The organism is Kitasatospora sp. UYEF31, from assembly GCF_057291755.1.
On the sequence record NZ_JBXAWK010000041.1, the window covers coordinates 1 to 57671 of the forward strand.

Genomic DNA, 57671 nt, shown 5'->3' on the forward strand with positions numbered 1-57671 from the left:
CGGGGGGATTTCGACCCGGGCGGGGCCGTTTTTTTCACCCCCCCTCATTTGGTCTCACCCACACCCGCCCCCGACCGCGCGGGGGGGCGGGGGGGGGGCCCCCCCGCCCCCCCCCCCGGGCCCCCCCCCCCGCGGCCCCTCCACTGTGGTCAGGGGCACGCACAAACAGCGACCCCAGCCTTGGACTTCCCCTAAACTTCTGCGCCGACGACAACCGCTGTCCCGTGGGGGAACTTTTTCGTGAACAGCACTATCGAGACATCAGAAGCCGGGCTCGGAGGCTTCGTCTGGGACATATTTTCCAACATCTTCGTCGCCCTGCTGCCCGACAGCATCGCGAACGAGGCGCAGATCATCTTCGCCGTCGGACTGGTCGCACTGGTCGTCTTCTTCAAGATCCGCGGCTACATCCACAAGAAGCGGCTGACCCGGGCACTGGCCACCGGTGACTACACCGGGGTCCGAGTCGGGAGCAACCCCTTCGCGGGCAGCATGCCGCCGGCGCCCACCGCTGACGCGCACGGCGGCAACCCGTTCCCGCAGGGCGGCCCCGAACAGGGGTATCCCACGCAGCCGGCCGCCGGCCAGGACCCGTACCGGGGGGCGAACCCCTTCGGCCAGCAGGGGACGGACCGCACACCGTAACCACCCGGACGCGCCGTGCCGACCGCCGTCGGTTCCCGGACTCCGCGTGATGCGATCGTCGCTACGGCGACGACGGGAAAAACGGCAGTGCGAGTGACACGTACACGACGGTTGCACGGCAAGGCGTGGCGCGGCTGCGCCCTGGCAGGAGCGGTGGCACTGACCGTGTTCGCCCTCCCGCCGGCCACGGCCGCGGAGGAGGCGACGCAGTGGGCGTCATGCGGCGGTGGTTTCGACTGCGCGACCGTGCAAGTCCCACTGGACTACCGGGACTCCGGCGGCCGCGCACTCGGCCTTTCCGTCGTCCGCAGACCCGCGGCCGACCCGGCGCACCGGATCGGCACACTGCTCCTCCACCCGGGCGGACCCGGCGGTTCCGGAGTGGACTTCGCCCGCGGCAACTACGCCGACCTGCCGCGGGAACTCCGCGACCGGTTCGACGTGGTCGGGTACGACGCGCGTGGCGTCGGCCGCAGTTCGAGGCTGGAGTGCTGGGACGACGCGCGCTACAGCAAGGCGGTCGCCCAGGCCAAGGGGCAGCCGGGTGCCGCGGCGTTCGGCCCGGCGCTGAAGGAGGCGGCGGAGTTCGACGAGGCGTGCGTACGCAACTCCGGTGACCTGCTGCCGTTCGTCGGGACCGGCTACGCGGCCCGCGACGTCGACGTCCTGCGCGAAGCCCTCGGTGAAGAGCGACTCACCTTCTACGGAAGGTCGTTCGGTACGTATGTAGGGACTGTCTACGCCGATCTGTTCCCCGGCCGGGTCCGGGCGATGGCACTGGACGGCGCGTACGACCCGCTCGGGTACGCGGACCGGCCCTACGACTACGACCGCGCGCAGTACCTCGCCCTCGACGGCGCGATGGGACGCTTCCTCGACTGGTCCGCGTTCAGCTACGGTGCGTCAGGTGGCCCCAGGGCCGCGTTCGACCGGCTGGTCCGCAGCCTCGACGCCGAACCGGTGGGCCAGGCCGACGGCTTCACCCTGGCCTACCGGCTGATGTTCAACCTCAACGAAGGCCGGGCGCTGTGGCCCGCCCTCGCCGACGCGCTGCGCCGGGCCGCACAACGCGACCCGGAGTCCTTCCTGCTCCGGCCGCCGTCCCCCGCCTCGTTCGACTTCCTGACCCCGAACGTGGTCGTCGAATGCGTCGACCGGGCTTTCCCGGAAGACGTACGGAAGCTGGAGGACCGGCTGACCGGCGCGGCGTACGCGGCCCCGCTCCTGGGCCCGGCGATGGCGTACGGACCGCCCACGTACGACCACAACCACGCCACCGCCTGCGCGCAGTGGCCCGCCGCGCGCACCAGCCGCCACACAGGGCCCTACACCGCGGCCGGATCCGCGCCGATCCTGGTCGTCGGCACGACCGGCGACCCGGACACCCCCTACCAGGACGCGGTCACGCTCGCCCGGACGCTGGACAACGCGGTGCTGCTGACCTTCCGGGGGGAGGGGCACACGGCCTTCGGGCGCAGCGCGTGCGCGCACACGGCCGTCACGGCGTACCTGACCGGGCTCACCGTCCCCCGCCCCGGCACGGTCTGCGCGGACGAACCCCCGGCCACGGGCACCACCAGGTCCACGGCGCGCTCCGGCGGCACCGTGGCCGGAGTGACCGACGGCGCGGAGCGGATCGGGGTGCCGGCCGGTTCCTGACGCGGTGTCCGGCCGGCCCGGGTCGACCGTAAGGACCGGCTGCCCGGGCCGTCCGCCCGCCGGGCCGCCAGGCCTTCAGGCGGAACCCTTTCTCCACAGGCCGGGTCCGACGCCGGTCAGGAAATAACACCGCATGGTCCGCCCTGTGGACAACGGACGGTGATCACCCGGTGATCCGCCGTATCGTCTGCTCCGTGCTCACCGCCATCACCGGGTTGTCCGGTCTCGTCACCCTGTGTGCGCTGCTCGGGTTCGCCGCCGGCGCGGCGGCGCCGTGGCCCGCCAGGCTCCTGACCGCGGGGGGGCCGCCACGCGCGCGCGACGTCCCCCGTACGACGTCCCCTTTCCGGGCGCTCCCGCTGGGGATGCTGACCGCTGTCGTGTTCGCGCTGCTTGCGTGGCGGATAGGTCCCGGACTCGACCTCATGGCGTTCCTCGTCCTGGCCGCCGCCGGGGTGGTCCTGGCCATCGTCGATCTGCACGCGCTGCGCCTGCCCGACGTGGTCACGCTCGTGTGCCTGCTCACCGGCCTGACCCTGCTCGGCATGGAGTCCCTGGCACTCGGCGACTTCGGACCCTACGTCCGCGGGCTGTACGGCGCGGCCACCCTCGGCGCCTACCACCTGTGCCTCGCCGTGCTCGGCCGCGGCGGCCTCGGCCCCGGCGACGTGAAACTCGCCGTGGTCCTCGGCCTCTACCTGGCCTGGCTCGGCTGGGCCGTGCTGGTCGTCGGGGCGTGCCTGTCCTTCGTGTTCGCCGGACTGGCCGCGGTCGTGCTCCTGGCGACCCGCCGGGCCCGGCGCGACACCGAACTCCCCTTCGGCCCGTGGATGCTGGCGGGCGCGTTCGGCGGGGTGCTGACCGGAGACCGGCTGGCCGCGGTGCTCAGCTGAAGCGACCGAGTGATAGCGGGGGAGCGCGGCCGGAGGTCGCGGTTTTCGCCGGGCGACGTGTTGGCGCCGTGTGGCTCCGGAGCGGAGCGACGGGGACAGGAGGACAACGCCGGCGCTTGGAGCCCGGTATCAGCGACCGAGTGATAGCGGGGGAGCGCGGCCGGAGGTCGCGGTTTTCGCCGGGCGACGTGTTGGCGCCGTGTGGCTCCGGAGCGGAGCGACGGGGACAGGAGGACAACGCCGGCGCTTGGAGCCCGGTATCAGATAACGGACTCGCGGCAGCAGCGTGCCGTACGACATGAAAGGATCGCCCCGGACTCCCGGACGCACTCCGTATGCCACGGTCCGGGCCGCACTGGAGGAAAACCCAATGGGCAACTTGCGCTGGCTGACCGCGGGCGAATCACACGGCCCCGCCCTCGTCGCGACCCTGGAGGGCCTGCCCGCCGGTGTTCCCGTGACGACCGACCTCGTCGCTGACGCGCTGGCCCGCCGCCGGCTCGGCTACGGGCGCGGCGCGCGGATGAAGTTCGAACGCGACGAGGTGACCTTCCTCGGCGGCGTCCGGCACGGCCTGACGATGGGCAGCCCCGTCGCGGTCATGGTGGGCAACACCGAGTGGCCCAAGTGGGAGATCGTCATGTCGGCCGACCCGGTCGACCAGGAGGTCCTGGACGGGCTCGGGCGCAACGCGCCGCTGACCCGGCCGCGCCCCGGGCACGCCGACCTGGCGGGCATGCAGAAGTACGGCTTCGACGAGGCCCGGCCGGTCCTGGAGCGTGCCAGCGCCCGGGAGACCGCCGCCCGCGTCGCGCTCGGCGCGGTGGCGTCCTCCTTCCTCAAGGAGGTCGCGGGCGTCGAGATCGTCAGCCACGTGGTCGAGTTCGGTGCGGCCAAGGCCCCGTCCGGCCTCATCCCCGTCTTCGCCGACACCGCGCGCTTGGACGCCGACCCGGTGCGCTGCCTCGACACCGCGGCCAGTGCCGCGATGGTCGCCGAGGTGGACGCCGCGCACGGGGCCGGGGACACTCTCGGCGGCGTGGTCGAGGTCCTGGCGTACGGCCTGCCGCCGGGCCTGGGCTCCTACACCCACTGGGACCGCCGCCTCGACGCCCGCCTGGCCGCCGCGCTGATGGGCATCCAGGCGATCAAGGGCGTCGAACTCGGCGACGGCTTCGAGCTGGCGCGGGTGCGCGGTTCGCAGGCGCACGACGAGATCGTGAACGGCCCCGACGGTATCCGCCGGACCTCAGGCCGCTCGGGCGGCACCGAGGGTGGCATGTCCACCGGTGAGGTGCTGCGGGTCCGTGCGGCGATGAAGCCCATCGCGACGGTGCCGCGCGCGCTCGCGACGGTCGATGTGCGTACGGGCGAGGTCGCGCAGGCGCACCACCAGCGCTCGGATGTCGCCGCGGTGCCGGCTGCGGGAATCGTCGCGGAGGCGATGGTCGCTCTGGTCCTCGCGGACGCTGTTACGGAGAAGTTCGGCGGCGACTCGGTGGAGGAGACGCGCCGCAATGTGCGCTCCTACACCGGGAACCTGCGCATCAAATAGCACGCTGTGACGGTCTTGGGGTTTCCGGGGCAAAAAGTGTCCCGCAAACCCCAGGACCGTTGCGGTCCGCCCGCTGAAACCAGGAGTGTTCCCATGCCCCGTGTTGTCCTCGTCGGTCCGCCCGGCGCGGGTAAGACCACCGTCGGTGAACTCCTCGCGGCACTGCACGGGGTCGGCTTCCTCGACACCGACGCGGCAGTCGAGGCGGCAGCCGGGAAGCGTGTCGCGGACATTTTCGTCGACGAAGGCGAAGAGCGTTTCCGTACGCTCGAACACGAAGCGGTGAAGGGGGCTCTGGCAGAACACGAAGGTGTCCTCGCACTCGGCGGCGGGGCCGTCCTGAACCCCGGCACCCGCGCGCTGCTCAAAGCGCACACCGTCGTGTTCCTCGATGTCGAACTGGCCGACGCGGTCCGCCGGGTCGGGCTCGACGCCCCGCGGCCGCTGCTCATCGGCAGCCCCCGTGCGCTGTGGCGGGAACTGATGGAGCACCGGCGTCCGCTGTACACGGAAGTGGCCACACTCACGGTGCGGACCGGCGGCCGTACCCCCGGGGAGGTCGCCGCGGCGGTCGACGCGGCACTGTAACCGACGCGGCGGACGGTCGACGGCGGATGAAGGCACCCAGACAGAGAAGGAAAGCATGAGCGAGGCAGCACCCATCCGGATCACAGTCGGCCCGGAAAAGGGCACGGTCGACGGGACGTCCCCGTACGACGTCGTCATCGGCACCGGCCTGCTCGGTGAGCTCGCCGGGATCCTGGGCCCGCAGGTCCGCAAGGTGGCCGTCATCCATCCCGAGGCGCTGACCGCGACCGCCGGGGCCGTCCGGGACGACCTCGCCGAGCAGGGCTTCGAAGCCATCGTCATCCAGGTGCCGAACGCGGAAGAGGCCAAGCTGGTCGAGGTCGCGGCGTACTGCTGGTCCGTCCTGGGACAGACCAACTTCACCCGCTCCGACGCGATCGTCGGCATCGGCGGCGGCGCGACCACCGACCTCGCCGGGTTCGTCGCGGCGACCTGGTTGCGGGGTGTGCGCTGGGTGTCCGTCCCCACCACTCTGCTCGGCATGGTCGACGCGGCCGTCGGCGGCAAGACCGGCATCAACACCGTCGAGGGCAAGAACCTCGTCGGCGCGTTCCACCCGCCGGCCGGCGTCCTGGCGGACCTGGGCACGCTGGAGACGCTGCCGCGCAACGACTACATCAGCGGCATGGCCGAGATCGTCAAGGCCGGGTTCATCGCCGACCCGGTCATCCTTGATCTGATCGAAGCTGATCCCGCGGGTGCCGCGCGGTTCGACGGGCCGCACACCACTGAGCTGATCGAGCGTTCGATCCGGGTCAAGGCCGAGGTGGTGTCCGGCGACCTCAAGGAGTCGGGCCGCCGGGAGATGCTCAACTACGGGCACACTCTCGGACACGCGATCGAGAAGAACGAGCGCTACAAGTGGCGGCACGGCGCCGCTGTCAGCATCGGCCTGGTCTACGCCGCCGAACTGGGCCGCCTCGCCGGACGCCTGGACGACGCCGCGGTGCAGCGGCACCGCGACATCCTCTCCTCGCTCGGCCTGCCGCTGGCCTACCAGGCCGACGCGTGGCCCAAGCTGCTCCAGAACATGCGCCTGGACAAGAAGTCGCGCGCCGACCTGCTGCGCTTCGTGGTCCTGGACGGCATCGGCAAGCCGGTGATCCTGGAGGCTCCGGACCCGTCCCTGCTGGTGGCGGCGTACGGCGAGGTGTCCAAGTGACCGGCGGGGCAAAGGGCGGAGCGCCTGTTGTGGCGACCAGGGTCCTGGTGCTGAACGGGCCCAACCTGGGACGGCTCGGCAGTCGCGAGCCGGACGTGTACGGCGCTACGTCGTACGAGGGCCTCGTGGCCGCGTGCGCCGCGGTGGGCGCCGAACTCGGGTTCGACGTCGAGGTACGGGAGACGAACGACGAAGGCGAGATCATCCGCTGGATGCACGAGGCCGCCGACGGGAAGATCCCCGTCGTCATGAACCCCGGCGCGTTCACGCACTACTCGTACGGACTGCGGGACGCGGTCGCGCAGCGCACCGCTCCGTTCATCGAGGTGCACATCTCCAACCCGTACGCGCGCGAGACGTTCCGGCACAACAGTGTCGTCGCGGCGGTGGCCAGCGGCACGATCGCGGGCTTCGGGATCGGGTCGTACCGGCTGGCGCTGCGGGCGCTGGCGCAGGAGCTGTAGCTTTTCCGAGGCCGCAGGACCACGGTGACCGGAATCCTGATCATTCCCCGTGGATGATCAGGATTCCAGTCACCGTGATCTTCAAGAGGCACGCTCTGAGCCTCCGCCGTAAGGTGAAAGCATGCCCGAGACCCATGTCGTACGACGCGACCGCCTGCGGGCCCGCACGGCTGCGGGCGGGGCCGGGACGTCGCTGATCACCGATCCGGTCAACGTCCGCTACCTGACCGGGTTCACCGGCACCGGAGCGCTCTTGGTGGCTGCTGACGGGCCGGTCCTGGCGACCGGCCGGAGCAGTCTGGACCAGGCCCGTGAACAGGCACCCGACCTGGAAGTCGTCGAGTCGCGGCAACCGGCCGTGACGCTCGTCGAGCGCGCCGCGAAAGCCGGGGCCGGAAGGCTGGCGGTCGAGGAGCAGGACCTGACGGTCGAGCTCTACCGCGCGCTGGAAGCGGTCGCCGGCGGGACCGGGCTCACCTCGCTGGGCCGAGCCGTCGAAGAGCTGCGCAAAGTCAAGGACGAGGAAGAGATCGCCAACCTGCGGATCGCCTGTGAGATCGGTGACCAGGCGCTGGGCGAGATGGTCGAATCAATCCTTGTCGGCCGTACGGAAAGACATATCGCGATGGAGCTGGAGCGGCGCATGGCCGACCACGGTGCCGAGCGGCCGTCGTTCCCCACCATCGTCGCCTCCGGGCCGCACACCGCGCTGCCAGGGCACCGCCCCGGCGACCGGCGGATCGAGGACGGCGACTTCCTCCAGATCGACTTCGGCGCGGTCTACCGCGGCTACCACGGCGACGCGACCAGGACGTTTGTCATAGGAGCCGAACCGGCGGGCTGGCAGATCGAGCTTTACGAGCTCGTCTTCGCCGCACAGAAGGCCGGCCGGCAGGCCTTGACGCCCGGGGTGGAGGCCGCCGCCGTGGACGCCGCGGCGCGCGCGGTGGTCGAGCGGGCCGGGTACGGCGACTTCTTCCCGCACGGCACCGGGCACGGCGTCGGACTTGCCGTCCGGGAGGACCCGTTCATCGGTCCCGCAGCGAGCGGTAAGCTGGACGCTTGCATGCCGGTCACCGTCGAACCCGGGGTCTACCTCCCAGGCCGCGGCGGCGTCCGGATCGAGGACACCCTCGTGGTGCGGCCTTCCACAGACGGCGGCCCCGAGCTCCTCACTATCACGACCAAAGAGTTGCTGGTCCTGTAATGGCGACCCGGCATTCCGTACGTCACACGACCTCACCGCAGGAGATTCCGCACTCGTGGCCTCGACCAACGATCTCAAGAACGGCCTGATCCTCAAGCTCGACAGTGGCCAGCTCTGGTCCGTCGTGGAGTTCCAGCACGTCAAGCCTGGCAAGGGCCCCGCCTTCGTCCGCACCAAGCTCAAGAGCGTGCTGTCCGGCAAGGTCGTGGACAAGACCTTCAACGCCGGCGTGAAGGTCGAGACGGCCAGCGTCGACCGCCGCGACATGCAGTTCTCGTACAAGGACGGCACCGACTACGTCTTCATGGACGCGGAGACGTTCGAGCAGATCAACATCGACCCGAAGACGGTCGGCGACGCGGTCAAGTACCTCCTCGAGGGCTTCACCGCGACCGTCGCGATGTACGAGGGCTCGCCGCTGTACGTCGAGATGCCGACCTCGGTCGAGCTCGTCATCCAGTACACCGAGCCGGGTGTCCAGGGCGACCGCTCCACCGGCGGCACCAAGCCGGCGACGCTGGAGACCGGCTACGACATCGGCGTGCCGCTCTTCATCACCACGGGCGAGAAGGTCAAGGTCGACACCCGCACCGGCGACTACCTGGGCCGCGTGAACAACTAGTGGCCGGTGCCCGGACGAAGACCCGCCAGCGGGCGCTGCAGATCCTCTTCGAAGCCGACCAGCGCGGCACCGAACCGGAGCTCGTGCTCGCCGACTGGGTGGCGCGGGTCCGCAAGGAGGACGACGCGCCGCAGGTCGCGGAGTACACCATGACGTTGATCGAAGGCGTGCAGAAGCACCACGTGCGCATCGACGACATCATCGCGACGTACGCCGTGGACTGGGAGCTCGACCGCATGCCGACGGTCGACCGCAACGTGCTGCGCCTGGGCGTGTACGAGCTGCTCTGGTCCGACGACGTGCCCGACGCGGTCGCTATCGACGAGGCGGTGGACCTCGTCAAGGAGTACTCCACCGACGAGTCGCCCGCGTTCGTCAACGGCATGCTCGCCAAGATCAAGGACCTCAAGCCGACGTTGCTGCGTCCGCAGGAGTAAGTCCGCGGAGCAGGCCTGGTAGTAGGCCGGTTCTGCCACGGAAGCCCCGCTGGAAGGTTCCAGCGGGGCTTCCGCGTATCCCTGTGTACCCTCGGGGCCGTGATCTCCCGACGAAGGCTGCGCGATACGGGCGACGAACCCGACTACCGGTTCACACTGGCGAACGAGCGCACGTTCCTGGCGTGGATACGGACCGCGCTGTCGCTCCTTGCCGGGGGAGTGGCGGTCGTCCAGTTGGTGCCGGACCTCGCGCCGCGGACGCAGCGGCTGGTACTGGGGCTGGCACTGGTCGCGCTGGCACTGGTGGTCGCCGGGACATCGTACGGGCGGTGGTACCGCACGGAGCGGGCGATGCGGCTGGGGCGGGCGCTGCCGGTGTCGTCGCTGCCGCTGGTGCTGTCCGGGGGACTCGTCGTGGTGGTTGTGGGTGTGGTTGTGCTCATGGTTGTGCACTGAGATGGACTGGTACTGGGGCGGGGCCGGGTGCACGTTGCCGCGGGGGTGGCCACGATGCGTGACCGTGCGGTTCAGCGGCCCTGATGCCTGACCGCACCAGCTGGGCAACCCGCCCCCGGGCGCCGACCGACCCCGGTCTCCAGCCGGAGCGCACCCGCCTGGCCTGGTCCCGTACAGCCATGGCTTTTGCGGCGAACGGCGGACTGCTGCTGCACGCCGGAGAGCGGACCGGCGGGTGGCCGTACCTCCTGCCTGGCGCGTTTGTGCTGGCCGGGGCGGGGGTGGTCTATGTGTGCGGCCTGGTGCGGCGCCGGGCTGTGGACCGTGCTGTACGGGAGGGCAGACCAGTGGCCGGGGGCGTGCACCTGGGGTTGGTGGCGGCGCTGACGGTCGGGGCGGTGCTGGCGGGGGGTGTAGTACTGGGCGCTGGGTGAGCGGTCGCGCCGGAAGCCCCGGCGATCATGCTGAAGGACACGTTTCGGCATGATCGCCGAGAAGGCGGCCCTCAGGCGTTCCACCACCACGCCTGGCTCATCCCCTCCGGCACCCCCTTGTGCATCGTGCGCAGCCCGGAGCGCAGCCCGGACTTGATGTCCCCGAGCCGCTCGGCCCCCACCGCCTCGCGCCACATGTCCTCGAACGCGGCCAGTTCGCCCCAGATGATCTTCGCGCAGTCCGTTCCGCGCGGAGTCAGCGTGATCAGCCGGGCCCGCCGGTCAGCGGGGTCGGGAGTGCGGTCGACGTAGCCGTGCCGGGCCAGGTGCGTGACCACCTCGCCCGCTGACTGCTTGGTCATGCCCAGGCGGCGGCCCAGTTCGGTGGCGGTGGTGCCCTTGTCGCCGATGAGGGTGAGGGCGAAGCCGTGGGTGGGACGTACGTCCGAGAATCCGGCGGCGGCCATCCTCGCGGTGAACGTGCTGCTGATCCCGCGCACCGCGCCGACCAGCAAAGTGGCCAGCTCAGCGCCCCGGGCGGTGTCCGTGTGGTCTGAATGCTCTTGCACCCGGTCAGAATACCTGTCTAGTTTTAGTCAGGGGACCTGACTGGCTTTTTTCCGCAGGGGAGATTGCGGATGACAGCGGGGCCGTGGTGGCCGCAGGTGGCAGTAGGTGGCAGTAGGTGGCCGTGGGGGACCACGGGGGTTCAAAGGGATTCAAGAGGAACCAAGAGCGGCCAACGGAAAACAATGCGCACGGACGACAGCGGGGCGGCCGGGATACCCCCGACCGCCCCACCGTCTGCTGTCCCGCGTGTGCTCCGGCCCGTCCGACCGGTGCCAGTTGTCCAACCTGCCAGCCGTCCGGCCCGTGCCGACCGCTCCACTGGCGTCAGGCCTACACGTGCACCGCGACCGCGCCTTCGCGCACCTCTCCGGGCTTGACGAAGTACGCGAGGACCATCATGCAGAGCATCGCGCCCGCGCTGATCGTGAAGGCCGTGTGCATACCGTCCAGGAACGTCGCGTCCGAAGCCTTGACAATCACCTGCGCACCCGCAGCCTGATCGACGCCAACCCGGTGCTCCTGGCGGCGTCGCCGCGCGGGGCGCTGGAGTCGGAGCGCCGTCTGGTCGTCGAGACCGCCGGGCGGCAGGGTGTCGACCCGGCCGTCGACCCGCGGCCGGCCCTCGGCGTGCATCTTTTCCACGCGGTGCTGCGCTCGACCGCTCGACCGCTCGACCGCTGGGCCGCTGGGCCGAACGCCCTGACGCCGGATCAGATCTTTTCGTGGAGCTGATGGACGAGTCCTGGGTCCGGCTTTCGACCCTGGGCGCGGAAGGGTGGCTGGGTGACCACTGAAGATCTGGATCTTCCGCGCCGCCTGGGTGATGATCCGTCAGAACCGGTGTCCCGACCGGCTGTTGTCGGTGGGGGCGGGTGGAGTGGTGGCGACTGAGAGTGCAGGAGGCGATACATGGTTACACGTGACAGTAGCGAGGGCGCACCGGCAACCGCCAAGGTGGAGGCGGCAGGACCGCGACCGCACCGGGCGGACGGGGACGGAGACGGGGTGGGGCGCGCGATGACCGGCACAGGCAGGGCGGGGCAGCCGACGCAGGACGGTGCCGGGGACCCGGCGCGGGACGACCGGGTGGTGAGCGGCGACGGAGTCACGCCCGCGTTCTCGGAACCGTCCGCCGACGCGCCGCAGGACGCGCCGGCGGAGGAGCCGTGGGCCGGCCGAATAGGGAGAGGGGCGACAGCGCAGCCACCGGAAGGTGCGGCGTCGGAGGCGGCCGCGTCGGAGGCGGCCGCAGCGGAGTCGGTGGCGTCGGAGGACGAGCCCAGAACCGGTCCCAACCTGACCCGGCGCCGCCTCGACAAGCCACCCACCAGCGCAGACGTCGCCAGGGCCGCGGGCGTCTCCCGTTCCACCGTCAGCTACGTCCTCAACTCCTCCCCGGGCGCGCGGGTCAGCCAGACCACCCGCAACCGGGTCCTCGCCGCGGTGAAGCAACTGGGCTACGCGCCCAGTGCTCCGGCCCGCTCCCTGCGCTCCGGGCACAGCGACGTCGTCCTGTTCCCGCTGCCGCTGCAGCCCATGGGGCAGCTCCTCGAAGCGTTCATCGACGAACTCACCGAATCGCTGGCCAGGCAGGACCTCAACCTGCTCATCCACGGCGACCGCGGCTCGCGCGGCCCGGACGCCGCCCGGGTCTGGGCCGCGCTGAGACCGCGCGGGATCATGGTCGAGGCCGAACGCCTGGACGGCGGCGCACTGGAAGTGCTGCGCAACGCCGGAGTCGGCGCGATCTTCGCATGGGGCGGCAAAGCGCATCCCGGCGTACCCACGGCAATCTTCGACAACAAGGACACGGGCGCGCTCGCGCTGCGCCACCTCGTGTCCCGCGGGCACCGCAGGGTGGCCTGCCTGGTCCCGTCGGGGCCGCTCGCGTCGATCTGCGAGGACCGCTACACCGGCGCGGCCGAACAGTCCGCGGCCTCCGGGGTGCAACTCCTCCGGTTCGACGTCGCCGCCGACCACGAGTCGCTCCTGCGGGCCATCTACGACTGGGAGCGGATGCCCGAACCGCCCACGGCGGTGTTCGCCGGCAGCGACGACCTCGCGCTGATGCTGATCTCCGCGCTGCGCGAGTGCGGCCGTACGGTACCCGACGACATCGCGGTGATGGGTGCCGGAAACCTGCCGTTGTGCGAAATGGTGTGGCCCCGGCTGACCACCGTGGCGATGCACACCCGCTCGATGGGGTCGGGCGCGGCGGACGCGCTCAGCGCCCTGATGGCCGGGCACGACCTGGGCAGTTACGAGAACATGGTGGTCAAGCCGCGGACCGTGGTCCGCGAGTCCGCTTGAGGAACCTTTAGCGTACGGAGGCCCCCCGGGCCCGTCCCGGCGACCCTCCACATACGGAGGCCCCCCGGGAACTCCGGCTACCCGGGGGGTGCCAGTCTGGCCGCCGCGCGCCGCGCGGCGGCCAGCGCCACGTCCGGGGTCGTCCCGCCCAGGCCCAGCACGGCCCGGGTGCTGAGCCCGTCGAGCAGCGCGCGCAGGTCCGAGGCGTCGACCGCCGGGTCGTCCGACACGAACACGCCCTGGGACCGCCCGGCGGTGATGATCCGCACCAGGTCGGCCTGCCAGCTCTCGTCGATCTCCTCCTGGGCGCTGCGCAGTTCGTCGTTCCCCGCGGTGCGCGCCCACAGCTCTATCCACAGCATCCAGCGCGGATCGCGCGGACCACGCGGCAGGTAGAGGCCGAGGAACAGGTCGAGCTTCCGCGGCGGCCTGACGCGCCGGGCCAGCAGCGCCGCGCGCTCCTCCGCGATCTGGTCCTCGCTCCACCGCAGTGCGGCGAGCAGCAGATGGTCCTTGCTGCCGAAGTAATACAGGATGTGGCCGCCGCTGGTGCCCAGGCGTTGGGCGAGGCCCGCCATCGTCAGCTCGGCGAGACCGCCCTCGGCGATCGACGCGACGGCTTCCTCCAGCATCCGCTCGCGGGCCAGCCGACCGTCCTTGCGCAGTGTGGACACCCGTACCCCGCCTTTCTTGACGTATCGCGTGCAGACGCTACCGGGTCCGGCCTCAACTTTGAACGTCAATCAAATACAAGGCGAGTCTCAGACACGCCCTTGACCGGGGTGGGACCGTCAAAGACTTTGAATAGTATTCAAAGCTTTTGACCGTAATTCGAAGTCCTAGCCCCGAGGGGGAGGTTGGCTGACCCCGCCGACCGTCGAAGCCCCCACCGGTTCCGCATCCCGTGGGCCTCCGCTGGCCGGCGGCGAGATCGCACACCGGGTGTAAGGAGGTCCAAAAGCAGGGGCCGGAAGGGTGATCAACCCTTCCGGCCCCTGCTGTGTGCTTCAGCTGCCCTGCTTACGCCTCGTCGGAGTCCACCGCGCGGCGTGCGTCGGCGTCCAGGACGCCCCAGCCGATCAGCTGCTCGGTCAGGACCGAGGGTGACTGGTCGTAGATCACGGCGAGGGTGCGCAGGTCGTCCTGGCGGATCGACAGCACCTTGCCGTTGTAGTCGCCGCGCTGCGACTGGATTGTGGCCGCGTACCGCTGCAGCGGGCCGGCCTGCTCGGCCGGAACCGAGCTCAGGCGCTCGAGGTCGAGCACCAGGCGCGGCGGCGGCTCCGCGGCACCGCCGGGCGTGCTGCCCGGCAGGAGCTCCTGGACGGGGACGCCGTAGAAGTCGGCGAGCTCGGCGAGGCGCTGCACCGTGACGGCGCGGTCGCCGCGCTCGTACGAGCCGACCACGACCGCCTTCCAGCGGCCCTGGGACTTCTCCTCCACCCCGTGCAGGGACAGGCCCTGCTGTGTCCGGATGGCGCGGAGCTTGGCCCCGAGCTGCTTGGCGTAGTCGCTGGACATCTGTCTCCCAACGAAGGTGACTGACTGTGAGAACCCATCGGACGGTGCCCCGAGTGACCGGACCCGTTGGGTGGGTTACGCCACCGGTCGCGCGGGACTCCGGCATCGGTGCCGGACCCGCTGTCGACCGGGCGGACGCAGTACGCCCCGGCGGTAACTGATAGTGAGGTTACGCAGAGTAATTTGGGTCCGTCAAGCCGAACAGGTCAGCGACTTACCCCACAATTTCCACCGGAAGCCACATATTCAGCTCTCGAAGACGCAATTTTCGGTCAGATTCGTAACATTGATCACCGGTTCGCGACTGTTTTCGTCGGCGGACGCCGCCCGGATTTCCCGTCCGCCCGTGTGGATCCGGACAGGCCCGGCAGTGGGATCCCGAAAGTCCCGGCAGTGGGATCCTGAAAGTCCCGGCAGTGCGGATCCGGACAGTACGGAGACGCCCCGTACGGACCGGTGGCCCGCCGAGCCCGGCCGCAGGCCCGCCGCGGTCGGCTGATATGGTCGGAACCATACCCAGGCGTCCTTTTAAGCCCGTCCAGTGAGGCGGGGAAGGGAGTCCGCGTCACTATGACGTCACCCATGACCGGAGAGCTGGACCCGTCCACCTCCAGGCCCGTCCTCGACGAGGCCGACATCAACCGGGCACTCACCCGGATCGCCCACGAGATCGTCGAACGCACCAAGGGTGCCGGCGACGTGGTCCTGCTCGGCATCCCCACCCGCGGTGTAGCACTCGCCCGCCGGCTCGCCGAACGCCTCACCCAGATCGAGGGCACCAAGGTCCCCGTCGGCTCACTCGACATCACGATGTACCGCGACGACCTGCGCCTCAAGCCCGCCCGCGCACTGGAGCGCACCGAGATCCCGGCCGGGGGCATCGACGACGCCCTGGTCATCCTGGTCGACGACGTCCTGTTCTCCGGGCGCACGATCCGCGCCGCGCTCGACGCGGTCAACGACATAGGGCGTCCCCGCGCGGTCCAACTGGCCGTGCTGGTCGACCGCGGCCACCGCGAGCTGCCCATCCGCGCCGACTACGTCGGTAAGAACCTGCCCACGTCAAAGGCCGAGACCGTCAAGGTCCAACTGGCCGAATACGACGGTCGCGACGCGGTCAACCTGGGCGTCCGTACGGCCGGATCGGAGAACTGACCATGAAACGCCACCTGATCTCGGCAGCCGACCTCACCCTCGACGACGCCCTGCTCATCCTCGACACCGCCGAGGAACTCGCGCACGTCGCCGAACGCCCGATCAAGAAGCTCCCCACCCTGCGCGGCCGCACCGTCGTCAACCTCTTCTTCGAGGACTCGACCCGTACGCGCATCTCGTTCGAAGCGGCCGCCAAGCGTCTGTCCGCGGACGTCATCAACTTCTCCGCCAAGGGCTCTTCGGTCTCCAAGGGCGAATCGCTCAAGGACACCGCGCTCACCCTGCAGGCGATGGGCGCCGACGCGGTCGTCGTGCGGCACCACGCCTCGGGCGCCCCCAAGCGCCTGGCCGAGTCCGGCTGGCTGCACGGCAGCGTCGTCAACGCCGGCGACGGCACCCACGAGCACCCCACCCAGGCCCTGCTCGACGCCTTCACCATGCGACGACGGCTCAACGGCGGCAAGGGCGACCTCAACGGCCGCCGCATCACCATCGTCGGCGACGTCCTGCACAGCCGCGTGGCCCGCTCCAACGTGCTGCTCCTGAACACCCTGGGTGCCGAGGTGACCATGGTCGCCCCGCCCACCCTCGTGCCCATCGGTGTCTCAAACTGGCCCTGCACCGTCAGCTACGACCTCGACGGATCGCTCGCCAAAGCCGACGCGGTCATGATGCTGCGCGTCCAGCGCGAACGCATGAACGCCTCCTACTTCCCCACCGAGCGTGAGTACAGCCGCCGCTACGGCCTGGACGCCCGCCGCATGGCGATGCTCCCCGAGCACGCCATCGTGATGCACCCGGGCCCGATGAACCGCGGCATGGAGATCTCCGCCGAGGTCGCCGACTCGGCCCGCTCCACCATCGTCGAACAGGTCACCAACGGCGTCAGCGTCCGGATGGCCGTGCTGTACCTGCTCCTTGGCGGCTCCGAACCCGCCATCACCACCGCCTCCGAGGAGAACAACCAGTGAGCACGTACCTGATCAAGAACGCCCGCGTCCTGGGCGGCGACCCACAGGACGTGCTCATCTCCGACGGAGTCGTCCAGGAGATCGGCACCGGCCTCACCGCCGGCAACGCCCTCGTCATCGACGCTGAAGGGCACGTCCTCCTCCCCGGCCTCGTCGACCTGCACACCCACCTGCGCGAGCCGGGCCGCGAAGACGCCGAGACCGTCGAGACCGGCACCCGCGCCGCCGCGATGGGCGGCTTCACCGCCGTCCACGCCATGGCCAACACCTTCCCCGTCGCCGACACCGCCGGCGTCGTCGAGCAGGTCTGGCGCCTGGGCCAGGAGACCGGGCGCTGCGACGTCATCCCCGTCGGCGCGGTCACCGTCGGCATCGCCGGCGAGCAGCTCGCCGAACTCGGCGCGATGGCTGATTCCGCCGCCCGCGTCCGGGTCTTCTCCGACGACGGCCACTGCGTCCACGACGCGGTCATCATGCGCCGTGCCCTGGAGTACGTGAAGGCGTTCGACGGCGTCGTCGCCCAGCACGCCCAGGAGCCCCGCCTCACCGAAGGCGCCCAGATGAACGAGGGTGTCGTCTCCGGCGAGCTCGGCCTGCGCGGCTGGCCGGCGGTCGCCGAGGAGGCCATCATCGCCCGCGACATCCTCCTCGCCGGGCACGTCGACTCCCGGCTGCACGTGTGCCACGTCTCCACGGCCGGCTCGGTCGAGCTCATCCGCTGGGCCAAGGCCAAGGGCTGGAACGTCACCGCCGAGGTCTGCCCGCACCACCTGATCCTCACCGACGAACTGGTCCGCACGTACGACCCGATCTTCAAGGTCAACCCGCCGTTGCGCACCGCCGCCGACGTGGAAGCGCTGCGCGCGGGCCTGGCCGACGGCACGATCGACGCCGTCGCGACCGACCACGCGCCCCACCCTTCGGAGGACAAGGACTGCGAATGGGCGCAGGCGGCCATGGGCATGCTCGGCCTGGAGACCGCCCTGCCCATCGTGCAGCTCACGATGGTCGACACCGGGCGCATGACCTGGGAGCAGGTCGCCGACCGCATGTCGGTGCGCCCCGCGGTCATCGGCCGGCTGGCCGGCCATGGACGGCCGATCGCCGTCGGTGAGCCCGCAAACCTGGTGCTGGTCGACCCGGCCGCACGGCGTACCGTCGATCCGTCCGAACTCGCTTCGCGCAGCCGCAACACCCCGTACACCGGCATGGAACTGCCCGGCCGGGTCATGGCGACCTTCCTGCGCGGCGTACCGACGGTGATCGACGGGAAGCTCCAGTGACTGTGCCGCATGCTGAAACCATGACCCTCCTCGCTGAGGCCGGGAAGAAGTCCGCCGAGGTCACCGACTGGGGCGCGCGTCTGCTCTGGGTCGGCGTCCTGATCGCCTTCGTCCTGGTCGTCTACACGCTGATGTGGCGCGCCTGGAAGAAGCGCGGACTCCGGCAGGCAGACCTCACCGCGCCTGAAGAAGTGCCCGACGACTCCGGTACGGAGCTCCTGACGCTGGAGGGCCGCTACCACGGCTCGACCACCGCCGGGCAGTGGCTGGACCGCGTCATCGCCCACGGCCTCGGGACCCGCAGCGCCGCGGACCTGACGCTCTGCGAGGACGGCCTCGCCGTCCGGCGCACCGGAGCGCGGGACTTCTTCATCCCGCGCGCCGCGCTCACCGGCGCCCGCGCCGACCAGAAGATCGCCGGGAAGGTCCTGCCCGAAGGCGGCCTGCTCGTCATCACCTGGACGCTCGGCGACACGGCCGTCGACTCCGGCTTCCGCAGCCTCCAGCAGGCCGAACACGACGCGTGGATCGAAGAGATCAACCGCCTCGCGGCAAACAAGAACCACCAGGAAGGGTCCACCAAGTGACCGGCCCCACCACGTCCGCCGGACGTCCCGCCCTCCAGCCCGCAGTGCTCGTCCTCGAAGACGGACGCACCTTCCGCGGCCAGGCGTACGGCGCCGTCGGCGAGACCTTCGGTGAGGCGGTGTTCTCCACCGGCATGTCCGGCTACCAGGAGACGCTGACCGACCCCTCGTACCACCGCCAGGTCGTCGTCATGACGTCCCCGCACGTCGGCAACACCGGCGTCAACGACGAAGACCCCGAATCGTCCCGCATCTGGGTCGCCGGCTACGTCGTCCGCGACCCCGCGCGCCGTGCCTCCAACTGGCGCTCGCAGCGTTCCCTCGACGACGAACTGGTCAAGTACGACGTCGTCGGCATCTCCGGCATCGACACCCGCGCGCTGACCCGCCACCTGCGTGAGCGTGGCGCGATGCGCTGCGGAGTCTTCTCCGGCGACGCACTCAACGGCGCCGACGACGCCGCACTGCTCGCCCGCGTGCAGGAGTCCCCCAGGATGACGGGCGCGGACCTGTCCGCCGAGGTGTCCACCACCCGGGCCTACGTCGTCCCCGCCGTCGGTACGAAGCGCTTCACCGTCGCCGCCATCGACCTCGGCATCAAGGGCATGACCCCGCACCGGATGGCCGAACGCGGCATCGAGGTGCACGTCCTGCCCGCCACCGCCACGGTCGAGGACGTCTACGCGGTCAACCCCGACGGCGTCTTCCTCTCCAACGGCCCCGGCGACCCGGCCACCGTCGACCTCACCGTCGTCAAGGCCGTCCTCGCGAAGAAGACCCCGTTCTTCGGCATCTGCTTCGGCAACCAGATCCTGGGCCGCGCACTCGGCTTCGGCACCTACAAGCTGAAGTACGGCCACCGCGGCATCAACCAGCCGGTGCAGGACCGCTCCACCGGCAAGGTCGAGATCACCGCGCACAACCACGGTTTCGCCGTCGACGCGCCGCTCGACAAGGTCAGCGACACCCCGTACGGCCGCGCCGAGGTCTCCCACGTGTGCCTCAACGACAACGTCGTCGAAGGCCTCAACTGCCTCGACACCCCGGCGTTCAGCGTCCAGTACCACCCCGAGGCCGCCGCCGGACCGCACGACGCCGCCTACCTGTTCGACCGTTTCGTCGAGCTCATGGAAAAGACCCCGCTGATGGAGACGACGAAGAATGCCTAAGCGCAACGACCTCAAGTCCGTCCTGGTCGTCGGCTCAGGCCCGATCGTCATCGGCCAGGCCGCGGAGTTCGACTACTCCGGCACCCAGGCGTGCCGCATCCTCAAGGCCGAAGGCCTGCGGGTGATCCTGGTCAACTCCAACCCGGCCACGATCATGACCGACCCGGAGATCGCCGACGCCACGTACGTCGAGCCGATCACCCCCGAGTTCGTCGAGAAGATCATCGAACGGGAGCGCCCTGACGCGCTGCTCCCGACCCTCGGCGGGCAGACCGCGCTCAACATCGCGGTCTCCCTGCACGAGAACGGTGTCCTGGCGAAGTACAACGTCGAGCTCATCGGCGCCAACGTCGAGTCGATCCAAAAGGGCGAGGACCGCGAGCTGTTCAAGGGCGTGGTCGCGGCCGTCAAGGAGAAGATCGGCCACGGCGAGTCCGCGCGCTCGGTGATCTGCCACACGATGGACGACGTCATCAAGGGCGTGGAGACGCTCGGCAACGGCTACCCCGTCGTCGTCCGGCCCTCCTTCACCATGGGCGGCGCCGGTTCCGGCTTCGCGCACGACGAGGAGGAGCTGCGCCGCATCGCCGGCACGGGCCTGACCTTGTCGCCGACCACCGAGGTGCTCCTGGAGGAGTCCATCCTCGGCTGGAAGGAGTACGAACTGGAGCTCATGCGCGACAAGCACGACAACGTCGTGGTCGTCTGCTCCATCGAGAACTTCGACCCGATGGGTGTGCACACCGGCGACTCGATCACCGTCGCCCCGGCGATGACGCTGACCGACCGCGAGTACCAGCGCCTGCGCGACATCGCCATCGCGGTCATCCGCGAGGTCGGCGTCGACACCGGCGGCTGCAACATCCAGTTCGCGATCAACCCCGACGACGGCCGCATCATCGTCATCGAGATGAACCCGCGGGTCTCCCGGTCGAGCGCCCTGGCCTCCAAGGCCACCGGCTTCCCGATCGCCAAGATCGCCGCCCGGCTCGCCATCGGCTACACGCTGGACGAGATCCCCAACGACATCACCAAGGTCACCCCGGCCTCGTTCGAGCCCGCGCTCGACTACGTGGTCGTCAAGGTCCCGCGCTTCGCCTTCGAGAAGTTCCCCGGCGCCGACTCCACCCTCACCACCACCATGAAGTCGGTGGGTGAGGCCATGGCGATCGGCCGCAACTTCCCCGAGGCGCTGAACAAGGCCCTGCGGTCCCTGGAGAAGAAGGGGTCGCAGTTCGACTTCGCCTCCCCGACCGGCGACAAGACCGAGCTGCTCGAAACCGCCGAGCGCCCCACCGACGGCCGCATCAACACCGTCATGGACGCGATCCGCGCCGGCGCGACCCTCGAAGAGGTCTTCGAGTCCACTTCGATCGACCCGTGGTTCATCGACCAGATGATGCTGATCCACGAGGTGGCCCAGGACATCAAGGCGTCCGAGCACGTCACGCCCGAGATCCTGAAGCACGCCAAGCGCTACGGCTTCTCCGACCTCCAGATCGCGCAGATCCGCGGCGTCCGTGAGGACGTCGTCCGGGGTGTGCGCCACGCGCTCGGCATCCGCCCGGTGTACAAGACGGTCGACACCTGCGCCGCCGAGTTCGCCGCCAAGACCCCGTACCACTACTCGTCGTACGACGAGGAGACCGAGGTCGCGCCGCGCACCAAGCCCGCGGTGATCATCCTCGGCTCCGGACCGAACCGCATCGGCCAGGGCATCGAGTTCGACTACTCCTGCGTCCACGCGGCCTTCGCGCTGCACGACGCCGGGTACGAGACCGTGATGGTCAACTGCAACCCGGAGACGGTCTCGACGGACTACGACACCGCCGACCGCCTGTACTTCGAGCCCCTGACGCTCGAAGACGTCCTTGAGGTCGTGCACGCCGAGACGCAGGCGGGCCCCGTCGCGGGCGTCCTCGTCCAGCTCGGCGGCCAGACCCCGCTCGGCCTGGCCCAGGCGCTCAAGGACGCCGGCGTGCCCATCGCCGGAACGTCCCCCGAGGCCATCCACCTCGCCGAGGAGCGCGGCGCCTTCGGCCGTGTCATGGCCGAGGCCGGACTCGTCGCCCCCAAACACGGCACCGCCTTCTCCTTCAGCGAGGCCAAGGCCATCGCCGACGAGATCGGCTACCCGGTCCTGGCCCGCCCGTCCTACGTCCTGGGCGGACGCGGCATGGAGATCGTGTACGACGAGGAGTCCCTCGCCGCGTACCTGACCCAGAACGCCGGACTCATCAACGAACACCCGGTCCTCATCGACCGGTTCCTCGACGACGCCATCGAGATCGACGTCGACGCGCTGTACGACGGCACCGACCTCTACCTCGGCGGCGTCATGGAGCACATCGAGGAGGCCGGCATCCACTCCGGCGACTCGGCCTGCGCCCTGCCGCCGATCACCCTGGGCAGCCACGACATCAAGCGGCTCCGGGCGGCCACCCTCGGCATCGCCGAAGGCGTCGGCGTCCGCGGACTCATCAACATCCAGTTCGCCCTGTCCGCGGACATCCTGTACGTCCTGGAAGCCAACCCGCGCGCCTCACGCACGGTCCCGTTCGTCTCCAAGGCGACCGCGGTCCCGCTCGCCAAGGCCGCGGCCCGCGTCTCCCTCGGCACCACCATCGCCGAGCTGCGCGCCGAAGGCATGCTGCCCCGCGAGGGCGACGGCGGCACCCTGCCGCTGGACAGCCCCATCGCGGTCAAGGAGGCGGTCCTCCCCTGGAACCGCTTCCGCGACGTCCAGGGCCGCGGCGTGGACACCGTCCTCTCCCCGGAGATGCGCTCCACCGGCGAGGTCATGGGCATCGACGCGGTCTTCGGCACGGCCTACGCGAAGTCCCAGGCCGGGGCGTACGGCGCACTCCCGACCAAGGGCAAGGCGTTCGTCTCCTTCGCGAACCGCGACAAGCGCTCAATGATCTTCCCGGTCAAGGCGCTGGCCGAGCTCGGCTTCGAGATCCTCGCGACCGACGGCACCGCCGAGGTGCTGCGCCGCAACGGCGTCGCCGCGACGATCGTCCGCAAGCACAGCGAGGGCCCGGGCCCGGGCGGTGAGAAGACGATCGTCCAGCTGATCCACGACGGCGGGATCGACTTCATCGCCAACACCCCGTTCGGTACGGGCGGCCGTCTCGACGGCTACGAGATCCGCACGGCCGCCGTCACCCGCGGCGTCCCGTCGATCACCACGGTGGCCGGCTTCGCCGCGGCGGTGCAGGGCATCGAGTCCCTGATCGCCGGGAACATCGGGGTCAGGTCGCTCCAGGAGTACGCCGGGCAGCTGAACGCGTCCCGCTCTCTCTAGCGGGCTCCAAGCGGGGGCTCCCAGGTCCGTCGACGTCGCTTCGCTCAGTTCTGGTGCCGGCTCCAAGCGCGGGCGTCTTCCTCCAGTCGCCTTCGCTTCGCTCAGTCGCCGGTCGGCGCCCGCGCGTCGCCGGTTCAAGCCGCGTCCGCCGGACGCGCTCCTTCGCTTCGCTCAGTCGCATCCCAGGAGTGGCCGTCGTTTCCGCCGACCGGACGGCCGCCCTTGGGTGCGTCCGCTGAAAGGCCCGCACGCATGAAGCTCTACCCCGCCCTCTTCAAGCACCTCGCCACCCGCGTCGACCCCGAGCAGGCCCACCACCTGGGCTTCAACGCCATCCGCGCCGCCGCGAGCACCCCCGGCGGCCTCAAGGCCCTGCGCAGGACCTTCGCCGGACGCGACCCCAACCTGCGCGTCCAGGCCCTCGGCATCGACTTCCCGGGACCGTTCGGCCTCGCCGCCGGCTTCGACAAGAACGCCGTCGGCATCGACGCGCTCGGCGCCCTGGGCTTCGACTTCGTCGAGATCGGCACGGTCACCGCCCAGGCCCAGTCCGGCAACCCCAGGCAGCGACTGTTCCGCCTGGTCGAGGACCGGGCGGTCGTCAACCGGATGGGCTTCAACAACGACGGCGCCGACGCCGTCGCCGACCGCCTGCGCGCCCGCGGCCCGCGCCGCCCCACCCGGCCCACGATCGTCGGCGTCAACATCGGCAAGACCAAGGTCGTCGCCGAAGCCGACGCCGTCGCCGACTACGTGGCCTCGACGAAGAAGCTGGCCCGCTTCGCCGACTACCTCGTCGTCAACGTCTCCTCGCCCAACACCCCCGGCCTGCGCAACCTCCAGGCCGTCGAGGTCCTGCGGCCCCTGCTGGCCGCCGTCCGCACGGAAGCCGACCGTACGGTCACCTCCCGGCGCGTCCCCCTCCTGGTCAAGATCGCACCCGACCTCGCCGACGCGGACATCGACGCCGTCGCCGACCTGGCCCTCGAACTCGGGCTCGACGGCATCATCGCCACCAACACCACCATCAGCCGCGAAGGCTTGAAGACCGGTCAGAAGTACATTGACTTCTGCGGCAACGGCGGACTGTCCGGCGCACCACTCAAGGAACGCTCCCTGGAGGTCCTCAAGCGGCTCCGCAAGCGTGTGGGGACAGACCTGGTCCTCGTCGGCGTCGGCGGCGTCGAGACGGCCGACGACGTGTGGGAGAAACTTGAAGCCGGAGCCACACTCGTCCAGGGCTACTCGGGCTTCATCTACGAAGGCCCGACGTGGTGCCGCGACATCCACCGCGGCCTGTCCGGGAGGCTCAGCCGCTCCGGCCACCGGACCCTGGAAGAGTTCATCAAGTCGGTCTGAACTGATTCCTGAACTGCTTTCCGAACACGTCGGTCATGCTCCAGACGCTGTGAACGAAGACCTGTCCACAGCAGTCCGGGCAGGACCGACGCCGCCGGCCAGGGCGTGACCGGCGTGGACGAGCGGGAACGAACCCTCCCCTTGAGATTGAGAGTCTGAGATGGTGCAGCCCTTCGGCACCCGCCTGCGCGCCGCCATGGACACCCGTGGCCCGCTGTGCGTCGGCATCGACCCGCACGCCGCCCTGCTCAAAGCCTGGGGCCTGGACGACGACATCGCCGGGCTCGAACGCTTCACCTACACCGTCGTCGAAGCCCTCGCCGACCGCGTCGCCGTCCTCAAGCCGCAGTCCGCGTTCTTCGAACGCTTCGGCTCACGCGGCATCGCGGTCCTGGAGAAGGCCACCGCACTGTCCCGCGAAGCGGGCGCACTCGTGATCATGGACGCCAAACGCGGCGACATCGGCTCGACCATGGCCGGGTACGCCGCCGCCTACGTCGATCCGGCCGGCCCCCTGGCCTCAGACGCGGTCACCGTCAGCCCGTACCTCGGCTTCGGCTCACTGCGCCCCGTCCTCGACCTGGCGGCCCTGCACGGTGCCGGAGTCTTCGTCCTCGCCCTGACGTCCAACCCGGAGGGCGCCGAGGTCCAGCGCGCCCAGGCCGCCGACGGCAGCGGGACCATCGCCGAACTGATGCTGCGCCACATCGGCGCGGAGAACGGCACCGAGGCTCCCATGGGGTCCGTCGGCGCGGTGGTCGGCGCGACGCTGGGGGAGGTCCCGTACGACCTCGCCGCCATGAACGGCCCCCTCCTCGCCCCCGGCATCGGCGCCCAGGGCGCGACCCCCGCCGACATCCCGATGGTGTTCGGCAGGGCCGCGCGCAACGTGGTGCCGAGCGTGAGCCGCGACGTCCTCAAGCACGGCCCCGGTGTGACCGCGCTGCGCGAGGTGGCCGCCCGCGTCGCCGAGGAGTGCCGCGCGGCCGTGTCCTGACGGTTTCCCGGCGAAGACCAACAGGCCGATTGCGTACGGGGTCACCCGTACGCAATCGGCCTGTTGGTCTTCGCCGCCGAGGTCAGCGCGTCACCAGGTCGGCGTAGACGATCACATTCCCGTCCCAGTGGCCGCCGGAGAGTTCTCCGCCGCAGGTGATCAGGCGCAGTTCGGCGCGGTCGGTGTCCCCGTAGACCTTCTCGGTGGGGAAGCTGCTCTTGGGCACCACTTCGACCGAGCGGACCCTGAACACCGCCGTGCTGCCGTCCGTGCGCGGCACCAGGACCTCCGCGCCGGGCTTGACCTGCGGGAGCCGGTAGAACACCGCCGGACCCGTACGGCTGTCCAGGTGACCCACGATCACCGCGGGCCCCACCGCACCGGGCGTGGGGCCGCCGGTGTACCAGCCTGTGAACTCCGGCTTCCCGTCCGGCGGCACTTCCAGTTCCCCGGTGGAGTCCAGACCCAGATCCATCACCGGCGCTTTGATCCCCAGTGAGGGGATCGTCACCCCGGTGGGCACGGAGGAGGCCAGCGCCGCGGTCGCCTTTTCCTCCGGGAGCGGGGCGGGCGGTGCCGTCGTGGCGTACTTCGCGGTGACTTTCGCGCCACCGCCGCTGTCCTGAATCCCCAGACCGATGAGTACGGTCCCCGCGGAGCCTGCCAGCACGGCCAGCACCACGACCGCCCGGGTGGCCCGCCCGGGTCGCGGCCGGGGGGACTGCCCGTCTCCGTCAGGGGCCACGGCCGTTTCCCGTTCTCGAATAGTCATGACAAAACGGCAGCTTATGTCAGAAATCACTGAGTCCAGGGGATTGCTGGGCTGTGCCGTCCGGGTAGTCGGCCTGGTGCGGACCCCCGACCTGCCGGTGGGGTGTCGGCGATTCAGGTGAGTCCGACACTCGGAAACCGCACGTTTTTCCTGAGGTCCCCGCAGGTGTCCTGGGCGGCTTCCCGGCCCGGCGCGGCGGGTCGGCGGCGACCGCCTGGCGGGCGGCTTGATCCGAGTGCGTGACGAATTCTGACGCAGCGTCACTATGCGGGTGGGTCAAGGGCGTTGGCTGGTCAGCGGCTGTGTGTGGGGGTGAGTGCCGCGATGGGGCCGCGATGCTTTGTAGCGGACCGTGACGGGTGGTCCGCGAGAGTATCCGGGACGGCCTGGCGAAGGGTGGCGTACGGCCGGGCCTTGAGGTTTTCCGGTTGTTCCTTCCGCATATCCCCCCACATGGGACCGCCTTGGCGCTAGGCTCCCGGATGTGCTCACCCGGTCGAGACGTTTCACGTTGCTGTGAACGGCTTGACCAGCTAGGTTCCACACCGGCTCGGTTCCGGACCAGTGTCGGGGCCCAGTGCAGAACACCGTCCGTATCCGAAGTACGAAGTACGAAGTCCGAGGTGACACGGCGTGGCTCTTCCGCCCCTGACCCCCGAACAGCGCGCACAAGCGCTCGAGAAGGCCGCTGCCGCTCGACGGGAGCGCGCTGAGGTGAAGAACCGACTCAAGCACTCCGGCACCACGCTCAGCGCGGTGATCAAGGAGGGGCAGGAGAACGACGTCGTCGGCAAGATGAAGGTCTCCGCTCTGCTGGAGTCCCTGCCCGGCGTCGGCAAGGTTCGTGCCAAGCAGCTGATGGAGAAACTCAACATCTCCGAGACGCGGCGTGTGCGCGGGCTCGGGACCAACCAGATCGCGTCGCTCGAGCGCGAGTTCGGCGCGTCCGCGTCCTGACGGGTCGCGTCCGGGTGTCGGGCACGTGAACGGTGCCCGACACCCGGACGCCCCCGAGGCGGCTGCCGTGCGCGGCGGTAGGATTTGCAGCATGCACGGCTCCACGAACAATCGACGACGGCTCACCGTGCTCTCCGGCCCCTCCGGGGTCGGCAAGAGCACTGTGGTCGCCCATCTCCGCAGCCAGCACCCGGAGGTGTGGCTTTCGGTCTCCGCGACCACACGCAAGCCCCGTCCGGGCGAGGTCGACGGGGTCCAGTACCACTTCGTCGACGATGAGCAGTTCGACAAGCTCATCGCCTCCGACGAACTGCTCGAATGGGCGGAGTTCGCCGGGAACCGCTACGGCACCCCGCGTCAGGCTGTCCTCGACCACCTGGACGCCGGCACGTCGCTCCTGCTCGAGATCGACCTGCAGGGCGCCCGTCAGGTCCGCGAGTCCATGTCCGAAGCGCGGCTGGTCTTCCTGGCCCCGCCGTCGTGGGACGAACTGGTCCGCCGTCTCGTGGGCCGTGGCACCGAATCGCCCGAGGTCATCGAGCGCCGCCTCGAAGCGGCAAAGGTCGAGCTGGCGGCCGAATCCGAGTTCGACGTGACGCTGGTGAACACGTCAGTCGAGGACGTCTCGCGTGAACTGCTAGCCTTGATGAACGTTTCCTGATATCACGATCCGATTTCCGACCGCGGCAGCACACACATGTGCGACCGGCGGTCCGGGAGTCGTTGTAGGGAAGGCCCCGACTTGTCCGTCTCCTCCACCGCGCCCGAAGGCATCATCAACCCGCCGATCGACGAGTTGCTCACGAACACTGACGACTCGAAGTACAGCCTGGTCATCTACGCGGCCAAGCGCGCGCGGCAGATCAATGCTTACTACTCGCAGCTGGGCGAGGGTCTGCTGGAGTACGTCGGTCCGCTCGTCGACACCCACGTGCACGAGAAGCCCCTGTCGATCGCGCTGCGCGAGATCAACAGTGGCATGCTGACCGCCGAGCCGATCGAGAGCTGATCCGCTCCGCAGCACCGTACGTAAAACGCCGGAGCCCGTCCGAACATCATTCGGACGGGCTCCGGCGTTTTCGTGTGCGGTGGCTGCCAGCGTGTGCGGTGGTGTCAGCGCAGCCCCCGTACCGCCCTCCCCAGCCGCTTCAGGTCGCGCAGCCGCCGCTCGAAGCGGGCCCCCGCCGCGATCAGCAGCACCCCGGCCCCGGCCAGGACCGACCAGCGCGGCACCGCCGCGTACAGGGCCGTAATGTGCGGGGCCAGCTGGACTACCGCGAGCACCGCCAGGACCCCGCCGCCGATCAGCAGCGGTGCCTGGAGCCTGCGGTGGGCACCGGTCACCAGGACCAGGACGGCCGCCGCGGCGAGCAGCCCCGTACGGACGGCGTCGTCGCCCAGCGCCCCGGGCAACGACGGCAGCAGGCACACGGCCAGCGCGGGCCCGTACGTCGGCCAGGACAGCGCGTCGGGCACCCGCCGGTGGCGCCGCAGCCCCACGGCGAGCAGCAGCAGACCGGCGGGCAGGGTGTACGGCTCCGGCGCGGTGACGTCCCACAGTCCGAGCCGCACCCAGGACGCGGCGAGCAGCAGCACCACGCCGGTCACTGCGGCGGGCAGCCGGGCACCGGTCAGTTCAGCGCGTACGGGCGGCACCGCTACCGACCCGATGCCCACCGCCGCCACCAGCAGGGCGATCCACAGCAGGTGCGGAGTGGTGGTGAGCGCGGCGGTGCCCGCCGCCGTCACGGCGGCCGCTGCTGCCAGCGCGGGCCAGGGCCGGGGCAGGACCTTCACCGGCAGACGCGCCAGAAGAGTCAGGAGCACCGCTCCGGCCACCGCGGTCCACAAGGCGGGGGACACAGACTCCGCACCGGACTGCACCACGACCGGTCCCGGCAGGACCCCGGGCAGGAGTACGGCCGCCGCCGCCCAGACGGACCGCCGCGACTCCGCACCGCGCAGGGCCCCGTAGACGGCGGCGGGCAGCGCGGCGGCGAGGACTGGAGTGGTCGCTCCCGCATCCCGCGCGAAAGACAGCAGACTGCCCGTCCACAGCACGGCGGACGCGACGGTCAGCGCATCGGCGGTGGTCCTGTCCAACCGGTTGAAAGCCAGTGCGGCCAGTGCAGTGCAGCCAGCCAGGACGGCGGTTGCCACAGCAGTGGTCTGCGCGGCTCCGCCGGTCCACGCGGTCACCAGCACCGTCTCCACCGCGGCGAAGCCGAGAGCGACCACCGAAGCCGCCGGGCGGACCCAGCGTGGTGCCGCCGGGGCGGCACCCTCAGCGCTTGGAGCCCGGCGTGTCGGGGAGAGTACAGCCGCCGTGGCGGCCAGCACGGTCAGCAGACCCCACACCGTCACCGACGGGCCTTCGGACACCAGCGAACCGGCGGCAGCGCTCACCGCACTGGCTCCGGCCGCCACCCACAGCACCGGTACGGCGGGGGAGGTGATGCGTACGGCGAATCCCGCGCAGACCACCGCGAGGACCATCTGCCAGCCGAGCCCCACGGCCGTCGGCAGGCCGAACGAGGGTGGCACCACCGCCAGCGTCGCCCAGGCCCCGAGTGCGGTGAAGACGGCTGTGCCGGAGCGCCCGAGGCCGGTGCCGGGCACCGGTGGCCGCGGCGGACCGGAGGAGGGGGCTGCCTGCTGGAAGGCCGCCGCGTGGAGGGACGGCTGCGCGGGCCGGATCATCCGGCTCAGGTAAAGATCCGTCAGCAACGCCACCCCGAGCAGGGCAGCGGGGACGAGCAGGAGGGGTGCCCAGGTGAAGCCCCAGTCCTGCGTGACCAGCCGCCGGGACCCCTCGCTGAGCGAGCCGGTCCACGCGTCGCCGACCCAGCGCAGCGGGCCGAACACCGACGTCAGTGTCGCGGTGGCGGCGGTGGCCGCCGGAGCGCCGAGCAGGAGCGCGAAGACCGCGGCGGGACCGGGCCGGAAGCCGCGGGGCAGTGCGTACAACGCAGTCAGCCCCGAGGCGGCCAGCGCGGCGGCGGCCACAGCGGCCCAGACGGCGATCGACGGCCCGCTGTCCGAGCCGTCGGCAACAGCTGCGACCAGTGCGCCCGACGACGCCAGCATCGCGACGGTCGCCGCTCCGGAAGCGGTGTACCGGAGGGCGGCCACCGTGTGCAGCAGCCGGGCGGCGACAGCGGCCACCACGGTCAGCGCGACGAAGACGGCACAGGACCCCCACGATCCGGTCTCCGGCACGGCCAGGACAAAACCGGTGAGCCAGTAGGCGAAGGAGGCCAGGACCGTCAGCCGGCTGACCGCGTCTGTGCCGATTGCTCCGCGAAGCCACGCCCTGCCGGGTTCGCTCGTTCCTCGCGCCCCCGTTCGGTCGTCGGCTTGGTCGCGTGGGCCGGTTGCTCCGCGTCGCCGGAACCAGGCGAGGAGCGAGACGTCCAGGAGGGACTGCAATGCCAGTGCGGCGGTCAGCGGAAGGAGAGAGTCGCTCCCGGCACGGGCGGCCAGCAGTGGCAGGGGGCCTTGGAGCAGCAGTGTGGACGCGATCCGCAGGGTCCGCAGGGGCAGTGCGTACGAGCCCAGCCAGGTGGCCGCGCCCAGCAGGGTGAGCGAACCGGCGGCGTACGCAAGCTCGTTCGCGCTGCCCAGGCCGCCGAGGTCGGCCGCCCACGCGGCGTACGCGTCGAGCAGGCTCATCAGGACCGCCAGCGCGCCCAGCGCCTCGGCGGTGAGTGGCAGCTTCCGCCGTTCGGCCAGTGCGGCACCGGCCACGGTGAGGACCAGGAGCAGGGCGAGTACGGCGGACCTGCCACCGGTCCCGGTGCGCTGCCAGGTCACCGCGGTGAAGATCACTGCGGCCACGGCGAGCAGCAGCACCCCTGCCCCGAGGACGAAGACCGCCGCCCGGCGCCCGCCCACTTCGGCGGCCGGCCCGGCGGGGGCGGTCGCTTGACGGGGCTGCGTACCCGTACTACTAACAGGCCTGAGCCGCTCGAACTCACCACCACCCGGAAACCCAGCCGCCAGACTGGCCGGGAGCGGGGCTGCGGTCGTCGGTGCGGACGGAAGCACCGTCGCCCGCAGCACCCGCAACAGCGTCTCCCGACGCTCCAGCAGCGCCGCGGCCTGCGAGCCCACCCGCCACAGCTCATCGGCCACCGGCCCGGTCAACGGCAACCGGCACGCCGGGCAGGCCGCCCCGCGAAACGCCGGCAACTGTCGCCCGCAGTCAGGGCACCGCCGTGGATCGGCGAGCACGCTTGTGTCGACCGACATTCATCCCCCATACCTCAAGCACGAGTCCGGCCCGATAGTCCCGCTGGCCGGATTGTCCCGAGGATGCCGGGATACGGTGGCGTATGTATCCGTACGGATACTCAGAACGAAACGCTTCCGGAAGCTGTTTCCGGCCGGACCGGCAGGGCGCCGCGCGGGGCTGAACCGCTGCTCCGTCACCTGCGGCGTTACGCTCACCGGAGTCACACCAGCCCCGGACCCCGTACGGAGTACCCACGTGAGCACTGCCCCTAGGCCCAAGGTCGTCCTCGGCGTCGGCGGTGGCATCGCCGCTTACAAGGCCTGTGAACTCCTGCGCCGCTTCACCGAGTCCGGGCACGACGTTCGGGTCGTCCCCACCGCCAGCGCGCTGAACTTCGTCGGCGCCGCCACCTGGTCCGCGCTGTCCGGGCAGCCCGTGCACACCGGAGTCTGGGAGGACGTCCACGAGGTCCCCCACGTCCGCATCGGGCAGCACGCAGACCTGCTTGTCATCGCCCCGGCCACCGCCGACCTGATGGCCAAGGCCGCGCACGGGCTCGCCGACGACCTGCTCACCAACACGCTGCTCACCGCCCGCTGCCCCGTGGTGTTCGCCCCGGCCATGCACACGGAGATGTGGGAGCACCCGGCCACCGTCGAGAACGTCGCCACGCTGCGCCGCCGCGGCGCGATCGTGCTCGAACCCGCGTCCGGGCGGCTCACCGGCAAGGACACCGGCAAGGGCCGCCTCCCGGACCCGGAGGAGATCTTCGCGGTCGCCCGCCGCGCGTTGGTCCGCGGGGTGCGGGAGCCTGACCTCGCCGGCCGGCACGTCGTCATCTCCGCGGGCGGAACCCGCGAGCCGCTGGACCCGGTGCGCTTCCTCGGGAACCGCTCGTCGGGTAAACAGGGCTACGCACTAGCCCGGACGGCCGTAGCGCGGGGAGCAAGGGTGACACTCGTTTCAGCGAATGTGAGCCTGCCCGACATCGCCGGAGCGGACATCGTCACCGTCGGCACCGCTCTGCAACTCCGCGAGGCCGTCCTCGACGCCGCGAAGAGCGCCGACTGTGTCGTCATGGCCGCCGCCGTCGCGGACTTCCGGCCCGCCGGATACGCCGCAGGCAAGATCAAGAAGACCGGCGCGGAGCCCGACCCGATCGTCCTGGTGAAGAACCCGGACGTGCTCGCCGGGATCTCCCAGGATCGGCTGAGCCCCGGTCAGGTCGTCGTGGGTTTCGCCGCGGAGACCGACGACGTGCTCGCCAACGGCCGGGCGAAACTCCAGCGCAAGGGCTGTGACCTGCTGGTCGTCAACCAGGTGGGGGAGTCGCTGACCTTCGGCACGGACGTCAACGAGGCGGTCGTCCTCGGGGCCGACGGCACGGAGACCGCCGTACCGCACGGACCCAAGGAGGACCTGGCCGACACTGTGTGGGACCTGGTGGCCGCCCGGCTGGTCTGAAGCTCCCGACCGCCCCGGCCTCAGCCCTTCTTCTTGCTGAACGCCTCGATCCGGCAGTCGTTGACGATCTTGTCGGCCTTCGCCGGGTCGGTGCCGGCCATGCCGTCCACGTAGTTCATGCCCTCGTCGTCGGAGCCGGGTGAACCGACGGGCACCATCTTCAGATTGATGGCCGCGCCGCGCTTGTTGATGCAGGTCAACCAGTTCCGCCGGTCGTCCGCGTAGTGGGCGTTGAGCTTGAAGTCCTCCTCCGGCGACGGCAGCAGGCGCTTGTCCAGACAGGCCTCCCGGGCGGCCTTGGGGATCGGTTCGCCGGCCTGCTTGTACTTGGGGGCGCCGCCGACGCTGGGTCCGCCCACGCTCTCAGGCGCTCCGTTCGCGATCAGGCACGCGTCCCAGTCGCCGATGAGCCGCAGCCGGTCCTCCTCGGATTCGTCCAGGCGGTGCCGGACGCCGCGCTCGCCGCCCGGGTCCTTCGCGGCCGGGCCCTGGGTCTTTGACGTGGGGCTTTGTTCAGCGGAACCCGGCTGACCGCCGGCTGCGGCGGCCTTCGGGGGTGTGCTCTCCAACGTGGCGACCTTCCCGCCGCCGGTCTGGCCGGCGGCGTTCTCCTCGGTGTCGCCCTTGTCGTCGCCGCCACCGCACGCGGCCAGGGGCAGCAGCCCGGCCAGGGCGATGACGGCGAAGGCGGTACGGGTCCGGTAGGGCGGGGTCATGGTGTTTCCAATCGTGGGACTCCGGCGGGGCGCACGGGAAACGCGAGGCTAGGCAACGGTTGTCAGGATCCTGTGAGCAGCCGGTGAGGGGCCGGTGTGCCCCGGATCCGCCGCAGGTGCGGGTCCGGAACCGCGCAGGTGGAGTGGCACGACAGCCCCACCGGGCACCGGCTCCGACCGCGGAGATGTGATGTATCAGGTCGCACAGGGCGTGACGGAGAGTGGGCCCAAGGGGCTACACTCGGGCCAGTTCCGCCCCCCACCTGCGGGGGAGCAGCCGCCAGGCGACGGAACAGCACCGCACGAAAACACCGGACGGAGTCCGGCCGCGAAGTGGGGCAGGCGACCGTTCAGGGCGTCGGTCCGCGAAGCGACAAGGTCAGAGCCAGCAGCCGCTGCAACCCCAGGGAGCGAAGTGTCCCGCCGTCTGTTCACCTCCGAGTCCGTGACCGAAGGTCACCCGGACAAGATCGCCGACCAGATCAGCGATTCGATCCTCGACGCCCTCCTCAAGGAGGACCCGAGCAGCCGGGTCGCCGTCGAGACGATGATCACCACTGGTCAGGTGCACGTGGCCGGCGAGGTCACCACCAAGGGCTACGCCGACATCCCCACGATCGTGCGCGAGTGCGTCCTGGAGATCGGTTACGACAGCTCGAAAAAGGGCTTCGACGGCGCCTCCTGCGGTGTGTCGATCTCCATCGGTGCCCAGTCCCCGGACATCGCCCAGGGCGTCGACGACGCCTACGAGGCGCGTGTCGAGGGCGACAAGGACGAGCTCGACCGCCAGGGCGCGGGCGACCAGGGCCTGATGTTCGGTTACGCGTGCGACGACACCCCCGAGCTCATGCCGCTGCCGATCATGCTGGCGCACCGCCTGGCCAAGCGCCTGACCGAGGTGCGCAAGAACGGGACCATCCCGTACCTGCGCCCTGACGGCAAGACCCAGGTCACCATCGAGTACGACGGCGACAAGCCGGTCCGCATCGACACGGTCGTGGTCTCCACGCAGCACGCCGCGGACATCGACTTGGACTCCCTCCTGGCCCCCGATGTGCGCGAGTACGTCGTCGAGCCGGTGCTCGAGGGCCTGTCCATCGACACGTCGGACTACCGTCTGCTGGTCAACCCGACCGGGCGCTTCGAGATCGGCGGCCCGATGGGCGACGCCGGCCTCACCGGCCGCAAGATCATCATCGACACGTACGGCGGCATGGCCCGCCACGGCGGCGGTGCCTTCTCCGGCAAGGACCCGTCCAAGGTCGACCGCTCCGCCGCGTACGCCATGCGCTGGGTCGCCAAGAACATCGTCGCCGCGGGCCTCGCGACCCGCTGTGAGGTCCAGGTCGCGTATGCGATCGGCAAGGCCGAGCCGGTGGGTCTGTTCGTCGAGACCTTCGGCACTGAGGTCGTCCCGGTCGACCGGATCCAGGACGCCGTCACCACGGTCTTCGACCTGCGTCCGGCCGCGATCATCCGCGACCTCGACCTGAAGCGTCCCATCTACGCGGCCACCGCCGCGTACGGGCACTTCGGCCGTGAGCTCCCCGACTTCGCCTGGGAGCGCACCGACCGGGTGGACGCGCTGAAGGCCGCCGCAGGCATCTGAACCAGCTGACCAAAAGCGTCGGGGACCACTGTCGAGTGGTCCCCGACGCTTTTGTCATCCGTACGCTCACCGGACCAGCCGTGTCACCGCGGACCCGGCCGTCGCCGCGGCCGTCACCATCCAGTTCCGGGATTTCCACCAGGGGGGTAGGCGCGTAGTCCGGCAGTGCGGCGTGGAATGCCGGCACACGGTCGCCGACCGGCGGGCAGGTCCAGTCGCGCGCCGCGTCCGGCTGACCCCGCAGGCGGAGATCCTCTTCGCGCACACCGAAGTCGTCCTCGAACGCCTCGGGCAGGCTGAAGCCGACATCGCGGTGTCGCTCGCGGGCATCGCGGGGACGCTGCGTACCGCCGCGTTCCAGACGGTGGCGCTCGCGCTCGTGCCCGGGATGCTGCCCCGGCTCCACGAGTGGCATCCCCACCTGCTGGTGCACCTGGCACTCGTGGAGCGCGGGCACGCGGCGGCGTTCCTGCCGGATCTGCTCTGGCGGGGGCGGCAGCCGACCGTCGCGCTGCGGACGCTGCCGGGGCAGTCGCGGCGACTGTTCACGGCCGTACGGAAGGGCAGTGGCGGGCACCCGGCGATCAAGGCCTGCCGGGACGCGCTGCGCCAGGCCGCGCGTACTGGGGAGGGCCGGACGCTGTCAGGGGATCTGGGAGGTCAGTTTGCATAACGGGCCTATTGCATTCTCCTTCGACCAACCAGAAGACACACCCGCCATAAGGGCCCAAGGCAGTCCGCTTGGCGTGGGTTGTCCCCCTGACGTGCCAGGATTCCCCTGTGGGCGAGACAGGGGACGAGCAGCGGGCAGCCGGGGACTTTAACGACGGCCAGCTCGAACTCGTCCGTGAAGCGGCCCGCAAGGCGGTCAGGAAGACCAGGCCCAAGGGGCCGAAGCCGCTGGCGGCGGAACTGCCGGTGGCCAGAATCGTGGTTGACAAAGGCCTTTCCCACCTCGACCGGCTGTACGACTACGCGGTGCCGGAGACCATGGACGCCGACGCCCAGCCGGGAGTGCGGGTCCGCGTGCGCTTCGGCGCGGGTGTCAGCAACGGCCGGCGCCAGGGCGGCGGACTAATCGACGGAATCATCGTCGAACGGCTCGCGGACAGCGACTACAAAGGTCCGCTGGCCAGGATCGAACGGGTGCTGTCGCCTGAACCCGTGCTCGCTCCCGGTCTCCTGGCTCTCGCCCGGGCCGTCGCCGACCGGTACGCCGGGACTCTCGCCGATGTCGTCCAGCTCGCGCTGCCGCCACGTCACGCGCGGGCCGAGGCGGAGGCGGTGGGCGAACCAGAGCCGGTGCCGGCGAAGCCGGACTTCGGCTCGTGGACGCGATACCCGACAGCGCCTGTTTATTTGGACAAGGTGTTCGAGGGGGAGGCCCCCCGGGCGGTGTGGGTCGCGCTGCCCGGGCCGTCCTGGGCACACGAGATCGCGGTCGCGATGGCCACCGCGCTCGCGGCGGGGCGCGGCGCGCTGGCGGTCGTCCCCGACGGCAAGGACGTCGGTGCGGTCGACGCCGCGCTGGAAACACTGCTCGGCAAGTACCAGCACGTGGCGCTGACGGCGGGCCTCGGCCCCGAGGAGCGCTACCGGCGCTGGCTGTCCGTCCGCCGCGGCACGGTGAAAGCCGTCGTGGGGACCCGGGCCGCGGTGTTCGCACCCGTCGCCGACCTGGGTCTGGCGATCGTGTGGGACGACGGCGACAGCAGCCACGAGGAGCGCCACGCGCCATACCCGCACGTGCGGGAAATCCTGGAAATGCGGGCCGTACGGGAGAAGGCCGCGTTCCTGGTCGGCGGGAGGTCCGTCACCGTCGAGGCGGCGCAGTTGGTCGGGACCGGCTGGGCCGAACCGCTGTTCGCGGACCGTTCGACCGTACGGGCCGCTGCGCCGCTGGTGCGCACGATCGGTGACATGGACATCGCCAGGGACGGGGCGGCGCAGGTCGCCAGGCTGCCCACGCTCGCCTGGGACGTCGCGCGCAAGGCGCTGGAGCACGGCCCCGTACTGGTGCAGGTGCCGCGCCGGGGTTACATCCCGCGGGCCTCGTGCAACCGGTGCCGGGAACCGGCGATGTGCGCCTTCTGCCACGGTCCGCTGGAGATGACGGACGGTCAGGGCTCCTTGGTGTGCGGCTGGTGTGCCCGGCACGCGACGGCGTGGCACTGCCCGGTGTGCGGCGGGGACCGGCTCCGGGCGAGTGTCGTGGGGGCCCGCCGGACGGCCGAGGAACTGGGCCGGGCGTTCCCGCAGGTGCCCGTCCGGACGTCCGGGAAGGATGCGGTGCTGTCCTCCGTACCCGATCTTCCGGCTTTGATCATTTCGACCCCGGGGGCTGAGCCGGTCGCGGCCGGTGGCTACGCGGCGGCGTTGCTGCTGGACGGCTGGGCGCTGCTGAACCGTCCTGATCTGCGGGCCGGTGAGGATGCCCTGCGCCGCTGGCTGGACGCGGCGTCGCTCGTGCGGCCCAGTGGATCGGTGGTTGTGGTCGCCGATCCGGCGCTGCGCCCCGTGCAGGCGCTGGTGCGGTGGGACCCGGCCGGGTTCGCGCGGGCGGAGCTCGTGGAGCGCGGCGAGCTCGGGTTGCCGCCGGTGTCGCGGATGGCTTCGGTGACGGGGGTTCCGGCTTCGGTGGCGGACTTCCTGTCGGTGGCGCGGCTGCCGGAGGGCACGGATGTGCTGGGTCCGGTTCCGGTGCGGGAGTGGGGTGGACCGCCGCGTGCGGCGGCTCCCGTACGGCGGCGGAGATCCGAGGCGGCGCGGGCGTTGATCGCGGTTCGGGCGGCGGACGTTCCACTGTGGGAGAAGGCCGCGATGCCGGATGAGGCTGTGGTGGCGGTGGTCCGGGAGCGGGTGCTGTTGCGGGTGACGCCGGGGAACGGGGCGGCGCTGGCGGCGGCGCTGAAGCACGCGCTGGCGGTGCAGTTGGCGCGGAAGACGGTGGATCCGGTGCGGATCAGGGTGGATCCGCCGGACATCGGGTGAGGGGATGCTGGGTTCGTCGGTTGGTTGGCTTGTCTGCGCTGGTTGGTTCGCGTCGAGGCGCGTCGGGGGCGGGGGTCAGCGCCAGAGGGTGGCGGTTTTGCAGGTGTCCTGGGCTGGGCGGGGAGCGGCGACGGGGAAGTGGGCGAGAGGCTGTCCGTCGGGCAGCGACAGTTCGACCCGCGCGGCGGTGTCGGCGGCCCGGCCCCAGAAGGTGATGTCGGTCTGCGGGCCGACAAGTGACCGCTGGCCGGGCCCGGTGACGAAGCTCGTGTGACTGTCCGCGGCTTCGTTCGGCCAGCCGTCCGGGGTGGTGGGGACCGGGAAGTTCGGCGGTGTGTTTGCCCCGTGACAGGCGATCAGGCCCGGGCTGGTGCTCTTTGCGATGACGTACGGGTTTACTGATCCGTTTCCGTCGGGCTCCCAGGCGGTGAAGTAGGGCTTGAACGCGCTGTCGGGTTCGCCGACTTCCCGGGGTCGGGTGTAGTCGCTGTTGGCACCGCTGTTGCTGTCGCCGTAAACGGAGTCTGCCGGCGGTCCCCAGGGGATCGAGTTGCCTGTGGTGCCCGAGGTGCTGGCGTTCCCGCCGGTCGTCCCGCCTAGGAAGGGCGCTCCGTCGGTCGTGCCACTGGCCTTATCTCCTCCGGAGCTGTCAGCGGGGCTGCGGCCAGTGCTCGCGGTGGCAGCCACTTTCCACGGGGCGGGATCACCCGTGGGCGTGTCCCTATTTGGCAACGCCCTCGGACGGGTCCTGGCCGCCGACGGAGCCCGCCGGGGGATGTGGGGGGTGGTGGTCTCCAGTGCTGTGGACGGCGATGAAGCCGAGGGTCCCGGCATTGAGGACCGCGGCGGCCGTCAGCGCTGGGACCAGCGCCGCGCGGGTCGACTTGTCCGGCTCGGAGAAGGTGGTGAGGAAGACTGCGGAGGTCAGGCCTTCGGCGTCCTGTTGGCCGGTGGTGCGGCGCAGAAGGTGGCCTTAGACGGCTCCGGCATGGCGGTCGAAGACGGCGGCGAAGGCGTCCCGGTCACCGGTGCGGATGTGTTCCCAGAGGGTGTGGTCGTCGTGGAGTGGTGCCGGGTGCCGGTGCGGTGCCCGGTGGTGTGGTGCCGGAGTGGCCGTCAGGTTCCAGGAATATCCGGCATGGGGGCGGAGGTTGCCAGGGGTCCGGCCGGGTGGCTGGATTTCTTTTGACGGCACGGCAGCGGACGCTTTTCGACGAGAGCAAGGTTGTGCTGATGGCGCCGCTGACGGCAGAGCTCGGCACGGCAGGGCCTCCTGTTTGTCTCTGGAAGTGCTTCGACCAGCTGAGATCAAGGAGAACTCCGGCACGCATCCTGGCGAACGGAATCAGTACAGCCTGGTGGGGTAGTTCCACCAGGGAGTTATTGACTTTCTTTGCTATCTCGTGGTGACTTTGTTTGCCAATTCTCTAAAGGGTTTCGGCGAAGCGAAAGGGCAACTGTGACGAACATCACATAATTCCAATTGTTCGCCTTGGATGCTTCTCGTCTTTGATGTCCGTTTTCCACCGTTCGTGTAAGAGATCTGACTACCCGTAACCTCCGTTGGCCATCTGAAGGGTCATGGGAGGCCGGTGATCACCGAGTCGGGGCCGTCAGGGCTCCAAGTCCTCGACGGCTTCCAGGATCTGAGCACTCGTCACCCGCGTCGGGCCCGCCAGTGCGGGGGCGAATACGCCGGTGCGGAACTCCTCGATGAGCCAGTGGACTTCCCGTACGTCGTCGGTGACCGGCTCGTCGGGTGACAGTTCGTCAAGAAGCCTGCGGTAGGCGTTCTCGACATAGGCGACCCGGGCGGTGTTGTTGCGGTCGAACTCCGGATCCGCAGCGAGGTCGTCCAGGCGTTGCTCGACGGCTTTGAGGTACCGCAGCACATCGGGGAGGCGTAGCCAGGTGGTGTCGGTGAGGAAGCCGTTGTAGACGAGTGCGCCGAGCTGCCGGGTGATCTCCTCACGGGTCAGCGGGCTGGCGATGAGGTCCAGGCGTTGTCGGATGCGTTGTGCGGAGGCGAGGATGCGTTCGGTTTTGATGACGGTGTCTTCGAACAGGCGGGGCAGGACGGCCTGGACGCGGGTTTGCAGGCGGGTGAAGGCGGGTTTGTCCCAGGCGGGGCCGCCGGTGTCGGCTACGAGGTGGTCGATCGTTGTGGCGGCGCAGGCCTTGAGGAGTGCGGAGAGGCTTCCGTAGGGGTTCTCGGCCAGTGTGTCGCGGGCGGGCTGCGGCAGTTTGGCGATCAGGGCGGGTACGGGTGACTCGACGGTGAGCTGGAGCAGGCGGCGGGTGCCGGTGCGCATGGCCTGTTTCTGCTCGGTGGTGGTGTCGTAGGGGAGTACGGCGACGCGCCCGCCGAGGTCGGTCAGTGCGGGGTAGCGGTGGGTGCCCCGGTCGGTGACGGCGCGCGGGATGGTGCCGAAGTCCCAGGAGGGCGGGGGTGTGGCGGTGTCGGTGGCGGCGTGCTCGATCTGTTCGACGAGGGAGTCTGTGAGCCAGTCCGGGTCGATGCGGGCGAGGGTGCGGCCGAACAGCTTTGAGGTTTCGACGAGTTCGGCGGCCATGGCCCAGGTGGGCGGGTCGGCGAACAGGGTTGAGCCGGGGTGGGGGGCGAAGCGGGTGCGGCGGATTCCCACGTACTCCCGTTTCTGGGCGTCGAATACTCCGACGTGGGAGCGCAGCCCCGACAGGAGGGCGAGGTGGATGTCCTGGTAGCCGCCGGGCGGGTGGCCCAGGCGCAGTCCGGTGTCTTCTGCGGTGCGGCGGAGGCGGGCGACGATGTCCTGCCATTCGCGTACGCGCGGGTGGTTGAGGAATTCCGTACGGCAGACGCGTCGGAGTTCACCGGAGGTGCGGTCGGCGAGGTGGTCCCAGAGGTTGAGGAGGGTGAGGAAGTCGGAGTCGGGGTGGGTGTGGCGGGAGTGGGCGCGGTCGGCCTCTTCCCGTACGGCGGACGGTCGTTCGCGGGGGTCCTGGATGGACAGGGCGGCGGCGATGACGATCGCGTCGTCGGTGCAGTGGTTCCGGTCGGCTTCGATGATGATGCGGCCGTGCCGGGGGTCGAGCGGCAGCTTGGCGAGTTGGCGGCCTACGGCGGTGAGGCGTTCCCCGTCGAGGGCGTCCAGTTCGTGGAGGAGGTCGACGCCTTCCTTGACGTGCGCGGGGTCGGGCGGGTCGAGGAAGGGGAAGGCGGTGAGGTCGCCGAGCCCGAGGGCGGTCATCTGGAGGATGACGGAGGCCAGGGAGGTGCGCAGGATTTCAGGTTCGGTGTACGGGGGGCGTTGGCCGAAGTCGTCCTGGCCGTACAGGCGGACGCAGATGCCGGGGGAGGTGCGTCCGCTGCGCCCGGCGCGTTGGTTGGCCGAGGCTTGGGAGACCGGTTCGATCGGCAGGTGCTGGACGTGGTTGCGGTAGCGGGAGGTGCGGGCGGTGCCGGTGTCGATGACGTACTTGACGCCGGGGACGGTCAGGGACGTCTCGGCGATGTTGGTGGCGATGATGATGCGGCGGTTGTTGCCCGACGGGGTGAAGATGTGGCGTTGTTCGTCGGCGGTGAGGCGGGCGTACAGCGGCAGGACTTCCACGTCTTCGCCGCGTAGCGCGTCGGCGGCGTCGCGGATCTCGCGTTCCCCGGAGCAGAACACGAGGATGTCGCCGGGGGGTTCGGTGCTGAGTTCGCGGACGGCCGTACGGATCGCGTGCTCTTGGTCGCGTCCGTCCAGTGGGCGGTAGCGGATTTCGACGGGGTAGGTGCGTCCGGACACTTCGATGACGGGGGCGTCGGCGAAGTGCCGGGAGAAGCGCCGGGTGTCGATGGTGGCCGAGGTGATGACGACTTTGAGGTCGGGGCGCCGGGGCAGCAGCTGTTTGAGGTAGCCGAGCAGGAAGTCGATGTTGAGGGTGCGTTCGTGGGCCTCGTCGATGATGAGGGTGTCGTAGCGCTTGAGCAGGCGGTCGCGGCTGATCTCGGCGAGGAGGATGCCGTCGGTCATGACCTTGACGCGGGTGCTCCGCTTGCTGTGCTCCTCAAAGCGGACCTGGTAGCCGATGACCTCGCCGAGGGGGGTGCCGAGTTCGTCGGCGATGCGTTCGGCGACGGCGCGGGCGGCGATGCGGCGGGGCTGGGTGTGGCCGATGAGGCGGCCCTTGGCTCCCCTGCCGAGTTCGAGGCAGATCTTGGGGAGCTGGGTGGTCTTCCCCGAGCCGGTCTGCCCGGCGACGATGACGACCTGGTGGTCGCGGATCGCGGCGGCGATCTCGTCTTTGCGGGCGGAGACGGGGAGGGCGGCGGGGAAGGTGAGGTTCATGTCCTGGTCAGGATATGCGGGCGTGGGCCACGGATGTGTCTGGAGACCGCGGGGTGCCGGTTCGACCACCAGCACCCCGAGGTCAACGTGCCGTTGGGGGTTTCACGACCAGGGGATGGTGCGCAGGCATTCGGAGATCGCCACGGGAAGGAGCTGTCCGTTCTGGTCGGTGCCGGCGGAGGCGAGCTGGTATCCGGTCGGGCTGATCCAGCAGCGGTCCCGCGGCGGGGAGTCGGTGGTGCTGTCCCACACGACCTTCCCGGTCCGGTCGTAGCCGCGGACGTGGGGCTTGAGGTAGTTGGTGCCGACCGCGGTGACGTTGCCGCCGAAGTACCACAGGCGGTCGTTGATGAGGGCGTCGTGTTCCCCGGTGCCGTAGTCCAGGGTCACGCGGGTGACCTGTGCGGTGAGGCGTCCGGTGACGTCGGCGATCATCGAGCCGTGGGCGGGGGTCGACCAGGCGGTCGCTTTGTCGATGTCGACCTGGCCGGTCAGATAGTCGCCGCCGGGTCGGGACGGTGCGTTGTCGCGGAGGCTCCGGGTTCCTTTGCCGGTCGTGGTGTCGACGGTGCAGGCCAGGAACGCAGGCAGGGGTGGTGTGGGATTTCGGTCGAAGGCGGTGGAGGCCGGCTCGGTGTACCGGGCGAGGACGACCACGTTGTCCTTGCCGTCCTGTGAGGTGGTGTGCATGGCGATGGAGATCCGGGCGGTGGCGACGGCCTTGCTGTATTCCTCGTCCTCGGCGTTCTGCGCGGGGGTGCGGTGTTTGATGAACGCCTGTGCTTCTTCCGGCAACTCGGACGCGGGTGTGCGCGCGATGCACTGCTCATAGATCAACCGGGCGACGTCGGCCTGGACCGGTTCCATCACCCCCGGCCTGGTCGGTGGCAGTTTGGGCACGGTGACGGCCGCCGGTCCGCTGTGACCCTGGCCCTTGTCGGACGGCAGTGCGACGACCATCCCCGCCACCACAGCGGCTACGGCCGCTGCCGCCGCGACGGGCATCAGCCAGCGTTTCCGTACGGATATCGCGGGTTCCAGGACCCCGTCGTCGAGGTCGAGCAGGTGCAGCAGTTCGGTCCGGCGCTGCGCCTGGCCGGGCAGGTCGCGGTCGGCCGGTGGGCGGTTGGGGAAATCGCTCATGACATCTCCTTGACCAGTACGGGGGCTGTGGTGTCGCCGACGATCAGGACGAGGTCGCCCAGGCGGCGTCTGGCGCGGTGCAGGCGGGATTTGACGGTGCCGACGGCTATGCCCAGGGCGGTGGCGGCGGCCTGTTGGTCCAGTCCTGACCAGACGCACAGTTCGATGACTTCGCGTTCGTGTGCCGGGAGCTGTTCGACCGAGCGGCGCAGTATCGCCATGGAGTGTTCGTCGTCGAGGCGGTCGGCGACTTCGTCTGCGTGGTCGGGTACGGCGGCCGGCTGGGGGAGGCTGTCGCGCATGGCCTGGTAGCGCTTGAGAGAGCGGCGCTGATTCTGTACCGCATGGTTGGAGACGCCGAGCAGCCAGGGCAGGGCGCTGTCACGGTCCAGGACGACTTCGGCGCGTTTGCGCCAGGCGAGCAGGAAGACCGCGGAGGTCAGGTCCTCGGCGTCGGCCCAGCAGGCCGTACGGCGGAACAGGTGGTTGTAGACGGCTCTGGCGTGCCGGTCGAAGAGCGCGCCGAAGGCTTCGCGGTCGCCTTCCCGGGTTCTGCGCCACAGGATGTGGTCTGATTCTGCGTCGGGATCACAGTCTGCTTCGGTGGTCACACTTGTCCTGTGTCCGCGGCCGGGCGGAAGGTTCCCCAGGTTCCCCATGGGTCCGGAGGATGTCAGGCGGCGGGAGAGTCCGTACCCGCCGCCGTCGGTAGACTGGCGTCTTTGGCGGAGCGGACGTGGGTCCGCGGGCCGTTGACTGACGTTGTTTGATTGAACGGGAGCTCCCACCGTGGCCATCCAGCCCATCCGCCTGTTCGGCGATCCTGTGCTGCGTACCAAGGCGGAGCCGGTGACGGTGTTCGACAAGGAACTGCGCAACCTGGTCAAGGACCTGGGCGAGACGATGCGGGACGCTCCTGGTGCGGGCCTGGCGGCGCCGCAGATCGGTGTGCTCCTGCGGGTGTTCACGTACCACGTGGACGGTGTGCTGGGGCATCTGATCAATCCGGACCTGGACCTGTCCGACGATGAGCAGGACGGCCCGGAGGGCTGCCTGTCGCTGCCGGGTCTGCAGTACGACACGAAGCGTGCGTACGGGGTGGTCGCCAAGGGGTTCAACGAGTTCGGCGAGCCGGTGGAGATCGAGGGCACGCAGTTGCTGTCGCGGTGCATCCAGCACGAGACCGACCATCTGGACGGTGTGATGTTCATCGACCGGCTCGACCGCGAGCAGCGCAAGTCGGCGATGCGGGCGATCCGTGAGGCGGGGTGGCTGGGTCAGTCCGCGCCGCAGGTGAAGGTGTCGCCGCATTCGACGTTCGGCAGGGCACTTTGAAGCACCGCGCGCAGTAGACCGCACGCTGTGGTCAGGCGTCGGGCAGCAGTCTTTCCGTACTTCCCCTTCTGGTTGAAAGGTTTCCCCTCTCGATGCGTCTGGTCTTCGCGGGCACGCCTGAAGTCGCCGTTCCGGCGCTGGAGGCCCTGTTGGCCTCTGACAAGCACGAGGTTGTCGCGGTGGTCACGCGGCCAGACGCTCCGGCGGGGCGTGGGCGCAAGCTGGTTCCCAGCCCGGTGGCGCAGCGGGCGGCCGAGGCCGGCATCGAGGTGCTGAAGCCGGTCAAGCCGCGTGATGAGGACTTCCTGGCGAGGTTGCGGGAGATCGCGCCGGACTGTTGTCCGGTCGTGGCGTACGGTGCGCTGCTGCCCGAGGTGGCGTTGGATGTCCCGGCGCACGGGTGGGTGAATCTGCACTTCTCGCTGCTTCCGGCGTGGCGTGGGGCGGCCCCGGTGCAGCATTCGGTGATGGCGGGTGACGACATCACCGGTGCGGTGACGTTCCTGATCGAGCGGGGGCTGGATTCGGGTCCGGTGTACGGGTCGGTGACGGAGGAGGTCCGCTCGACGGACACTTCGGGTGACCTGCTGGCGCGGCTTTCGGTGTCGGGTGCGCGTTTGCTGGTGGCGACGGTGGACGGCATCGCGGACGGCACGCTGGTGGCGCATGCGCAGTCGCTCGACGGGGTGTCGCTGGCCCCGAAGATCACGGTGGCGGACGCGATGGTCGACTGGTCGCATCCGGCGCTGCGGGTGGACCGTCTTGTACGGGGTTGCAGTCCGGCGCCGGGTGCGTGGACGGTGTTCCGCGGTGAGCGGGTCAAGCTCGGTCCCGTGCGTCCTGTGCCGGGGGATGATTCTCTGGCGCCGGGGGTGATCGTGGTGGAGAAGAAGTCCGTCCGGGTGGGTACCGGCAGTCATGCGGTGGAGTTGACTGAGGTCAAGGCGCAGGGCAAGCGGATGATGGCGGCGACGGACTGGGCGCGCGGTGTGCGTCCGGAGTCCGGTGAGAAGTTCGAGAACGATGAAAACGACGGTACGGAGTGACTCAGCACGTGAACGCCAGCAAGCCAGCCACCAGTGGCCCCAGTAAGCCGTCCACCGGTGGCAAGAGTCCCGCGCGGCCGCACCGGCGGCCGAAGCCGGACCGGGTGCGGGTGACCGCGTTCCACGTGCTGCGGCAGGTGGCGGAGAAGGACGCGTACGCCAACCTGGTGCTGCCGGGGTTGTTGCGGGAGCGGAAGCTGGAGGGCCGGGACGCGGCTTTGGCCACTGAGCTGGTCAACGGCACGCTGCGTCGGCAGGGCACGTACGACGCGATCATTGAGCGTTGTGTGGACCGGCCGCTGGGTGAGATCGACCCGCCGGTGATGGATGTTCTGTGTCTGGGCGCGCACCAGTTGCTGTCGATGCGTATCCCCACGCACGCGGCGGTGTCCGAGACGGTGGAGCTGGCGCGCGGTGTGCTGGGTGACGGGCGGGCGAAGTTCGTCAACGCGGTGTTGCGCAAGGTGGGCGCGTACGACCTGGACACTTGGGTGGAGCGGGTCGCGCCGTCGTGGGAGGAGGACCCCGAGGGGCATCTTTCGGTGGTGCACTCGCATCCGCGCTGGATCGTTTCGGCGATGTGGGACGCGCTGGGTGCGCGGGGTATGCCCAACGACCGGGCTGCGATCAACGCGTTGCTGGCGGCGGACAACGTGCCGCCGGCGATCACGCTGGTGGCCCGGCCGGGGCGGTCCGATGTGGATGAGTTGTACGCGGTCGGCGCGAAGCCGGGCCGTTGGTCGCCGTACGCGGCGATCTGGCCTGAAGGTGACCCGGGTGCGATCGCGCTGGTGCGCAACGGTCGGGCCGGTGTGCAGGACGAGGGCAGTCAGCTGATCGCCGCTGCGCTGGCGAACGCGCCGGTGGAGGGCCGTGACGCGGAGTGGTTGGACCTGTGTGCGGGCCCGGGCGGCAAGGCGGCGTTGCTCGCGGCGCTGGCCGACGGGCGTGACGCGCGACTGGTGGCGTGTGAGCCCAGGCAGCACCGGGCGCGTCTGGTGCGTAATGCGCTGGGCCGTGAGACGAAGCACCAGGTGGTGTGTGCGGACGGCACGCAGCCGCCGTGGAGGCCCGAGGAGTTCGACCGGGTCGTCGCGGATGTTCCGTGCAGCGGTCTGGGGGCGTTGCGTCGTCGTCCGGAGTCGCGGTGGCGTCGCCGCCCTGACGATGTGGTGGGTCTGGGTTCGCTGCAGCGGGACCTCCTGCACAGTGCGCTGGTGTCGGCCCGTCCCGGTGGTCTGGTGGCGTACGTGACGTGCTCGCCGCACGTGGCTGAGACGCGCATGGTGGTGGACGACGTCCTGCGGGCCGGGGAGTTCGATGTGGAGTGGGTGGACGCCCGCGAGTTGCTGCCCGGTGTCCCGGACCTGGGTGAAGGACCGGACCTGCAGCTGTGGCCGCACCTGCACGGGACGGACGCGATGTACTTCGCGCTGCTGCGCAAGAAGTAGCCTCCGGGGTTGATTGGACGGCGGTCGTGCGTACTGCGCGGCCGTCGTTCGTGTGGGTGCGTACTGCGCGGCAGCCGTTGGTGTGGGTGGGCAGTGTGGACGGCCGCCGGTTGTGCGGGTGGGGAGCCTCGGACGGGGCCGTTGGTGATTATGTGGCCTATGTCGCGTCTCAAACATTGAGAATTCGGGCATACCGGCCGGGATGAGTGATCACTTCCTGGGAGGCGCCGCATGTCCGTAGGTCCACCGCCGCGCCCCGCCACCGCTCGTGGGTATCTCCGGTCCGAGGGCCGGCGTCTGTTCGCCGTACCGTGGGCGCGGCTGCGCGGGCGGGGGCTCGGGGCGGTCCCGTTCACCGTACTGTCGATGTTTTTGACGCTCGGCTTCTGGTTGCTGTGGAAGGTCGAGGGCGCCGGCCGGTTCATCCACGCGGTCGGCGGGGTGCGCGCGGAGCTGCCGGTGTGGGAGGCGCTGGTCCGTACGCCGTTGTCGTTGTTCGTCCCGGCGCCGGATCTGCCAGTGTGGGGTGCGCTGGCGCAGGTGTTTTTGGTGTTCGGGCTGGCCGAGCTGACGTTCGGCCGGCTGCGCACGGTGGTGCTGGCGTATGTGGCGACGGTGTTCGGGACGTTCTCCGCGCGGCCGATGATCGCTCTGGGCGAGGACCACTGGCTGGGTATCGGTGAGAAGGCCCGGTACATCCTGGACACCGGCCCGTCGGCTGCGGTGGTGGCGTTGGTTGTCGCGATCGCCCTGGTGCGGAGGGGCTGGGTTGTCTTCGGTCTCATCTGGGTGGCGATGATCGTCGAAGTGATCGTCAAGCCGAACCTGGCGGGCCGGGAGCACCTGGTGGCGATGTTCGCGGTGCTGGTGGTGGCGCTGGTGTTCCGGGGGTGGCTGGAGCGGCCGGTGCGGGACGAGGGCGTGTCGGTGTGGGAGTCGGAGGGTTCTGCGAGTCATGTGTGCCTGTAATGATCCTGGCGTTTGCGGGCGGGCCCGTGGTGGTCACAGTGCCCCGGGAACGCCAGGATCGTCATGGCGTCAGTGTTTGCAGGCCCAGGAGGCCTTACCGGTGGAAGCCTCCGCCAGCGCCCGTAGTTTGTCGATCGCCGCGTTCGGGTCGCGTCCGTCGAACACCGCGGAGCCGGCGACGAACACGTCCGCCCCGGCGTCCGCGCACTGCTCGATGGTGGACGCGGACACGCCGCCGTCGACCTGCAGCCACATCTCCAGGCCGTGCTTGTCGATGAGCTGCCGGGTGCGGCGGATCTTGGGAAGCATGATGTCGAGGAAGCTCTGCCCGCCGAAGCCGGGCTCCACGGTCATGACCAGCAGCATGTCGAGTTCGGGGAGCAGGTCCTCGTACGGTTCGATGGGCGTGGCCGGTTTGAGCGCCATCGACGACCTGGCGCCCAGGGCGCGCAGGTTGCGGGCCAGGCGTACGGGGGCGGCGGCGGCCTCGACGTGGAAGGTGACCGAGCGCGCGCCGGCTTCGGCGTACTGCGGGGCCCACCGGTCGGGGTCGTTGATCATGAGGTGGCAGTCGAGGGGGGTGTCGGTCGCCTTGAGGAGGCTTTCGACCACCGGCAGGCCCAAGGTCAGGTTGGGCACGAAGTGGTTGTCCATGACGTCGACGTGGAGCCAGTCGGCGTTGGAGGCTGTCGCGGCTTCGTCGGCAAGGCGGGCGAAGTCCGAAGACAGGATGCTGGGGTTGATCTGCACGGCCATGCGCACAGAATCCCACGTCCGCACGGGTGCCCACAGTCGGGGCGGTGGGGGAGGCACAGTGCCTCAGTCGCACCACTGTGCGGCGACCGGGCGACAGCGGGGGAGCGCAGCGAAGGAGCCGGCGAAGCTCGGCGGGTGCCGCGGCCCGACCGGGTGACGCTCCCCAGGCTCCGTCCGGGAGGTGCCCTCTGCGCCGACTGGTGACTGGGCGAAGCGAAGGCGACAGGAGGATGACGCCTGCGCTTGGAGCCCGGTAGCTGATAGTGCGTCAGATATCCAGGGGTGACGAACACGCACCCTGGGTGATGGACCACACAGCCCTGGGAAGAACGCGACGACTGCCGGTCATGGCACACTGCAAGTTGTACGCATAAGACGTACGCGCGCTCCGGGGTCGGTGAAATTCCGAGCCGGCGGTAATAGTCCGCGACCCGACTGCGACTCGAAACCCCTTCGAGGAGCGGTCGGCTGAACCGGTGGAACTCCGGTACCGACGGTTAAAGTCCGGATGGGAGGCAGCGCGCGGCGGTCGGTTCACTGCGGCATGCCCGGGCACTCCTGTGCCCGTCTCCAGCGGGCTCGCCGCACAGACCGGACCGTCTGCTTCCGCCTCCCCGTTTTGCGCACCCCCGGGCCGCGTGTCGTCACCACGACGCGAGGAGACGCCCGAGATGGCCGCCGTTGGGAGCAGCACCCCCCAGCCGTACGCCGACGCCATGCGCCGCGCCGTCGCGCTGGCCGCACGCGGGGCCGGTGCCACCAGCCCCAACCCGGTCGTGGGCTGCGTCGTCCTGGACATACACGGCAGCATCGTCGGCGAGGGCTTCCACGCCGTCGCCGGCGGCCCGCACGCCGAGGTCGGCGCCCTGGCCCAGGCGGGCGACAGCGCCCGTGGCGGCACCGCGGTGGTCACCCTGGAGCCCTGCAACCACACCGGGCGTACCGGCCCCTGCACCCTGGCACTGCTCGACGCGGGCGTCAGCCGAGTGGTCTACGCGGTGTCCGACCCCGATCCGCAGGCCGCCGGCGGCGCCGAGGTGCTGCGCCGCGTCGGGGTCGACGTCATCCGAGGCGTCCTGGAGGCAGAAGCCGCCCAGGTCAACGAGGTCTGGCTGACCGCCGTGCGCCTGGGCCGCCCCCACGTCACCTGGAAGTACGCCGCGACCCTCGACGGACGCAGTGCGGCGGCCGACGGCACCAGCCGCTGGATCACCTCCCCCGAGTCCCGCGCGGACGTGCACCGGCTGCGCTCGACCGTCGACGCGGTGGTGGTGGGTTCCGGCACGCAGCAGTCCGACGACCCCCACCTGGCCGTACGGGCCCCCCACGGGGCGCCCGAGCTTGGGGCGACTGAGCGCAGCGAGGGAGCGCGTCCGCAGGACGCAGTCCTTCCGGCGACGCAGGGGCGCCGAACAGCGGCCGAGCGCAGCGACGGGGACACGATGAGGGCACCCGCGCTTGGGGCGACTGAGCGCAGCGAGGGAGCGCGTCCGCAGGACGCAGTCCTTCCGGCGACGCAGGGGCGCCGAACAGCTCCGGAGCGCAGCGACGGAGATGTGAGGATGACGCCCCTGCTTGGAGCCGGAGTTACACAGCCCCTGCTTGGAGCCGGAGTTACACAGCCCCTGCGGGTGGTCGTCGACACCCACGCCCGCACCAAGCGCGGCTCGCGGGTCCTGGACGGCGCCGCGCCGACGTTGATCGCGGTGGGCGGGGACGCCGACGCCGCGCATCTGGCCCCGTACGCACGGATCGTCGTCCTGCCGCGCACCGAAAGCGGCCTTGACCTGCACGCGTTGCTCGCCGAGCTCTACCGGAGCGGGGTCCGTTCGGTGCTGCTTGAGGGCGGTCCGACCCTCGCGGGGGCGTTCGTCGCCGCGGGTCTGGTCGACACCGTCGTCGGCTATCTCGCGCCCGCGTTCCTGGGCGCCGGGCCCGCTGTCCTGGGGCCCGCCGGAATCGGCACTATCGCCGCGGCGTTGCGTCTGGACATCGACGATGTCACGCGGCTCGGCCCTGATATCCGCATCACTGCCCGTCCTGTACTGGTCAAGGAGTAGACATGTTCACCGGAATCGTGGAGGAGCTCGGCGAGGTCGTCGCCGTGGAACCGATGGGGGACTCGGCCCGGCTGACGATCCGCGGGCCGCAGGTGACCGTCGGCGCGCGGCACGGTGACTCGATCGCGGTCAACGGGGTGTGTCTGACGGTCGTGGACGACAAGGTCGACCCGGAGCTGGCGCAGTTCACCGCCGACGTGATGGCCGAGACGCTCGACAAGTCGTCGCTGGGCGTCCTGGCGCCCGGGTCGAGGGTGAACCTGGAGCGCCCGATGGAACTGGGCGGACGGCTCGGTGGGCACCTGGTGCAGGGGCACGTCGACGGGGTGGGCACCGTACTGGAGCGCATCCCCGGCGAGCACTGGGAGATCGTGCGCGTCGCCCTTCCTGCGCACCTGTCGCGGTATGTCGTCGACAAGGGCTCGGTCACGGTGGACGGCGTCAGCCTCACGGTCGTGGAGGCCGGGGCCGACTGGTTCACCGTCAGCCTCATCCCCACCACCCTGGCGCTGACGACGCTGGGCGCGGCGGCGGTGGGCGATCCGGTGAACCTCGAAGTGGACGTGATCGCCAAGTACGTCGAGCGGATGCTCGGTGCGCGGGGCACTACGGAGACGGCGGCGTGAACGCAATCCTGGACAGCCTCAACAGCCAGGCCTTCGAAGCCTTCGGACAGAAGGTCATCTGGTCCGACATGGTCGGCAACACGATGGGCCTGGTCGCGCTGGCGCTGGGCTGGCGCCGCTCCATATGGACCTGGCCCGCGCAGTTCGTCTCCGGGGTGATCCTGGTCGCCGCGTACTACCACGTGAACCTGACCGGCGGCGTCGGCAAGCAGCTCCTGGTCATCAGCGTGGCCCTGTGGGGCTGGCGGCAGTGGCAGCACCAAAGGGCCGGCCACGGCGGCGAACTGGAGATCCGCTTCGCCACGTGGAAGGAACGCGGGCTGCTCCTGCTGGGCGGCGTGGTCGGCACGCTCCTGGTGGGCTGGCTGTTCACGGCGTTCCCGAAGCTGTCGTGGAACCCGTGGCCGGACGCGTACATCTTCGTCGGCACCCTGGTGGCGATGGTCGCGCAGGCCCGCGGCTGGGTGGAGTTCTGGTTCGCCTGGGCGCTGGTCGACGTGGTCGGCGTGCGGCTGGCGTTCACCAGCGGACTGCCGTTCTCCGGACTCGTCTACGTGGTGTACGGGGCACTGGTCCTGCTCGGGATGTGGGACTGGTGGAAGCGGTCGAACAAGAACAAGGCACAGCAGGACTCAGCCGCGCACCCGCGCGCCATGGAAGGAGCCGGTGCGTGAGCATCACCGAGGACCTGACCCAGACCGCCGCCACCACGGTCGTCACGGTCGATGACGGGGCCGTCGGCGCAGGCGACGCGGCCGGCGACCTGACGCTGGACAGCATCGAGGAGGCCATCGCCGAGATCGCCGCCGGACGCCCCATCGTCGTCGTGGACGACGAGGACCGCGAGAACGAGGGCGACCTCATCGTCGCCGCCGAACTGATCACCACCTCGACGGTGGCGTTCATGATGACCCAGTGCCGCGGCCTGATCTGCGCGCCCATGGAAGAGGACGACCTCGACCGTCTGGACCTGCCGCAGATGGTCGACCACAACACCGAGTCGATGCGCACCGCGTTCACCGTCTCGGTGGACGCCACCGCCGACCACGGCGTCAGCACCGGCATCTCCGCCTCCGACCGGGCCGCGACACTGCGGTTGCTGGCCGCCGGGGGCAGCCTGTCGACGGACTTCGTCCGCCCCGGGCACATCTTCCCGCTGCGCGCGAAGTCCGGCGGGGTCCTGGTGCGCGCCGGGCACACCGAGGCCGGTGTGGACCTGGCCCGCCTGGCCGGGCTGCGCCCCGCCGCGGCGATCGTGGAGATCGCCGGCGACGACGGCGAGATGCTGCGCTTGCCGCAGCTGGTGCCGTTCGCCCGCCGGCACGGCCTGAAGATCGTGTCCATCGCCGACCTCATCGCCTACCGCCGCCGCACCGAGCGCACCGTCGTGCAGGAGGCGTCCACCCGGATGCCCACCACGCACGGGGTGTTCCAGGCGGTGGGCTACCGCAGCCTCGTCGACGGCATCGAGCACGTCGCCCTGGTGTACGGGGACCTCACCGACGGCCGGGACGTCCTGGTGCGCGTCCACTCCGAATGCCTCACCGGCGACGTCTTCGGCTCACTGCGCTGTGATTGCGGCCCCCAACTGGACGCGTCCCTGGCCCGTATCGCCAAGGAGGGCCGCGGCGTCGTCCTGTACATGCGCGGACACGAGGGCCGCGGCATCGGGCTGATCCACAAACTACAGGCCTACCAGCTGCAGGACGCCGGCGCCGACACCGTCGACGCCAACCTCGAACTGGGCCTGCCCGCCGACGCCCGCGACTACGGCACCGGCGCGCAGATCCTCACCGACCTCGGCGTCGAATCCATGTGCCTGCTGACCAACAACCCGGCCAAGCGCGCCGGCCTTGAGGGCTACGGGCTGGAAATACTGGGCCGTGAGGCGCTGCCGGTCCACGCCACCTCCGACAACCTGCGCTACCTCATGACCAAGCGTGACCGCATGGGGCACGACCTGCCGTGGCTGCCGGCCGCGGCCGGCGAGTGACCCGTACGGCCTGAAAAACCCCGCTGCACGAAACCCCCGCTGCACGAAACCCCGCCGGCTGACCGTCCGCAACCGGACCGTCCGCAACCGGACCGTACGAAAAAACCGGCCTGCACGAAGGAAGAAAAGCGCATGAGCGGTTCCGGAGCCCCCGAGCTCACCGTCGAGGACTGCCACGCCCTGAAGGTGGGCGTCGTCGCCGCCCTGTGGCACACCCAGGTCATGGACGGCCTGCTCACAGGCGCCCTCAAGGCCCTGTCCGAAATGGGCGTCGACGACCCCACCGTCGTCCGCGTCCCCGGCGCGTTCGAACTGCCCGTCGTCGCGAAGTCCCTCGCCGCCAACGGCTACGACGCGGTCGTGGCGCTGGGCGTGGTCATCCGTGGTGGGACACCCCACTTCGAGTACGTGTGCGCGGCCGCCACCGACGGACTCCTGCGGGTGTCGCTGGACTCCGGCGTCCCCGTCGGCTTCGGCGTCCTGACCTGCGACACCGAACAGCAGGCCCTGGACCGCGCCGGAATCGAAGGCTCGTTCGAGGACAAGGGGCAGCAGGCCGCGCAGGCGGCGGTGGCCACCGCGATGACCCTGCGTAAAGTGGCGGAACCATCAAGATGAGCACAAAGGACGCGACGTTGAAGACCTTCGAGCAGTTGTTCGGCGAACTGCAGGCCAAGGCCGCGGCCGGCACCCCCGGCTCCCGCACCGTCGAACTGGTGACCGCCGGCGTCCACGCCATCGGCAAGAAGGTCGTCGAAGAGGCCGCCGAGGTCTGGACCGCAGCCGAGTACGAGACCGACGAGGAACTGGCCGAGGAGATCTCCCAGCTGCTCTACCACCTCCAGGTGATGATGGTGGCCCGCGGGATCACCCTCAAGGACGTATACGCTCACCTCTGAACAAACCGGGCAAGGCGCAGTGCCCCGTCTCGCCATCCGGCAGCCGGGGCGCAGCCGCGCCCGCACCTGGTAGACCGGTACCCGATCCGTACCTTTTCGCGTAAGGAAGCACCGCATGCTGCGCATCGCCGTCCCGAACAAGGGTGCACTGTCCGGACCTGCGTCGGCGATGCTCCATGAGGCCGGCTACCGGCAGCGCAAGGAGTCCAAGGAACTGGTCCTGGTCGACGTCGACAACCAGGTCGAGTTCTTCTACCTGCGCCCCCGGGACATCGCGATCTACGTGTCCTCCGGGCGTCTGGACATCGGCATCACCGGGCGTGACCTGCTGCTCGACTCCGGCGTGGCCGCCGAGGAGATCCTGCAACTGGGCTTCGCCCGCTCCACGTTCCGCTACGCGACCCGCCCCGGCACCGCGAACGGCGTCGAGGACTTCGGCGGCATGACGATCGCGACCTCGTACGAAGGCGTGGTGGCCAAGCACCTGGCCGACAACGGCGTCGACGCTTCGGTCGTCCACTTGGACGGCGCGGTGGAGACCGCCATCGAGCTGGGTGTCGCGCAGATCATCGCCGACGTGGTGGAGACCGGCACGTCACTGCGCAACGCCGGGCTCGAAGTGATCGGCGAGCCGATCATGGAGTCGGAGGCCGTGGTGATCCGCCGTGTCGGCGCGGACGCCGACGACCCGAAGGTCGGCACGTTCCTGCGCCGTCTGCAGGGCGTCCTGGTGGCCCGCCGCTACGTGATGATGGACTACGACATCCGGGTCGAGCACGTCGAGAAGGCCGTCGCGCTGACCCCGGGCCTGGAGTCGCCGACCGTGTCGCCGCTGCACCACGAGGGCTGGGTGGCCGTTCGGTCGATGGTCCCGAGCCGCGACTCGCAGCGCATCATGGACGAGCTGTACGACTTGGGCGCGCGCGCGATCCTGACGACCAACATCCACGCCTGCCGACTGTAGTAATCCCGGGCTCCGAGCGTGGGCGTCCTCCTCCCTCCCCCCAGCCCCCGTCCGGGAGGTGCACGTCCGTCGCCGGCGTTCCTGGGCCGCTCGGCGCCCGCGCGTCGCCCGGCCAAGCCGCGTCCTTTGGACGCGCTCCCCCGCTGCGCTCCGTCGCCTGGAGGGGGTCCCTCTTTCACCGCACCGGAGCTGTATGAGCACCCCCGCCGTCCTTCCCCGCACCTGGCACGCCAAGCGCAGCCGACTGGTCACCCGCAGTGCCGCGGCGGTGTGCTTCGGCGGGTGCGTGGTGATGGCGGTGGCGCTGCCTTCGCCGGGCTGGAGTCTCGCGTCGAAGCTGGGCGTGGTGGTCACCGGCGCGGCGGTGGCGGCGTTCCTGCTGGTGCTGGGACGGCCCAGCGTCACGGCGGACGCCGCCGGGGTGCGGGTCGTCAACCTGGTGTCCAGTCACCAACTGGAGTGGGCGCAGATCGTGCGCGTCTACCTGCGGGAGGGCGACCCGTGGGTGTTCCTGGACCTGTCCGACGGCGACACCGTCGCGGCGATGGGCATCCAGGTGTCCAACGGCAAGGACCAGGCCATCAAGGACGCGGGGGAGCTTCGGGACCTGGTGGAGAAGCACGGCACCGCAGCCGGGCACTGAGACATTCGCGACGCTGTACGGAAGGCCGCCGGACGACCGCCCGGCGGCCTTCGGTACGAATACGTCTTGCGTGAATACGTCAGAACCTGTCCCCGGCCACTTCCCCGTAGGCCTGCAGCAGGTCCGACAGGCGCAGCGTCGTGAGGTCCTCCCGCGTCGGGTCGGCCCTGAGGTCCACCAGGCGCACATCGCGGTACGTGCAGCACTTCTCGTACAGCGTGCGCACCAGCCGGGCGTTGCCCAGTTCGTCGACCCAGCCCTGTTCGATCACGTGGGCGGTGATGGACCGCAGTTCCGCCGCGGAGTCGTCGTCCCAGCAGTCCCCGGCGGCCTCCGCGGTCGTCTCGGCGATGCGCGCGAGCTCCTCGGCGGAGTAGGACGGGAACTCCACCCGGGTGGTGAACCGGGACGTCAGACCGGGGTTGACGGCCAGGAGCCGGTCCATGCCCTCGGGGTACCCGGCGAGGATGATCACCAGGCGGTCGCGGTCGTCCTCGGCCCGCTTGAGCAGGACCTGGAGTGCCTCGTCTCCGTACGCGTCGCCTTTGGCGTAGCCGGTGTTCGCCAGGGCGTAGGCCTCGTCGATGAACAGGACCCCGCCGATGGCCTGGTCGATGAGCTCGTTGGTCTTGACCGCGGTCTGGCCGAGGTATTCGCCGACCAGGTCGGAGCGTTGGGCTTCGATGAGACGGTCGGTGTCCAGCAGGCCCAGGGCGGCGAACACCCGGCCGAGCAGTCGGGCGACGGTGGTCTTCCCGGTGCCGGAGGGGCCGGAGAACACGAAGTGCCGTTTGGGCTGCGGTGCGGCCAGGCCCTGGTCGGCGCGGTGTTTGGCCATGCGCATCTGCGCGGACAGTGCGCGGACCTGTTGTTTGACCGGGTCGAGCCCGACCATCGCCTCAAGCTCTGCCAGGACGACGGTCAGATGGTCGGTGCGGGGCCGGTCGGCGGTGCCCGCCGGCAGCGGTGCGGTGCGTTCGGCCGCGGCGGGGTCCGGCGCGGGTTGTGCGGAGGACACCGTGGCGGTGGGGCGCTGTTGTGGTGCGGTCGCGGGTCGGCCGGGTGGGGAGAGGGTGTCGACGACCGGCAGGGGGACGGTGCCGGTGGGGTTGTGGTCCCAGTCGTCGGCCGGGTCGTCGGGGACGTCTGCGGCCAGCGCGGCCAGGCGCACGGTGGTGTCCATGAACGCGGGGTCGGCCAGGTGCACCGAGCGGTACAGCGGCAGCGCGGCGGAGCCGCGCCCGGTCTCCTCCAGCGCGCGGGCCAGCCAGTAGCGCAGTTCCTTGCGCTGCGGGTGCTCGGAGCGGCACCGGGACAGGGCGGTGGCCAGGACGTGCTCGGCCTTGCCGTACAGCCCCAGCCGCACCCGGGCCATG

Annotated in this window: 53 protein-coding genes, 1 pseudogene and 1 riboswitch (1 of these 55 running past the window's edge); of the genes and pseudogenes, 41 read left to right on the top strand and 13 right to left on the bottom strand. The window is 70.2% G+C overall.

Features of this window, described 5'->3' with window-relative positions; all coding sequences use genetic code 11:
• The first annotated feature begins 240 nt into the window (after positions 1-240).
• From AC0Z36_RS19930 to AC0Z36_RS19985, 12 genes are all read left to right on the top strand, one after another.
• Positions 241-645 carry a hypothetical protein gene (locus AC0Z36_RS19930; protein ID WP_485464316.1) on the top strand — a complete coding sequence of 135 codons (405 nt, stop codon included), beginning with the start codon at positions 241-243 and terminating at the stop codon, positions 643-645.
• A gap of 93 nt (positions 646-738) precedes the next feature.
• The gene (locus AC0Z36_RS19935) at positions 739-2304 is read left to right on the top strand and encodes an alpha/beta hydrolase (protein ID WP_485464317.1); all 1566 of its coding nucleotides are present in this window, start codon (positions 739-741) and stop codon (positions 2302-2304) included.
• A 194-nt stretch (positions 2305-2498) separates the two neighbouring features.
• Entirely contained in the window at positions 2499-3197 is a 699-nt protein-coding gene (locus AC0Z36_RS19940; protein WP_485464318.1) for a prepilin peptidase, read from the top strand.
• Positions 3198-3567: 370 nt separating this feature from the next.
• Positions 3568-4752: a chorismate synthase gene (gene aroC, locus AC0Z36_RS19945; RefSeq protein WP_485464319.1), complete on the top strand. Its 1185-nt coding sequence runs from the start codon at positions 3568-3570 to the stop codon at positions 4750-4752.
• A gap of 93 nt (positions 4753-4845) precedes the next feature.
• Positions 4846-5340, top strand: coding sequence for a shikimate kinase (locus tag AC0Z36_RS19950; protein ID WP_485464320.1), 495 nt, complete (start codon positions 4846-4848; stop codon positions 5338-5340).
• 55 nt (positions 5341-5395) lie between these two features.
• Positions 5396-6502 carry a 3-dehydroquinate synthase gene (gene aroB, locus AC0Z36_RS19955; protein ID WP_485464321.1) on the top strand — a complete coding sequence of 369 codons (1107 nt, stop codon included), beginning with the start codon at positions 5396-5398 and terminating at the stop codon, positions 6500-6502.
• 29 nt (positions 6503-6531) lie between these two features.
• Positions 6532-6966: a type II 3-dehydroquinate dehydratase gene (gene aroQ, locus AC0Z36_RS19960; RefSeq protein WP_485464367.1), complete on the top strand. Its 435-nt coding sequence runs from the start codon at positions 6532-6534 to the stop codon at positions 6964-6966.
• Positions 6967-7087: 121 nt separating this feature from the next.
• Positions 7088-8173, top strand: coding sequence for a M24 family metallopeptidase (locus AC0Z36_RS19965; protein ID WP_485464322.1), 1086 nt, complete (start codon positions 7088-7090; stop codon positions 8171-8173).
• 55 nt (positions 8174-8228) lie between these two features.
• Positions 8229-8795, top strand: coding sequence for an elongation factor P (gene efp, locus AC0Z36_RS19970; protein ID WP_485464323.1), 567 nt, complete (start codon positions 8229-8231; stop codon positions 8793-8795).
• Entirely contained in the window at positions 8795-9232 is a 438-nt protein-coding gene (gene nusB, locus AC0Z36_RS19975) for a transcription antitermination factor NusB (protein ID WP_485464324.1), read from the top strand. Before efp ends, nusB begins: the two co-directional genes overlap by 1 nt.
• A gap of 99 nt (positions 9233-9331) precedes the next feature.
• Entirely contained in the window at positions 9332-9688 is a 357-nt protein-coding gene (locus AC0Z36_RS19980; protein ID WP_485464325.1) for a YidH family protein, read from the top strand.
• A gap of 83 nt (positions 9689-9771) precedes the next feature.
• Positions 9772-10122, top strand: a complete 351-nt coding sequence (locus AC0Z36_RS19985; protein WP_485464326.1) for a DUF202 domain-containing protein — start codon at positions 9772-9774, stop codon at positions 10120-10122.
• A 71-nt stretch (positions 10123-10193) separates the two neighbouring features.
• Here the strand turns inward: AC0Z36_RS19985 and AC0Z36_RS19990 are convergent, their stop codons facing one another.
• Together AC0Z36_RS19990 and AC0Z36_RS19995 are read right to left on the bottom strand one after the other, a co-directional pair.
• On the bottom strand, positions 10194-10691 hold the full coding sequence (locus tag AC0Z36_RS19990) for a MarR family winged helix-turn-helix transcriptional regulator (RefSeq protein ID WP_485464327.1): 498 nt from the start codon (positions 10689-10691) through the stop codon (positions 10194-10196).
• 331 nt (positions 10692-11022) lie between these two features.
• The gene (locus tag AC0Z36_RS19995; protein WP_485464328.1) at positions 11023-11334 is read right to left on the bottom strand and encodes a hypothetical protein; all 312 of its coding nucleotides are present in this window, start codon (positions 11332-11334) and stop codon (positions 11023-11025) included.
• A 267-nt stretch (positions 11335-11601) separates the two neighbouring features.
• Here AC0Z36_RS19995 and AC0Z36_RS20000 point away from each other — a divergent pair, with 267 nt between their 5' ends.
• Positions 11602-13002 carry a LacI family DNA-binding transcriptional regulator gene (locus AC0Z36_RS20000; RefSeq protein WP_485464329.1) on the top strand — a complete coding sequence of 467 codons (1401 nt, stop codon included), beginning with the start codon at positions 11602-11604 and terminating at the stop codon, positions 13000-13002.
• 77 nt (positions 13003-13079) lie between these two features.
• On the opposite strand, the gene AC0Z36_RS20005 is transcribed toward AC0Z36_RS20000, so the two are convergent.
• Both AC0Z36_RS20005 and bldD read right to left on the bottom strand, forming a co-directional pair.
• A complete protein-coding gene (locus AC0Z36_RS20005; RefSeq protein WP_485464368.1) occupies positions 13080-13634 on the bottom strand; it encodes a TetR/AcrR family transcriptional regulator in 555 nt (184 codons plus the stop codon).
• Between the two features lie 388 nt (positions 13635-14022).
• A complete protein-coding gene (gene bldD / locus AC0Z36_RS20010; RefSeq protein ID WP_485464330.1) occupies positions 14023-14523 on the bottom strand; it encodes a transcriptional regulator BldD in 501 nt (166 codons plus the stop codon).
• Positions 14524-15093: 570 nt separating this feature from the next.
• Between bldD and pyrR the strand changes: the two genes are divergently transcribed.
• From pyrR to pyrF, 8 genes are all read left to right on the top strand, one after another.
• Positions 15094-15678 (top strand): bifunctional pyr operon transcriptional regulator/uracil phosphoribosyltransferase PyrR, encoded by a 585-nt coding sequence (pyrR, locus tag AC0Z36_RS20015; protein WP_485464331.1) that lies wholly within the window; start codon positions 15094-15096, stop codon positions 15676-15678.
• Between the two features lie 2 nt (positions 15679-15680).
• Positions 15681-16649 carry an aspartate carbamoyltransferase catalytic subunit gene (locus AC0Z36_RS20020; RefSeq protein WP_485464332.1) on the top strand — a complete coding sequence of 323 codons (969 nt, stop codon included), beginning with the start codon at positions 15681-15683 and terminating at the stop codon, positions 16647-16649.
• Positions 16646-17932 (top strand): dihydroorotase, encoded by a 1287-nt coding sequence (locus tag AC0Z36_RS20025; RefSeq protein WP_485464333.1) that lies wholly within the window; start codon positions 16646-16648, stop codon positions 17930-17932. The genes AC0Z36_RS20020 and AC0Z36_RS20025 overlap by 4 nt, the downstream gene beginning before the upstream one ends.
• Positions 17933-17952: 20 nt before the next feature.
• Positions 17953-18519, top strand: coding sequence for a PH-like domain-containing protein (locus AC0Z36_RS20030; protein ID WP_485464334.1), 567 nt, complete (start codon positions 17953-17955; stop codon positions 18517-18519).
• A complete protein-coding gene (carA, locus tag AC0Z36_RS20035; protein WP_485464335.1) occupies positions 18516-19688 on the top strand; it encodes a glutamine-hydrolyzing carbamoyl-phosphate synthase small subunit in 1173 nt (390 codons plus the stop codon). Before AC0Z36_RS20030 ends, carA begins: the two co-directional genes overlap by 4 nt.
• The gene (gene carB, locus AC0Z36_RS20040; RefSeq protein ID WP_485464336.1) at positions 19681-22995 is read left to right on the top strand and encodes a carbamoyl-phosphate synthase large subunit; all 3315 of its coding nucleotides are present in this window, start codon (positions 19681-19683) and stop codon (positions 22993-22995) included. The genes carA and carB overlap by 8 nt, the downstream gene beginning before the upstream one ends.
• Positions 22996-23247: 252 nt before the next feature.
• Positions 23248-24354, top strand: a complete 1107-nt coding sequence (locus AC0Z36_RS20045) for a quinone-dependent dihydroorotate dehydrogenase (RefSeq protein ID WP_485464337.1) — start codon at positions 23248-23250, stop codon at positions 24352-24354.
• A gap of 160 nt (positions 24355-24514) precedes the next feature.
• Positions 24515-25351 carry an orotidine-5'-phosphate decarboxylase gene (pyrF, locus tag AC0Z36_RS20050; protein ID WP_485464338.1) on the top strand — a complete coding sequence of 279 codons (837 nt, stop codon included), beginning with the start codon at positions 24515-24517 and terminating at the stop codon, positions 25349-25351.
• Between the two features lie 82 nt (positions 25352-25433).
• Here pyrF and AC0Z36_RS20055 read toward each other — a convergent pair whose 3' ends face one another.
• Positions 25434-26096, bottom strand: a complete 663-nt coding sequence (locus AC0Z36_RS20055; RefSeq protein ID WP_485464339.1) for a class F sortase — start codon at positions 26094-26096, stop codon at positions 25434-25436.
• Positions 26097-26756: 660 nt separating this feature from the next.
• On the opposite strand from AC0Z36_RS20055, the gene mihF reads away from it, so the two are divergent.
• The 3 genes from mihF to rpoZ all read left to right on the top strand — a co-directional run bounded on the left by mihF (position 26757) and on the right by rpoZ (position 28089).
• Positions 26757-27080: an integration host factor, actinobacterial type gene (gene mihF / locus AC0Z36_RS20060; RefSeq protein WP_485464340.1), complete on the top strand. Its 324-nt coding sequence runs from the start codon at positions 26757-26759 to the stop codon at positions 27078-27080.
• A 91-nt stretch (positions 27081-27171) separates the two neighbouring features.
• On the top strand, positions 27172-27741 hold the full coding sequence (gene gmk / locus AC0Z36_RS20065) for a guanylate kinase (RefSeq protein ID WP_485464341.1): 570 nt from the start codon (positions 27172-27174) through the stop codon (positions 27739-27741).
• Positions 27742-27822: 81 nt separating this feature from the next.
• Entirely contained in the window at positions 27823-28089 is a 267-nt protein-coding gene (rpoZ, locus tag AC0Z36_RS20070) for a DNA-directed RNA polymerase subunit omega (protein ID WP_485464342.1), read from the top strand.
• 104 nt (positions 28090-28193) lie between these two features.
• On the opposite strand, the gene AC0Z36_RS20075 is transcribed toward rpoZ, so the two are convergent.
• Positions 28194-31214, bottom strand: coding sequence for an SCO7613 C-terminal domain-containing membrane protein (locus AC0Z36_RS20075; protein ID WP_485464343.1), 3021 nt, complete (start codon positions 31212-31214; stop codon positions 28194-28196).
• 355 nt (positions 31215-31569) lie between these two features.
• Here AC0Z36_RS20075 and coaBC point away from each other — a divergent pair, with 355 nt between their 5' ends.
• A complete protein-coding gene (gene coaBC, locus AC0Z36_RS20080) occupies positions 31570-32778 on the top strand; it encodes a bifunctional phosphopantothenoylcysteine decarboxylase/phosphopantothenate--cysteine ligase CoaBC (RefSeq protein ID WP_485464344.1) in 1209 nt (402 codons plus the stop codon).
• Positions 32779-32798: 20 nt separating this feature from the next.
• Here coaBC and AC0Z36_RS20085 read toward each other — a convergent pair whose 3' ends face one another.
• Positions 32799-33494 carry a hypothetical protein gene (locus tag AC0Z36_RS20085; RefSeq protein ID WP_485464345.1) on the bottom strand — a complete coding sequence of 232 codons (696 nt, stop codon included), beginning with the start codon at positions 33492-33494 and terminating at the stop codon, positions 32799-32801.
• 415 nt (positions 33495-33909) lie between these two features.
• Between AC0Z36_RS20085 and metK the strand changes: the two genes are divergently transcribed.
• From metK to AC0Z36_RS20100, 3 genes are all read left to right on the top strand, one after another.
• On the top strand, positions 33910-35103 hold the full coding sequence (gene metK / locus AC0Z36_RS20090; protein ID WP_485464346.1) for a methionine adenosyltransferase: 1194 nt from the start codon (positions 33910-33912) through the stop codon (positions 35101-35103).
• A gap of 172 nt (positions 35104-35275) precedes the next feature.
• Entirely contained in the window at positions 35276-35776 is a 501-nt protein-coding gene (locus AC0Z36_RS20095) for a hypothetical protein (protein ID WP_485464347.1), read from the top strand.
• 107 nt (positions 35777-35883) lie between these two features.
• Positions 35884-38094, top strand: coding sequence for a primosomal protein N' (locus tag AC0Z36_RS20100; protein WP_485464348.1), 2211 nt, complete (start codon positions 35884-35886; stop codon positions 38092-38094).
• 75 nt (positions 38095-38169) lie between these two features.
• On the opposite strand, the gene AC0Z36_RS20105 is transcribed toward AC0Z36_RS20100, so the two are convergent.
• Complete coding sequence (locus tag AC0Z36_RS20105) at positions 38170-38781, bottom strand: hypothetical protein (RefSeq protein ID WP_485464349.1); 612 nt, start codon at positions 38779-38781, stop codon at positions 38170-38172.
• Between the two features lie 28 nt (positions 38782-38809).
• On the opposite strand from AC0Z36_RS20105, the gene AC0Z36_RS20110 reads away from it, so the two are divergent.
• On the top strand, positions 38810-39283 hold the full coding sequence (locus AC0Z36_RS20110; protein WP_485464350.1) for a hypothetical protein: 474 nt from the start codon (positions 38810-38812) through the stop codon (positions 39281-39283).
• A gap of 424 nt (positions 39284-39707) precedes the next feature.
• Here AC0Z36_RS20110 and hrpA read toward each other — a convergent pair.
• The 3 genes and pseudogenes from hrpA to AC0Z36_RS20125 form a co-directional block, all read right to left on the bottom strand.
• Positions 39708-42404: pseudogene (hrpA, locus tag AC0Z36_RS20115) on the bottom strand (ATP-dependent RNA helicase HrpA); the annotation flags it as partial.
• 108 nt (positions 42405-42512) lie between these two features.
• A complete protein-coding gene (locus tag AC0Z36_RS20120; RefSeq protein WP_485464351.1) occupies positions 42513-43553 on the bottom strand; it encodes a hypothetical protein in 1041 nt (346 codons plus the stop codon).
• Positions 43550-44164 (bottom strand): RNA polymerase sigma factor, encoded by a 615-nt coding sequence (locus AC0Z36_RS20125; protein WP_485464352.1) that lies wholly within the window; start codon positions 44162-44164, stop codon positions 43550-43552. Before AC0Z36_RS20125 ends, AC0Z36_RS20120 begins: the two co-directional genes overlap by 4 nt.
• A 178-nt stretch (positions 44165-44342) precedes the next feature.
• Here AC0Z36_RS20125 and def point away from each other — a divergent pair, with 178 nt between their 5' ends.
• The 4 genes from def (at position 44343) to AC0Z36_RS20145 (ending at position 48354) form a co-directional block, all read left to right on the top strand.
• Positions 44343-44888 carry a peptide deformylase gene (def, locus tag AC0Z36_RS20130; protein ID WP_485464353.1) on the top strand — a complete coding sequence of 182 codons (546 nt, stop codon included), beginning with the start codon at positions 44343-44345 and terminating at the stop codon, positions 44886-44888.
• Between the two features lie 92 nt (positions 44889-44980).
• Positions 44981-45934 (top strand): methionyl-tRNA formyltransferase, encoded by a 954-nt coding sequence (fmt, locus tag AC0Z36_RS20135; RefSeq protein ID WP_485464354.1) that lies wholly within the window; start codon positions 44981-44983, stop codon positions 45932-45934.
• A gap of 8 nt (positions 45935-45942) precedes the next feature.
• A complete protein-coding gene (locus AC0Z36_RS20140) occupies positions 45943-47385 on the top strand; it encodes an RsmB/NOP family class I SAM-dependent RNA methyltransferase (RefSeq protein ID WP_485464355.1) in 1443 nt (480 codons plus the stop codon).
• Positions 47386-47616: 231 nt separating this feature from the next.
• Positions 47617-48354 carry a hypothetical protein gene (locus AC0Z36_RS20145; protein WP_485464356.1) on the top strand — a complete coding sequence of 246 codons (738 nt, stop codon included), beginning with the start codon at positions 47617-47619 and terminating at the stop codon, positions 48352-48354.
• Positions 48355-48423: 69 nt separating this feature from the next.
• Here AC0Z36_RS20145 and rpe read toward each other — a convergent pair whose 3' ends face one another.
• Positions 48424-49110, bottom strand: a complete 687-nt coding sequence (gene rpe, locus AC0Z36_RS20150) for a ribulose-phosphate 3-epimerase (RefSeq protein WP_485464357.1) — start codon at positions 49108-49110, stop codon at positions 48424-48426.
• 379 nt (positions 49111-49489) lie between these two features.
• Positions 49490-49636: riboswitch (FMN riboswitch) on the top strand.
• A gap of 145 nt (positions 49637-49781) precedes the next feature.
• Between rpe and ribD the strand changes: the two genes are divergently transcribed.
• From ribD to AC0Z36_RS20190, 8 genes are all read left to right on the top strand, one after another.
• A complete protein-coding gene (gene ribD / locus AC0Z36_RS20155; RefSeq protein ID WP_485464358.1) occupies positions 49782-51170 on the top strand; it encodes a bifunctional diaminohydroxyphosphoribosylaminopyrimidine deaminase/5-amino-6-(5-phosphoribosylamino)uracil reductase RibD in 1389 nt (462 codons plus the stop codon).
• A gap of 2 nt (positions 51171-51172) precedes the next feature.
• Complete coding sequence (locus tag AC0Z36_RS20160; RefSeq protein WP_485464359.1) at positions 51173-51796, top strand: riboflavin synthase; 624 nt, start codon at positions 51173-51175, stop codon at positions 51794-51796.
• A gap of 5 nt (positions 51797-51801) precedes the next feature.
• Positions 51802-52470, top strand: a complete 669-nt coding sequence (locus AC0Z36_RS20165; protein ID WP_485464369.1) for a nicotinamide mononucleotide transporter family protein — start codon at positions 51802-51804, stop codon at positions 52468-52470.
• A gap of 89 nt (positions 52471-52559) precedes the next feature.
• On the top strand, positions 52560-53789 hold the full coding sequence (locus AC0Z36_RS20170) for a bifunctional 3,4-dihydroxy-2-butanone-4-phosphate synthase/GTP cyclohydrolase II (RefSeq protein ID WP_485464370.1): 1230 nt from the start codon (positions 52560-52562) through the stop codon (positions 53787-53789).
• Between the two features lie 132 nt (positions 53790-53921).
• Positions 53922-54407, top strand: coding sequence for a 6,7-dimethyl-8-ribityllumazine synthase (gene ribH, locus AC0Z36_RS20175; RefSeq protein WP_485464360.1), 486 nt, complete (start codon positions 53922-53924; stop codon positions 54405-54407).
• On the top strand, positions 54404-54688 hold the full coding sequence (locus AC0Z36_RS20180; protein WP_485464361.1) for a phosphoribosyl-ATP diphosphatase: 285 nt from the start codon (positions 54404-54406) through the stop codon (positions 54686-54688). The genes ribH and AC0Z36_RS20180 overlap by 4 nt, the downstream gene beginning before the upstream one ends.
• Before the next feature lie 115 nt (positions 54689-54803).
• Positions 54804-55652: an ATP phosphoribosyltransferase gene (gene hisG / locus AC0Z36_RS20185; RefSeq protein WP_485464362.1), complete on the top strand. Its 849-nt coding sequence runs from the start codon at positions 54804-54806 to the stop codon at positions 55650-55652.
• Between the two features lie 193 nt (positions 55653-55845).
• Positions 55846-56295, top strand: a complete 450-nt coding sequence (locus tag AC0Z36_RS20190; RefSeq protein ID WP_485464363.1) for a PH domain-containing protein — start codon at positions 55846-55848, stop codon at positions 56293-56295.
• A 79-nt stretch (positions 56296-56374) separates the two neighbouring features.
• Here the strand turns inward: AC0Z36_RS20190 and AC0Z36_RS20195 are convergent, their stop codons facing one another.
• On the bottom strand, positions 56375-57671 hold the 3' portion of the coding sequence (locus AC0Z36_RS20195; protein ID WP_485464364.1) for an AAA family ATPase. Its footprint extends 470 nt past the window's final position; only the last 1297 of its 1767 coding nucleotides appear in the window; its start codon lies beyond the right edge, outside the window — the gene reads right to left on this strand; its stop codon occupies positions 56375-56377.

Excerpts from the sequence above, each read along its gene's own strand:
- rpe (WP_485464357.1), bottom strand. The coding sequence starts at position 49,110 with ATGGCCGTGCAGATCAACCCCAGCATCCTGTCTTCGGACTTCGCCCGC.
- AC0Z36_RS20020 (WP_485464332.1), top strand. The coding sequence starts at position 15,681 with ATGAAACGCCACCTGATCTCGGCAGCCGACCTCACCCTCGACGACGCC.
- AC0Z36_RS20190 (WP_485464363.1), top strand. The coding sequence starts at position 55,846 with ATGAGCACCCCCGCCGTCCTTCCCCGCACCTGGCACGCCAAGCGCAGC.
- gmk (WP_485464341.1), top strand. The coding sequence starts at position 27,172 with ATGCACGGCTCCACGAACAATCGACGACGGCTCACCGTGCTCTCCGGC.
- bldD (WP_485464330.1), bottom strand. The coding sequence starts at position 14,523 with ATGTCCAGCGACTACGCCAAGCAGCTCGGGGCCAAGCTCCGCGCCATC.
- AC0Z36_RS20160 (WP_485464359.1), top strand. The coding sequence starts at position 51,173 with ATGTTCACCGGAATCGTGGAGGAGCTCGGCGAGGTCGTCGCCGTGGAA.
- AC0Z36_RS20180 (WP_485464361.1), top strand. The coding sequence starts at position 54,404 with ATGAGCACAAAGGACGCGACGTTGAAGACCTTCGAGCAGTTGTTCGGC.
- AC0Z36_RS20000 (WP_485464329.1), top strand. The coding sequence starts at position 11,602 with ATGGTTACACGTGACAGTAGCGAGGGCGCACCGGCAACCGCCAAGGTG.
- AC0Z36_RS19985 (WP_485464326.1), top strand. The coding sequence starts at position 9,772 with ATGCCTGACCGCACCAGCTGGGCAACCCGCCCCCGGGCGCCGACCGAC.
- AC0Z36_RS20145 (WP_485464356.1), top strand. The coding sequence starts at position 47,617 with ATGTCCGTAGGTCCACCGCCGCGCCCCGCCACCGCTCGTGGGTATCTC.
- hisG (WP_485464362.1), top strand. The coding sequence starts at position 54,804 with ATGCTGCGCATCGCCGTCCCGAACAAGGGTGCACTGTCCGGACCTGCG.
- AC0Z36_RS19950 (WP_485464320.1), top strand. The coding sequence starts at position 4,846 with ATGCCCCGTGTTGTCCTCGTCGGTCCGCCCGGCGCGGGTAAGACCACC.
- aroC (WP_485464319.1), top strand. The coding sequence starts at position 3,568 with ATGGGCAACTTGCGCTGGCTGACCGCGGGCGAATCACACGGCCCCGCC.
- ribH (WP_485464360.1), top strand. The coding sequence starts at position 53,922 with ATGAGCGGTTCCGGAGCCCCCGAGCTCACCGTCGAGGACTGCCACGCC.
- AC0Z36_RS20085 (WP_485464345.1), bottom strand. The coding sequence starts at position 33,494 with ATGACCCCGCCCTACCGGACCCGTACCGCCTTCGCCGTCATCGCCCTG.
- carB (WP_485464336.1), top strand. The coding sequence starts at position 19,681 with ATGCCTAAGCGCAACGACCTCAAGTCCGTCCTGGTCGTCGGCTCAGGC.
- pyrF (WP_485464338.1), top strand. The coding sequence starts at position 24,515 with ATGGTGCAGCCCTTCGGCACCCGCCTGCGCGCCGCCATGGACACCCGT.
- fmt (WP_485464354.1), top strand. The coding sequence starts at position 44,981 with ATGCGTCTGGTCTTCGCGGGCACGCCTGAAGTCGCCGTTCCGGCGCTG.
- aroB (WP_485464321.1), top strand. The coding sequence starts at position 5,396 with ATGAGCGAGGCAGCACCCATCCGGATCACAGTCGGCCCGGAAAAGGGC.
- AC0Z36_RS20005 (WP_485464368.1), bottom strand. The coding sequence starts at position 13,634 with ATGCTGGAGGAAGCCGTCGCGTCGATCGCCGAGGGCGGTCTCGCCGAG.
- ribD (WP_485464358.1), top strand. The coding sequence starts at position 49,782 with ATGGCCGCCGTTGGGAGCAGCACCCCCCAGCCGTACGCCGACGCCATG.
- AC0Z36_RS19965 (WP_485464322.1), top strand. The coding sequence starts at position 7,088 with ATGCCCGAGACCCATGTCGTACGACGCGACCGCCTGCGGGCCCGCACG.
- AC0Z36_RS20120 (WP_485464351.1), bottom strand. The coding sequence starts at position 43,553 with ATGAGCGATTTCCCCAACCGCCCACCGGCCGACCGCGACCTGCCCGGC.
- pyrR (WP_485464331.1), top strand. The coding sequence starts at position 15,094 with ATGACGTCACCCATGACCGGAGAGCTGGACCCGTCCACCTCCAGGCCC.
- AC0Z36_RS20030 (WP_485464334.1), top strand. The coding sequence starts at position 17,953 with ATGACCCTCCTCGCTGAGGCCGGGAAGAAGTCCGCCGAGGTCACCGAC.
- AC0Z36_RS20045 (WP_485464337.1), top strand. The coding sequence starts at position 23,248 with ATGAAGCTCTACCCCGCCCTCTTCAAGCACCTCGCCACCCGCGTCGAC.